At 61.9% G+C, this 56,388-nt stretch carries 54 protein-coding genes (2 of these 54 cut by a window edge); 23 read left to right on the forward strand and 31 right to left on the reverse strand.

Annotated features, from left to right (window positions below):
• A protein-coding gene (locus GR198_RS09250) for a putative bifunctional diguanylate cyclase/phosphodiesterase (protein WP_164068493.1) crosses the window boundary here: on the reverse strand, positions 1–1,550 show its 5' portion. The gene continues 448 nt to the left of window position 1, outside the view; 1,550 of the gene's 1,998 nt are visible here — the first part of the coding sequence; it begins with the start codon at positions 1,548–1,550; the stop codon falls past the left edge of the window.
• Between the two features lie 180 nt (positions 1,551–1,730).
• Between GR198_RS09250 and GR198_RS09255 the strand changes: the two genes are divergently transcribed.
• Positions 1,731–2,768: a class I SAM-dependent methyltransferase gene (locus tag GR198_RS09255; RefSeq protein ID WP_164068495.1), complete on the forward strand. Its 1,038-nt coding sequence runs from the start codon at positions 1,731–1,733 to the stop codon at positions 2,766–2,768.
• A 125-nt stretch (positions 2,769–2,893) separates the two neighbouring features.
• On the opposite strand, the gene GR198_RS09260 is transcribed toward GR198_RS09255, so the two are convergent.
• Positions 2,894–3,751 (reverse strand): NmrA family NAD(P)-binding protein, encoded by an 858-nt coding sequence (locus tag GR198_RS09260; protein WP_029871384.1) that lies wholly within the window; start codon positions 3,749–3,751, stop codon positions 2,894–2,896.
• 129 nt (positions 3,752–3,880) lie between these two features.
• Between GR198_RS09260 and GR198_RS09265 the strand changes: the two genes are divergently transcribed.
• Entirely contained in the window at positions 3,881–4,777 is an 897-nt protein-coding gene (locus GR198_RS09265) for a LysR family transcriptional regulator (protein ID WP_062942359.1), read from the forward strand.
• Positions 4,778–4,911: 134 nt separating this feature from the next.
• Here GR198_RS09265 and GR198_RS09270 read toward each other — a convergent pair whose 3' ends face one another.
• Genes GR198_RS09270 through GR198_RS09280 form a run of 3 tightly spaced genes read right to left on the reverse strand, consistent with a single transcriptional unit; the run spans position 4,912 to position 7,361 of the window.
• A complete protein-coding gene (locus GR198_RS09270) occupies positions 4,912–5,382 on the reverse strand; it encodes a cyclophilin-like fold protein (protein ID WP_164026010.1) in 471 nt (156 codons plus the stop codon).
• Positions 5,383–5,395: 13 nt separating this feature from the next.
• Entirely contained in the window at positions 5,396–6,142 is a 747-nt protein-coding gene (locus tag GR198_RS09275) for an SDR family oxidoreductase (RefSeq protein ID WP_164026012.1), read from the reverse strand.
• Positions 6,143–6,173: 31 nt separating this feature from the next.
• Positions 6,174–7,361, reverse strand: a complete 1,188-nt coding sequence (locus tag GR198_RS09280) for an MFS transporter (protein ID WP_164026015.1) — start codon at positions 7,359–7,361, stop codon at positions 6,174–6,176.
• A gap of 95 nt (positions 7,362–7,456) precedes the next feature.
• Here GR198_RS09280 and GR198_RS09285 point away from each other — a divergent pair, with 95 nt between their 5' ends.
• Positions 7,457–8,353: a LysR family transcriptional regulator gene (locus GR198_RS09285; protein ID WP_164068497.1), complete on the forward strand. Its 897-nt coding sequence runs from the start codon at positions 7,457–7,459 to the stop codon at positions 8,351–8,353.
• A gap of 83 nt (positions 8,354–8,436) precedes the next feature.
• On the opposite strand, the gene GR198_RS09290 is transcribed toward GR198_RS09285, so the two are convergent.
• Entirely contained in the window at positions 8,437–9,183 is a 747-nt protein-coding gene (locus GR198_RS09290; protein ID WP_164026131.1) for an SDR family NAD(P)-dependent oxidoreductase, read from the reverse strand.
• A gap of 40 nt (positions 9,184–9,223) precedes the next feature.
• Positions 9,224–9,616, reverse strand: a complete 393-nt coding sequence (locus GR198_RS09295) for a DoxX family protein (protein WP_164026018.1) — start codon at positions 9,614–9,616, stop codon at positions 9,224–9,226.
• A gap of 158 nt (positions 9,617–9,774) precedes the next feature.
• Here GR198_RS09295 and GR198_RS09300 point away from each other — a divergent pair, with 158 nt between their 5' ends.
• Complete coding sequence (locus GR198_RS09300) at positions 9,775–10,155, forward strand: winged helix-turn-helix transcriptional regulator (RefSeq protein WP_029871376.1); 381 nt, start codon at positions 9,775–9,777, stop codon at positions 10,153–10,155.
• A gap of 87 nt (positions 10,156–10,242) precedes the next feature.
• Here the strand turns inward: GR198_RS09300 and GR198_RS09305 are convergent, their stop codons facing one another.
• Complete coding sequence (locus GR198_RS09305; protein WP_164026019.1) at positions 10,243–10,737, reverse strand: Lrp/AsnC family transcriptional regulator; 495 nt, start codon at positions 10,735–10,737, stop codon at positions 10,243–10,245.
• Positions 10,738–10,887: 150 nt separating this feature from the next.
• Here GR198_RS09305 and GR198_RS09310 point away from each other — a divergent pair, with 150 nt between their 5' ends.
• A complete protein-coding gene (locus GR198_RS09310; protein WP_164026021.1) occupies positions 10,888–11,094 on the forward strand; it encodes a hypothetical protein in 207 nt (68 codons plus the stop codon).
• Positions 11,095–11,122: 28 nt separating this feature from the next.
• On the forward strand, positions 11,123–14,830 hold the full coding sequence (putA, locus tag GR198_RS09315; protein WP_164068499.1) for a trifunctional transcriptional regulator/proline dehydrogenase/L-glutamate gamma-semialdehyde dehydrogenase: 3,708 nt from the start codon (positions 11,123–11,125) through the stop codon (positions 14,828–14,830).
• Between the two features lie 213 nt (positions 14,831–15,043).
• Here the strand turns inward: putA and GR198_RS09320 are convergent, their stop codons facing one another.
• Complete coding sequence (locus tag GR198_RS09320) at positions 15,044–15,895, reverse strand: sugar phosphate isomerase/epimerase family protein (RefSeq protein WP_164068500.1); 852 nt, start codon at positions 15,893–15,895, stop codon at positions 15,044–15,046.
• A 345-nt stretch (positions 15,896–16,240) separates the two neighbouring features.
• Between GR198_RS09320 and GR198_RS09325 the strand changes: the two genes are divergently transcribed.
• Genes GR198_RS09325 through GR198_RS09340 form a run of 4 tightly spaced genes read left to right on the forward strand, consistent with a single transcriptional unit; the run spans position 16,241 to position 20,048 of the window.
• Positions 16,241–17,128, forward strand: a complete 888-nt coding sequence (locus GR198_RS09325; protein ID WP_012755374.1) for a sugar phosphate isomerase/epimerase family protein — start codon at positions 16,241–16,243, stop codon at positions 17,126–17,128.
• Between the two features lie 59 nt (positions 17,129–17,187).
• Positions 17,188–18,357, forward strand: coding sequence for a mandelate racemase/muconate lactonizing enzyme family protein (locus GR198_RS09330; protein WP_164026026.1), 1,170 nt, complete (start codon positions 17,188–17,190; stop codon positions 18,355–18,357).
• A gap of 2 nt (positions 18,358–18,359) precedes the next feature.
• A complete protein-coding gene (locus GR198_RS09335; protein WP_003549713.1) occupies positions 18,360–19,052 on the forward strand; it encodes a FadR/GntR family transcriptional regulator in 693 nt (230 codons plus the stop codon).
• A 21-nt stretch (positions 19,053–19,073) separates the two neighbouring features.
• A complete protein-coding gene (locus tag GR198_RS09340) occupies positions 19,074–20,048 on the forward strand; it encodes a hydroxyacid dehydrogenase (RefSeq protein WP_164026030.1) in 975 nt (324 codons plus the stop codon).
• A gap of 79 nt (positions 20,049–20,127) precedes the next feature.
• Here the strand turns inward: GR198_RS09340 and GR198_RS09345 are convergent, their stop codons facing one another.
• The 7 genes from GR198_RS09345 to GR198_RS09375 all read right to left on the reverse strand — a co-directional run bounded on the left by GR198_RS09345 (position 20,128) and on the right by GR198_RS09375 (position 26,852).
• Complete coding sequence (locus GR198_RS09345) at positions 20,128–21,204, reverse strand: ABC transporter ATP-binding protein (protein WP_164026031.1); 1,077 nt, start codon at positions 21,202–21,204, stop codon at positions 20,128–20,130.
• The gene (locus GR198_RS09350; RefSeq protein ID WP_011649351.1) at positions 21,204–22,313 is read right to left on the reverse strand and encodes an ABC transporter ATP-binding protein; all 1,110 of its coding nucleotides are present in this window, start codon (positions 22,311–22,313) and stop codon (positions 21,204–21,206) included. The genes GR198_RS09345 and GR198_RS09350 overlap by 1 nt, the downstream gene beginning before the upstream one ends.
• The gene (locus GR198_RS09355) at positions 22,310–22,513 is read right to left on the reverse strand and encodes a hypothetical protein (protein WP_003549717.1); all 204 of its coding nucleotides are present in this window, start codon (positions 22,511–22,513) and stop codon (positions 22,310–22,312) included. The genes GR198_RS09350 and GR198_RS09355 overlap by 4 nt, the downstream gene beginning before the upstream one ends.
• Entirely contained in the window at positions 22,510–23,469 is a 960-nt protein-coding gene (locus tag GR198_RS09360) for a carbohydrate ABC transporter permease (protein ID WP_003549729.1), read from the reverse strand. Before GR198_RS09360 ends, GR198_RS09355 begins: the two co-directional genes overlap by 4 nt.
• Position 23,470: 1 nt before the next feature.
• On the reverse strand, positions 23,471–24,376 hold the full coding sequence (locus GR198_RS09365; RefSeq protein WP_003549731.1) for a carbohydrate ABC transporter permease: 906 nt from the start codon (positions 24,374–24,376) through the stop codon (positions 23,471–23,473).
• A gap of 157 nt (positions 24,377–24,533) precedes the next feature.
• A complete protein-coding gene (locus GR198_RS09370) occupies positions 24,534–25,844 on the reverse strand; it encodes an ABC transporter substrate-binding protein (protein ID WP_029871365.1) in 1,311 nt (436 codons plus the stop codon).
• Positions 25,845–26,213: 369 nt separating this feature from the next.
• Positions 26,214–26,852: a TetR/AcrR family transcriptional regulator gene (locus tag GR198_RS09375; protein ID WP_029871364.1), complete on the reverse strand. Its 639-nt coding sequence runs from the start codon at positions 26,850–26,852 to the stop codon at positions 26,214–26,216.
• A gap of 100 nt (positions 26,853–26,952) precedes the next feature.
• Between GR198_RS09375 and GR198_RS09380 the strand changes: the two genes are divergently transcribed.
• Genes GR198_RS09380 through GR198_RS09395 form a run of 4 tightly spaced genes read left to right on the forward strand, consistent with a single transcriptional unit; the run spans position 26,953 to position 30,665 of the window.
• The gene (locus GR198_RS09380; protein ID WP_164068502.1) at positions 26,953–28,149 is read left to right on the forward strand and encodes a Tm-1-like ATP-binding domain-containing protein; all 1,197 of its coding nucleotides are present in this window, start codon (positions 26,953–26,955) and stop codon (positions 28,147–28,149) included.
• Positions 28,150–28,160: 11 nt separating this feature from the next.
• Entirely contained in the window at positions 28,161–29,003 is an 843-nt protein-coding gene (locus GR198_RS09385) for a phosphoenolpyruvate hydrolase family protein (protein ID WP_164026034.1), read from the forward strand.
• A gap of 25 nt (positions 29,004–29,028) precedes the next feature.
• Complete coding sequence (locus GR198_RS09390; RefSeq protein WP_029871362.1) at positions 29,029–29,442, forward strand: cupin domain-containing protein; 414 nt, start codon at positions 29,029–29,031, stop codon at positions 29,440–29,442.
• A 32-nt stretch (positions 29,443–29,474) separates the two neighbouring features.
• Positions 29,475–30,665, forward strand: a complete 1,191-nt coding sequence (locus tag GR198_RS09395) for a M24 family metallopeptidase (RefSeq protein WP_164026036.1) — start codon at positions 29,475–29,477, stop codon at positions 30,663–30,665.
• Between the two features lie 72 nt (positions 30,666–30,737).
• Here GR198_RS09395 and GR198_RS09400 read toward each other — a convergent pair whose 3' ends face one another.
• Together GR198_RS09400 and GR198_RS09405 are read right to left on the reverse strand one after the other, a co-directional pair.
• Positions 30,738–31,331 (reverse strand): DJ-1/PfpI family protein, encoded by a 594-nt coding sequence (locus GR198_RS09400; RefSeq protein WP_164026037.1) that lies wholly within the window; start codon positions 31,329–31,331, stop codon positions 30,738–30,740.
• 56 nt (positions 31,332–31,387) lie between these two features.
• Positions 31,388–32,086 carry a GntR family transcriptional regulator gene (locus tag GR198_RS09405; protein ID WP_011649359.1) on the reverse strand — a complete coding sequence of 233 codons (699 nt, stop codon included), beginning with the start codon at positions 32,084–32,086 and terminating at the stop codon, positions 31,388–31,390.
• A 96-nt stretch (positions 32,087–32,182) separates the two neighbouring features.
• On the opposite strand from GR198_RS09405, the gene GR198_RS09410 reads away from it, so the two are divergent.
• The 4 genes from GR198_RS09410 to GR198_RS09425 are packed head-to-tail and all read left to right on the forward strand — an operon-like array spanning position 32,183 to position 36,808.
• Positions 32,183–33,217 (forward strand): Ldh family oxidoreductase, encoded by a 1,035-nt coding sequence (locus GR198_RS09410; RefSeq protein ID WP_164068504.1) that lies wholly within the window; start codon positions 32,183–32,185, stop codon positions 33,215–33,217.
• Entirely contained in the window at positions 33,214–34,443 is a 1,230-nt protein-coding gene (locus GR198_RS09415) for an iron-containing alcohol dehydrogenase (protein WP_164068507.1), read from the forward strand. The genes GR198_RS09410 and GR198_RS09415 overlap by 4 nt, the downstream gene beginning before the upstream one ends.
• Before the next feature lie 14 nt (positions 34,444–34,457).
• On the forward strand, positions 34,458–35,945 hold the full coding sequence (locus GR198_RS09420) for an NAD-dependent succinate-semialdehyde dehydrogenase (protein ID WP_164068509.1): 1,488 nt from the start codon (positions 34,458–34,460) through the stop codon (positions 35,943–35,945).
• 11 nt (positions 35,946–35,956) lie between these two features.
• A complete protein-coding gene (locus GR198_RS09425; RefSeq protein WP_164068511.1) occupies positions 35,957–36,808 on the forward strand; it encodes an alpha/beta hydrolase in 852 nt (283 codons plus the stop codon).
• 112 nt (positions 36,809–36,920) lie between these two features.
• Here GR198_RS09425 and GR198_RS09430 read toward each other — a convergent pair whose 3' ends face one another.
• Positions 36,921–38,246 carry an NAD(P)/FAD-dependent oxidoreductase gene (locus GR198_RS09430; protein WP_164068513.1) on the reverse strand — a complete coding sequence of 442 codons (1,326 nt, stop codon included), beginning with the start codon at positions 38,244–38,246 and terminating at the stop codon, positions 36,921–36,923.
• A 216-nt stretch (positions 38,247–38,462) separates the two neighbouring features.
• On the opposite strand from GR198_RS09430, the gene GR198_RS09435 reads away from it, so the two are divergent.
• Positions 38,463–38,939, forward strand: a complete 477-nt coding sequence (locus tag GR198_RS09435) for an Lrp/AsnC family transcriptional regulator (RefSeq protein WP_003549758.1) — start codon at positions 38,463–38,465, stop codon at positions 38,937–38,939.
• Positions 38,940–39,245: 306 nt separating this feature from the next.
• Here GR198_RS09435 and GR198_RS09440 read toward each other — a convergent pair whose 3' ends face one another.
• The 11 genes from GR198_RS09440 to GR198_RS09490 form a co-directional block, all read right to left on the reverse strand.
• Entirely contained in the window at positions 39,246–40,901 is a 1,656-nt protein-coding gene (locus GR198_RS09440) for an ABC transporter ATP-binding protein (RefSeq protein WP_164068514.1), read from the reverse strand.
• Positions 40,898–41,764, reverse strand: a complete 867-nt coding sequence (locus GR198_RS09445; protein ID WP_164068516.1) for an ABC transporter permease — start codon at positions 41,762–41,764, stop codon at positions 40,898–40,900. The genes GR198_RS09440 and GR198_RS09445 overlap by 4 nt, the downstream gene beginning before the upstream one ends.
• Complete coding sequence (locus GR198_RS09450; protein WP_164068518.1) at positions 41,761–42,711, reverse strand: ABC transporter permease; 951 nt, start codon at positions 42,709–42,711, stop codon at positions 41,761–41,763. Before GR198_RS09450 ends, GR198_RS09445 begins: the two co-directional genes overlap by 4 nt.
• Positions 42,712–42,800: 89 nt before the next feature.
• Positions 42,801–44,411, reverse strand: coding sequence for an ABC transporter substrate-binding protein (locus GR198_RS09455; RefSeq protein ID WP_164068519.1), 1,611 nt, complete (start codon positions 44,409–44,411; stop codon positions 42,801–42,803).
• A gap of 63 nt (positions 44,412–44,474) precedes the next feature.
• Entirely contained in the window at positions 44,475–45,188 is a 714-nt protein-coding gene (locus GR198_RS09460; RefSeq protein ID WP_164068521.1) for an HAD-IA family hydrolase, read from the reverse strand.
• A 216-nt stretch (positions 45,189–45,404) separates the two neighbouring features.
• Complete coding sequence (locus tag GR198_RS09465; RefSeq protein WP_164068523.1) at positions 45,405–46,781, reverse strand: aspartate aminotransferase family protein; 1,377 nt, start codon at positions 46,779–46,781, stop codon at positions 45,405–45,407.
• 13 nt (positions 46,782–46,794) lie between these two features.
• Positions 46,795–47,631: a GNAT family N-acetyltransferase gene (locus tag GR198_RS09470; RefSeq protein WP_164068526.1), complete on the reverse strand. Its 837-nt coding sequence runs from the start codon at positions 47,629–47,631 to the stop codon at positions 46,795–46,797.
• Between the two features lie 155 nt (positions 47,632–47,786).
• Positions 47,787–49,067, reverse strand: a complete 1,281-nt coding sequence (gene otnK, locus GR198_RS09475) for a 3-oxo-tetronate kinase (protein WP_164068528.1) — start codon at positions 49,065–49,067, stop codon at positions 47,787–47,789.
• A gap of 3 nt (positions 49,068–49,070) precedes the next feature.
• Positions 49,071–49,847: a 2-oxo-tetronate isomerase gene (gene otnI / locus GR198_RS09480; protein WP_164068530.1), complete on the reverse strand. Its 777-nt coding sequence runs from the start codon at positions 49,845–49,847 to the stop codon at positions 49,071–49,073.
• Positions 49,848–49,861: 14 nt separating this feature from the next.
• Complete coding sequence (ltnD, locus tag GR198_RS09485) at positions 49,862–50,806, reverse strand: L-threonate dehydrogenase (protein WP_164068531.1); 945 nt, start codon at positions 50,804–50,806, stop codon at positions 49,862–49,864.
• A gap of 68 nt (positions 50,807–50,874) precedes the next feature.
• Complete coding sequence (locus tag GR198_RS09490; protein WP_164068533.1) at positions 50,875–52,191, reverse strand: MFS transporter; 1,317 nt, start codon at positions 52,189–52,191, stop codon at positions 50,875–50,877.
• A gap of 239 nt (positions 52,192–52,430) precedes the next feature.
• Here GR198_RS09490 and GR198_RS09495 point away from each other — a divergent pair, with 239 nt between their 5' ends.
• From GR198_RS09495 to GR198_RS09510, 4 genes are all read left to right on the forward strand, one after another.
• Positions 52,431–53,429 carry a LacI family DNA-binding transcriptional regulator gene (locus GR198_RS09495; RefSeq protein ID WP_164068535.1) on the forward strand — a complete coding sequence of 333 codons (999 nt, stop codon included), beginning with the start codon at positions 52,431–52,433 and terminating at the stop codon, positions 53,427–53,429.
• A gap of 16 nt (positions 53,430–53,445) precedes the next feature.
• Positions 53,446–54,120: a 3-oxo-tetronate 4-phosphate decarboxylase gene (gene otnC / locus GR198_RS09500; protein WP_164068537.1), complete on the forward strand. Its 675-nt coding sequence runs from the start codon at positions 53,446–53,448 to the stop codon at positions 54,118–54,120.
• Positions 54,121–54,283: 163 nt separating this feature from the next.
• Positions 54,284–54,952 carry a haloacid dehalogenase type II gene (locus GR198_RS09505; RefSeq protein WP_164051504.1) on the forward strand — a complete coding sequence of 223 codons (669 nt, stop codon included), beginning with the start codon at positions 54,284–54,286 and terminating at the stop codon, positions 54,950–54,952.
• A 13-nt stretch (positions 54,953–54,965) separates the two neighbouring features.
• Entirely contained in the window at positions 54,966–56,240 is a 1,275-nt protein-coding gene (locus GR198_RS09510) for an NAD(P)/FAD-dependent oxidoreductase (RefSeq protein ID WP_164068539.1), read from the forward strand.
• A 44-nt stretch (positions 56,241–56,284) separates the two neighbouring features.
• Here GR198_RS09510 and GR198_RS09515 read toward each other — a convergent pair whose 3' ends face one another.
• Positions 56,285–56,388: the end of a DUF982 domain-containing protein gene (locus GR198_RS09515; RefSeq protein ID WP_003549782.1), read on the reverse strand. Its footprint extends 202 nt past the window's final position; the window shows 104 of its 306 coding nt (coding positions 203–306); its start codon lies beyond the right edge, outside the window; the stop codon is at positions 56,285–56,287.

The raw sequence follows: 56,388 nt of genomic DNA on the forward strand, positions 1-56,388 counted from the left end.
AGTTGTATCGGCGACACGTTGACGCTGACGGTCGCCATGCGATCGGTCATCAGTATATCCCGGCATGCCGTCTCGATCGCCCACCTGCCCAGTTCGAGGATAGCGCCACTTCGTTCAGCAACCGGAATGAATGTCTTCGGCGAAACCGCGGTGCCGTCCGGCATCCTGAGGCGCATCAAAGCCTCGACAGCTCTTGCTTTCCCGTTCGTCACGTCGAAGATCGGTTGGTACACGAGCGAGACCAGTTTGCGATCGATAGCGGCCGCCAGCAGCGGGACGAGTTTGCCAGCATGGTCGTCGGGGCGAGGCAAAAACGGATCAAAACTGCGAATGCAGTTTCGGCCACTTGCTTTGGCATTGTAGAGAGCGAGGTCGGCTTCACGTACTATTCGTTCAACTTTCTCTCCAACTTTCTCGCGGGTGAATGCGATGCCGATGCTGACGGTTACGGTCGACATGTCATCTGGTCGCTCGTCATGAGCAATCGCAAGAGACTCGACTTCCATTCTGATCTTCTCGGCGAGAGTCATCGCAACCTTGGGAAGGGCAGCCGGCATGACCACGATAAACTCCTCGCCACCATACCTGCCGATCATGCCATCGGACGAGCCTACAACCGCCTTCAGCGCATTGGCGATGACAGTCAGGCATCGGTCTCCTTCCTGATGTCCGTAGCGATCATTGAAGCGCTTGAAAAAGTCGACGTCGATGAGGAACACGGAGAAGTCGCGGCGTTCGTCTTTCCAGGCGGCCCAGCATTCGTCGAGCCGCCGATCCAGTGCGCGTCTGTTGCCTATGCCTGTCAGGTAGTCGGTATGTGAAAGCTCGAGCAGTGATCTTCCGCGCTCGGACGCTTCCCAGTGCTGGTGGCGAGCCTCCGCTGCGTTCAACAACACGTTTCGACGCTCCACGTTCAATCGCCAATTGACGAAAGACGTGAAGGCAAAGCACGAAATGTAGAACATCCCGAAGGCAAGCTTGTAGGTTTCGCTTGAAGGAAAAAATTCCACGATCGTAATGAAAAATGCGCATAGAACGAGGCCCGAGGTGATCACCGAAAGCCGAAACGGGAAACTGAAAAACAGGTTGGCGCCCATCATGAAGATGGCGCCGAATATCATGTAGTATGACATGGCGGTGACGTCGCGGGTAGCAATCGCCGGGTAAAGCCAGCCTACATAGCCCACGAGCAGTGCAGCGGCGCACGTGATGTCAAGCCAGACGGTTTTCGCATTTGCCAGTCGCAGGATTTCGAACGCCAGCAGCGCGATCGTTGCAACGACGAATCGCGCGGCGATCGTCATAGGAGCAACGTCAGGGATCAGCCATCGGTCGGGAAGTGCGAAGGCCACATAAACGGCAACCGCCATCCAAAGACCTTGCCGAGAGCTCCGCCTCCGGACAGCATCATTTTCAGTTTTCAGAGATTTGAGAGCCTCGGCGAATGAAAAGCTGGCGGTTGATTCGTCACTCTGGACATTAGTGCAAGCCGCGATCATGCAACGACGCCGGCCTGACAGCCATCTAAAGTATGTTGAAAAGTAAGCCATACTTCGGCGCCCTCCAAAATCGCGTTCGGCGACCTGCAACCGGTTTGTCTTATTGCTTAGCTTTGTTAGAGGGGTAGCATCTGACCCGCAAGAGTAGAATTACCCTTATCCCGTGTGGATTCTAGTCGCATCCTATTTCGAGGTTGATTATGCTTAACGCTATATCAAGGGGATCTCGAAATGGCACAAAGCCTGGTCTTGGACGGTGAAAGTCTTGTTGCGCCCGGCGAAATTCGTCGGGTGGCAAGGAGGGTTGCTGCCCCAGATCCCGGCCACCTGATCGTTGCCAGAGCCGAGCTTGCCCTCAGCCTTGACGTGTCGATCCGTCAGTTCAAGTCCGGCGTCGAGCCCAATGCGATCATCGAGCGTCTTGCCGAGGCCTTGCACCAGATACGGCGGCGCTTTCATCCGGAGGTGTGGGACGTCATCGTTCCGATCGCGCAATCCCATCCCGTTGCTCACTATCTTCATCAAGATCCATTGACCCGCTGGTCGTTCGAAAAACCGCGCGGCTATTCTGGCGACGCACGCCTTCTCGACTTCATATACGGCAGACCTGAAATCGAGGACGCCGTCTTGTCAGCGAGCAACTTGGGACGTTCGATCTACGCCTACACTCGAAATGCTTCGTCATCCGTCGCGGTAAGGGAGCGTCGAGACATTCTGGCTCGCCGCGTGGACGAAATCGCTTCGGCCCGGCCTGGTTCCACCGAAGTCCTCGCCATCGCCGCCGGGCATCTTCGTGAGGGGCCTTTGTCGCGCGCTCTCAGCGCCGGCTCGATCAGACGCTGGGTAGCTTTGGATCAAGACCCGATAAGCGTTGGAACCGTCGCCCGCGATTTCGCCGGCACGTCCGTCGAAGCGGTGAACGGGTCGGTCAAATCCCTGCTCGGTGGGAGGCATGCGCTGGGAATGTTCGATTTCGTCTATGCCGCGGGTCTCTACGACTATTTGCCGGACGCGGTAGCCGTAAGGCTGGCCAGGAAGTGCGTCAGCATGCTGAAGCCTGGCGGCACATTCCTATTTGCCAACTTCTCTCCGGAGACGGACGTCGATGGTTATATGGAGACATTTATGAACTGGGCGCTGCTGTTGCGGTCGGAACGAGAGATGGGCTTGATCGCCAGTGAAAGCGTGACCGGGGCGGATGTGAAGGTCTCTGTTTGGCCCGGCTCAAACCGCAGCATTGTCTACTGTGAAATTAAAAAACCGCATTAGGCCGCATGTCTGCCGTCCAATCCGGTAGTCTTCGGGTAGTCCCTTAGTTCAAAATCCGGGGTCGACCCTATCAGAGGTTGCATGAGAAAGGGCGTGGCTGCTCTCCGCCACGGCCTTTCAGCTGTTTATCGGCCGGGGCAAATCAGACGGCCCATGGCTGTGTCCAGTGTTGTCGTGCCCTTCACCGGCTCGCCCTCGAACCGGATCCAGCCTTCGTTGAAGCCATCGATCATACGTATCCGCGGGAGGGGGTTCTGCATGCCCTGATCGGTGAAAATCTGCTCCCAGGTGTCGCGGGCGACCGGCTCCGCCCGGACGGGTTTGCCGAGGATGGATGATAGGACAGCGGCGATATCGTTGGGCGTGACGCCCTCTGGCCCCATCAACTCGACGACCTGCTTGCCCACCCACTCGTGCTGCAGCAGTTCTGCCGCCTTGGCTGCGACGTCGAGGACAGAAACCATCGGATAGGGCTGATCGAGCGGCTGCAGGAAACTCGAGAGGACACAGGTCTCGCGCGCCGGCGCGATATCCCAGGCCGTGTTCTCCATGAACCAACCGGCACGCAGAAAGGCGATTGGCATTGGCAAGGCAGATAACGTCTGTTCGACGAGACCGAGCTGGCTCAAGAGGTTAGGTTCTCTGGCCTGCGCGCCGATGGTGGAGAGGCAAACGACCTTGGCGGGACGAGACGAAAGAAGCGCGGTCTTCAGGGCCGCAATGACAGCGCGCACTTCCATAAAGCCGGGGGTCGGATCGAAGGTCGGCGGGATCAGCAGAAAGACGCCGTCGGCGCCGGCGAAAGCCTTGGTGAGCGCATCGGCGTCAGTCATCTCGGCCAAGGCCAGTTCCGCGCCCTTGTCCTTCCATTCCGCTGCTTTCTCCGCATTGCGCGCGACGGCGCGTATCGGCACTCCCGCCTTCAGCAGACGCGCGGCGACAATGCCTCCGACTTGGCCTGTTACTCCGGTGATCACAAACATGGTTAGACTCCTTTGTTGCCTCCACCGCCAGCAGGGTGGCGGTTTGTTATGCTGATCATGTCCTTTGGCGGCATTTGACTGAAGCGCGCTTCTGTCACATGATTGATGACTAAAAATCACGGATGCGCGATGTTTGACGGACGATTATTGAGTGGCGTGAGCGTACTGGCCGCCGTTATCGAGAGCGGAAGTTTCGCGCGGGCGGCGGAGCTAATGGGACTATCGGCGTCGGGTGTCAGTCGCGCCATTTCCCGACTGGAGGGGCGGATCGGTCTGCGGCTGCTCGACCGGACAACACGCACGATGCGGCTGACCGATGACGGCGCGCGGTTCTACGAACAGGTGGCCCCACTCTTGAGCGGCATCGAAGAGGCTGCGCAGACAGCTGTTGGCGCCAGACAGGCGGTGCGTGGCCGACTGCGAGTCAATGTCGACCCATATTTCTCACGCCTTGTGCTCGGCCCGCGGCTCGGCGCCTTCCTCGATCGTTACCCGGATATCCAGATCGAGATCATCACCCGCAACGAGATCGGCGATCTTGTTGCAGATGGCATGGACGTCGCGGTGCGCTTTGGCGAGCCTGCACAGAGGTCGCTTATTTCGCGTCTGTTGATGCAGACGCGCGTGATCACGATTGCGGCTCCCGCTTATATCGAGCGACATGGTCGGCCGAGCCATCCACAGGATTTGAGCGAGCATACCTGTATCCAGTTCCAGGACCCGCTGACTGCAAGGCCTTTCGAATGGGAGCTTCGGTGGGGTGAAGAGGTCGTCTCGATCGAGACCCGCAGCCGCATTTTAGTCAACGATGCCGGCACGACTTTGGCGACCTGCCTTGCGGGGATAGGCATCGCGCAAGTCTTCTCACTCGGGATGGCGGATTATCTGAACAATGGGCAACTCGTGAATCTCTTTCCCGACTGGTCGGACGAGACATTCCCGCTCTACGCCTTCTATCCCTCGCGTCAGCATGTTCCGGCTAAGGTCAGGGCCTTTATAGATTTCTGCATCGAGATCATCGAATAGACGGAGGCGTACCGTCGAGCGCCTCTGCTGGCTTAAGCCGGTCGCGGCTTTCTGGTTCTGGAAATTTATCGTCTATGGGGTTCTTTCATGCTTGGGAGGAAGGCGAATTGATATCTCCGGCCATAAAGCCCTTGTCAGATGCGTTCTATGCGGACCGGATACTCGCCGCGCACCAGCAAAGGCTCAAAGCCATTGTCGAAGCGGCCGAGCCGGATCAGCCCGTCCCAGCGGTAATCCGCGTAGAAGAGAGCCAGGTTACCCCATGGTTTGAAGTAGCAAAGGTCGCCCGGCTGCTCGTTTCCGAAAGCACCGCTGCCTTCTTCGGTCAGCTTGCGCGGCAGATGGACGATCTTTTCGTTCCTGCCGTAGTCCTCGATCTTAAGGTTCAAGGGCAGCATGGAAGCAAGATCGCGCGCCGTCGGATTATCGAAGAGTGTCGCGGTCAGGGTTAGATTGTTGAAGCCTATCCTGATCCTGACGTCTGTCGCCTCGGGATCCGCCGGGCGGCGCTCGTCCTGCCCTTGCGCCACGAGAGGGAGAGCGGCGGCCGCCAAGGTTCCGCCCAGCACCGCGCGACGGCTCATGAACTTGGATGTCATCGACATAGCGCGCCTCGCGTCAGACAGGTTGAGCCGTGGGCCGGAACAGGATTTCGTTGATGTCGACATCATCTGGTTCGTTCACCGCGAAGGCGACCGTTCGGGCGAACGTGTCCGCGCTGACGGCGATCCTGCTGACGAACTCCTTGGTGCCCGCCTGGATGTCCTTTTCGCTGATGTGTTCCAGGAGTTCGGTGCTCACTGCGCCGGGTGAAATGATCGTGGTGCGGATGTTGTACGGCTTCACTTCCTTCCGCAGCCCTTCCGAGAGGGCGCGCACGGCGAATTTCGTCGCGCAATAGACGGTGGCATCCGGATCGACCACATGACCGTAGACGGAGGACACGTTGATGATGTGCCCCGACTTCTGCGCCTTCATGTGCGGAAGCGCTGCTGCGATGCCGTAGAGCACCCCTTTGATGTTGACGTCGATCATGCGATCCCACTCGTCAACTTTGAGCCGTTCGAGCGGCGCAAGTGGCATCAGGCCGGCATTGTTCAGCATCACGTCGATGCGACCGAACGCGTTGACGGCCGTGTCGACGAGCTTTTTGACTTGATGTCGATCCGTGACGTCGGTTTGGACTGCCTTGGCCCTATAGCCCTTGGCGGACAGCTCCTCAGCCAGCTTAGCGATGCGGTCGCTACGCCGCGCCCCCAGGACGACCGAAGCGCCGCGCTGGGCAAGGTGACGCGCGGTGGCTTCGCCAAGCCCGCTGCTTGCCCCGGTGATGACGACCACTTTGTTTTCGATTCCTTGGGACATGATGATCTCCTGTTTTGAGGTTTCTGAAGGTTCAGGAGCGGCGACCGGCGAGCGCGGCGAGGACAGCCGAACCGGCGAGAAGGCAGGCGGCCAGAAGGAAGGTGCTCCACCATCCCGCGGTGTCGAACAGCATGCCGCCAGCGAAAGCGCCGCCTGCAATGGCAAGTTGGATCAGCGCCACCTGCAGTCCACCTGCCGCTTCCAATTCGCCGGGGACGATAGCGGCCATCCAGGTGTTCCAGGCGACCGGAAGCGGCGTCGAGAAAAATCCCCACATGACGAGCAGGGATGCCGTAACCGCGGCGAACGGCCCGAGCGCGATCAGCAGCAGGGCAAGGAACGCAAGAGCAGCCGGCAGTCCGACGAGAACGAGCAGGAGGTGGCGCCGGGCGACGAAGCCAATGACGGAGGTTCCAGCCAGTCCGCCGACGCCAAGGCCGAGAAGCACCATGGACAGAACATTCAATTCCAGCCCCGTGACGCCTTCGAGGAACGGGCGAAGATAAATGGACAGTGCGTTCTGGCCGATGAAGGCGAGAGCGGTCGCCGCCATTCCAATCGCGAAAGTGCGATTGCGCAGCAGCCCGAATATTCTGGCTGCCGAGACGGTTGATGTCGCCGGCATCCTCGGCAGGACGACCAGTTGCCAGACGAGCGCCGCAATTCCGATCGGTACCGTGATGAAGAAGGTTCCGCGCCACCCGATCAACCCGCCAAGAAAACTGCCGAGCGGCGCGGCAAGGACGAGGGCGAATGCGGTTCCACCTTGAAGAAGCGCAATGGCCTTGGGCAGGTCACGGCCCGAAGCCAGGCGTGCCAGAATAGCCGTCGACAGCGACCAGAAGCCGCCGATCGAAACGCCGACCAGGGACCGCCCGACGAGAAAGACAGGGAAGTTGGGTGCGAGGGCAACCGCCAAGCTCGATGCAACAAGAACCGTCGTATAGAGCAGGACGACAGACTTCCGGTCGATCCCCGCCAGGAAGGCATTGCCGAAAAGGCTGGTGATAACCGCGAAGACCCCCGACACGGTGATTGCCAATCCGGCTTGTCCCTCTGACACCGAGAGGTCCCTGGCGATCGGGGTCAGAAGGCTCACAGGGAGAAATTCCAACCCCACCAGAAGGAACGTGAGAAGCGAGAGGCAGGTCACAGCAGACCATGAGGTCGCCGTGTCGTCCGTCAGTGAGGTCTCATTCAATGTCAGCTCGACGGTCATGCATGTTCTCCTGTCCGTTGCCAAAAAAGATAGCCGGACTGGTTTTGCGCGACTAGAAGCTATAATCTGAATGTCGTGATGAAGGAGATTCAACAATGCGGCGCGACGAGTTCACGGAAATGCGTGCGTTTCTGGAGGTGGCTCAGGAGCGGAGTTTCACGCGCGCTGCATCAAAACTGGGAGTCACGCGCTCGGCGCTGAGCCATACGATCAGCGCGCTCGAAGCCCGGCTCGGCGTCCGGCTTCTCTCCCGCACGACGCGTGACGTGGCTCCCACGGCGGCCGGTGCGCGTCTCGTGGAAAGTATTCAGCCGCATTTCGAGAGCATCGCCGCCGGGATCAGCGCCCTCGGCGCGCTGCGCGACAAGCCTTCGGGCACAGTCCGCCTCGTATGCCCTGATGATGCAATGGAGCTGGTCTTCCGTTCGAGGCTGCCGGCATTTCTACGGGATTACCCCGATATCACCGTGGAACTCATCGTCGACAACGGTTTTACAAATATCGTCGAGCGCCAATTCGATGCCGGCGTGCGGCTCGGCGAAGCGATTGCGCGCGACATGGTGGCCGTTCGCATTGGACCCGACGTCTCTTACGCCGTGGTCGGATCACCGAAATATTTTGCGGCCCGCACTGTGCCTTCGACCCCGCATGACTTGACGGACCACAATTGCGTCAACCTGCGTCTTCCGACGTCAGGCGCTCTCTATGCCTGGGAGTTTGAAAAGGATGGCCGCGAGTTCAGCGTTCGTGTGGAAGGCCAGCTCGTGATGAGCAACATAGGGCCGGCGATCAATGCCGCTCTCGATGGCGCGGGGCTGTCTTATGCGCCGAGAGACCTCGTCCGGCAATATTGTGACAGCGGTCAACTGAACGAAGTGCTGGCGGATTGGGCGCCAACATTCCAAGGGTATCATCTCTATTACCCCAGCCGGCGCCATCCATCCCCTGCTTTCTCCGCCTTCGTCGAAGCCTTTCGCTACCGGCATCGTTAACCAACGCTCATGTCGAGAGGCTATGCCGGACATCGGGGCGCAACACGCTGCGCCCCTTGCTCATCGACGGTTGCCGAAGGCTGTTACCGGGCGCTGTCGATGATTGCGCCGCCGTCGGGGGTAAGGCTGTATCCCGTAATGAATTGGGAATCCCTGCTGGCCAGGAACAGCACCACCGGGGCGATGTCGTCTTCCGGCGAGCCGAAACGAGCGAGCGCGTTTGTCGGGGGAGGGATATCCTTTTCCGCTGCGCCCCAGGTGTCCGCGATCGGCAGAACGTTGTTCACGGTGATGTTGTCGGCACCCCATTCGCGTGCCGCCGTGCGAGTCAGCGCGCGCACCGCCTCCTTGGCCATGTTGTACGGACCGTAGCCAGCCAACCCCACGGTGCCGGCCATCGAACCGAAATTGATGATCCGCCCTTCTCCGCCTTCTCTCAGGTGAGGATAACAAGCCTGCATGAAGCGTAGATATGCGATCGGCCCGGTGTCGAAGTTTCGTTGCAATTGCTCGACCGAAAGGTCGATGACCGAAGACGAGACCGCAGAACCATCGAAAGCATTGTTCACGAGAATGTCGATGCGGCCGTATGTAGCGACAACCTTGTCCACCGCGGCCGTGATCTGATCGGCTTCACCGACATCGCAGACGACGCCGAAGGCGGTGCCGCGCGCTTCGACGATATCCGCGACAACGCGTTCGACGCCGTCGGATGTCCGCGAAAGAATTGCGACCTTCGCGCCTTCGGCCGCAAACAGCTTTGCGGTGGCGCGGCCAATGCCGCGGCTTGCGCCAGTGATAACGGCAACTTTTCCATTGAGTCGACCCATGTGTATCTCCATTTGATAAGGCTTGGGAATCGTCGAGGCGTCAGAGGGCGGCAGCCTGGACGTAAGGCGAAGGGACGTCGCGGGCGTCGTTCTGCGTCATGAACGAGGCGATCAGCAGCGCCAGGCCGATTGCCGCCGGCAGCGCGCCGACAGGTTTTCGAACGCCAATATGCGCGAGGCCCGACAGCAGCAGGTGAAAGAAGATGCCGGCATAGGCGAGATCGCTGAGCGGCACGCTGACGCGCGAAAGGATCGCGATCGGGCCGAGGACCTTAACAATGATCATGAACGGAACGAGGTTGTTCGCGCGATATCCGAGTTCCGTCAGCGCCTCACGAACCCACTGTTTCTTTGTGGCATACATGTAGGCTGAAGCGAGGTAGAGCGCGGATAGAAGTGCCGTGCTGATCCAGTATCCGTAAAATTCAAGCATAAGTTCATCCCTGTCGCTGCACAGGCAGCAACATTCCTCTCGTCGAGTCTGTCGGTTTCTATGTGAGGGGCGCTCCTTTTACTGCGTCCCTGATGCACGGAGGGAAAATGTCGTCTAAGGTCTATCTTTGCAAGTAGGATGAATTACTTGCAGCTAGTATGGAAAACCAGACTATGGCCGATGGCGAAATCAATATGCATGAGGAGATGCGTCGCGCATTCGCGCTGCTCTCCGGCAAATGGAAGCTGGAAATCATGTGGCTGCTCCATCAGCGGGTCCACCGGTTTGGCCAACTGAGAAAGGCTATTCCCGGCATCACCCAACACATGCTGACGGCGCAGCTCCGCGAGCTCGAAGCAGACGGCCTCGTGTCCCGCACCATCTTTGCGGAGGTTCCTCCGCGCGTCGAATATGAGATCACGCAAAAAGCGCGGGGTCTCGGTCCCACCATGGAAGCCTTGACGGCATGGTGGAATGAGTACGGAAAGAGTGTGCCAGTGAAACCGAGCACACGCGGTCGGAAAGCGAGAGATGGCTGAACTGCCTGTGGGTCGATTGCTATCCCTGCCGCAACCGCTTTAGCCAGTGCTTCATGCGAATGCTCGGAACGATCGGAATGATCACATTCACGAAAAACTCGAACCGGACTTGTCCCAGCCTTCCTTGATCGTCTCCATTGCGACGTTGGTCGAGGTGTTGGCAACGTGGGGCAGCGTCGAGATGCGCTCGCCGAGGACGCGGCGGTAGCGGCCGATATCGCGCGTGCGGATCTTCAGGAGATAGTCGAACCTGCCGGCGATCATATGGCACTCTTCGACTTCGCTGATCTTCTTGATGGCATCGTTGAAGCTTTTCAGCGCGTCCTCGCGGGTATCGGAAAGCTTCACCTCGACGAATGCAATATGGTCGAGCTGCATTTTTGACGGATTGAGGACGGCCTTGAAGCCTTCGATATATCCTTCGCTGATCAACCTTTTGAAGCGGATCTGGCACGGCGTCTTCGACAATCCGACACGCGCGGCCAGATCGGTGATCGACAGCCTTCCGTCCTCGGTGAGTGCGGCAAGGATCTTTCTGTCGAACTGGTCCAATTCACTAAAGATGTCGGTTTCAGCAGCCATTTGAACTCTCGCGGGCGAATTAATAAGTTCATACAGCCTAGAAACTGTTGAAATCAAGTGAGATTGCGATTCGCGATTATGATAGATTATCTGCCGGGCAGAAGAGTGCTGAAATCGGTATCGGCGCTGCGCTCAAAACGGGGATCATTCATGCATAACAAAGAAACGGATGACGATCGCGCGCCGGATTTGCTCGCGCACTACCGGCCGCTGGCGATCAGGGCTGTCGCCGCGGCGCTCACCCTCAAGCGCGATAGACCGGAAGCGCGCCCGCTGCGAGAGACGGAATATTCCGGCCCCGCCTACACGGACGATGCACAGTGGGACGACGAGCCCGGCATCTCGTTCATCCGTTAAACCAGACATCGATTGAATAGGGACTCTCATGTTGAACGCAGCGATCGACCCCGCCCCCTCCAATGATCCGGCCGACGGCGCGCCATTCTCGGCCTTTGCCCCACCGATCCGGCCGCAATCCGAACTTCGCCAGGCCATTACGGCAGCCTATCGCCGGCCGGAAACCGAATGCCTGCCGCCGCTCGTTGCAGCAGCGCGCGTCTCCGAAGCAAAACGCTATGACATTCGCAGTACGGCCCGCAGCTTGATCGAAGCATTGCGCGCCAAGCACAAGGGGACCGGTGTCGAAGGGCTGGTGCGGGAATATTCGCTTTCCAGCCAGGAAGGCGTGGCGCTCATGTGCCTCGCCGAAGCGCTGCTGCGCATTCCCGATACCGAAACCCGGGACGCGCTGATCCGCGACAAGATTGCCGAGGGCAACTGGACCTCCCACATCGGCGGCGGAAAATCCATGTTCGTCAACGCCGCCACCTGGGGCCTCGTCGTCACCGGCAAGCTCACCTCGACGGTCAACGACCGAAGCCTGTCGGCAGCGCTGACGCGGCTGATCGCGCGCGCCGGCGAGCCGGTCATCCGTCGCGGCGTCGATATGGCGATGCGCATGATGGGTGAGCAGTTCGTCACCGGTGAAACGATCGCGGAGGCGCTGAAGCGCGCCCGGCCACTGGAAGCACGTGGCTTCCGTTATTCCTACGACATGCTGGGCGAGGCCGCGACGACGGGCGCCGATGCCGAGCGTTATTACCGGGATTACGAAAAGGCGATCCACGCCATCGGCAAGGCGTCGGACGGGCGCGGCATCTATGACGGCCCGGGCATATCGATCAAGCTTTCGGCCCTGCATCCCCGTTACGTGAGGTCGCAGGCCGGCCGGGTGATGAGCGAGCTGCTGCCGAAGGTCAAGGCGCTGGCCGTTCTCGCCAAGACCTATGATATCGGCCTCAATATCGACGCCGAGGAGGCCGATCGGCTGGAGCTTTCACTCGATCTCCTCGAGGAGCTTTGCTTTGCCCCTGATCTTGCCGGATGGAACGGGCTGGGCTTCGTCGTGCAGGCCTATGGCAAGCGCTGCCCCTTCGTCCTCGACTACATCATCGATCTCGCACGCCGCTCCGAGCGTCGGGTCATGGTCCGTCTCGTCAAGGGCGCTTACTGGGATGCGGAGATCAAGCGCGCCCAACTTGATGGCCTCGACGACTATCCGGTCTATACCCGCAAGATCTACACCGATGTCGCCTACGTCGCCTGCGCGCGCAAGCTGCTCGATGCTCCGGATGCGGTCTTCCCGCAATTTGCCACCCATAATGCGCAAACGCTCGCCACGATCTATCGTCTGGCGGGTCCTGATTTCAAGGTCGGCAAATACGAGTTCCAATGCCTGCATGGCATGGGCGAGCCCCTCTACGACGAGGTTGTCGGGAAGGAAAAACTCGACCGGCCCTGCCGCATTTATGCGCCTGTGGGAACCCATGAGACGCTGCTCGCCTATCTGGTTCGACGCCTTCTGGAAAATGGCGCCAATTCCTCCTTCGTGCACCGCATCTCCGATCCGAATGTCTCGGTCGAGGCGCTGATCGCCGATCCCGCCGAAATCGTCGCAGCCATGCCTGTCGTTGGCGCGCCCCACGCGCAGATCTCCTCGCCGCGGGCACTTTACGGCAATGCCCGGGCCAATTCCGATGGTCTCGATCTCTCGAACGAGGCCACCCTTTCGGATTTGGCTGATGCGCTCGCCTCCACGGCTGCTGCCCGGTGGCATGCGCTTTCTCTCCTTGCCGACGGCTCTACGGACGGCGTGACGCGCGATGTTCTCAATCCTGCCAATCACCAAGATGTTGTCGGCACGGTGACCGAAGTAAAGGTCGAGGAGGCAGCGCGTATCGTTAGCATGGCTGCGGAACATGCGTCGCAATGGGCGGCCGTGCCGCCGGCCGAGCGTGCCGCCTGCCTGGAGCGGGCCGCCGACATCATGCAGGCCCGTATCAAGGTGCTGATGGGCATCGTCATGCGCGAGGCCGGCAAATCTGCGGCCAATGCCGTCGGCGAGGTGCGTGAGGCCATCGACTTCCTGCGCTATTACGCCGAGCAGGCCCGCAAGACCCTCGGCCCCTCGCATGCGCCCCTCGGCCCGATCGTCTGCATCAGCCCGTGGAATTTCCCGCTGGCGATTTTCACCGGACAGGTCGCCGCAGCCTTGGTGGCCGGCAATCCCGTGCTTGCCAAACCTGCCGGCGTCACGCCGATCATCGCTTCGGAGAGTGTGAAGATCCTTCACGAGGCGGGCGTGCCTGTCGGTGCCTTGCAGTTCGTCCCCGGCAGCGGCCGTCTCGGCGCCGGCATGGTCGGGGCTCCGGAAACGGCAGGCGTCATGTTTACCGGGTCGACCGAAGTTGCCCGCATGATCCAGGCGCAGCTGGCAGAACGGCTGTCGGTGAGCGGCAAGCCGATTCCGCTGATTGCCGAAACCGGCGGCCAGAACGGCATGATCGTCGACTCCTCGGCTTTGGCCGAGCAGGTGGTGGCCGACGTCATTGCGTCTGCCTTCGACAGCGCCGGTCAGCGCTGCTCGGCGCTCAGGGTTCTCTGCCTTCAGGACGATGTCGCCGACAGGACCCTCGCCATGCTGAAGGGCGCCTTCCGCGAGCTGACGATCGGCCGTACCGATCGGCTGAGCATCGATGTCGGCCCGGTCATCAACGACAGCGCAAAGACGGAGATCGACCAGCATATCGAGCATATGCGCGGCTTGGGCCGCAAGGTGGATCAGCTGCCGCTGCCCGAAAGTGCTGCAGCGGGGACCTTCGTTCCGCCGACAATCATCGAAATCAAGTCGCTGTCGGACCTGACGAGGGAGATCTTCGGACCGGTCCTGCACGTCATTCGCTTCAAGCGAAATGGGCTCGACCGTCTGATCGACGACATCAACGCATCGGGTTATGGTCTCACATTCGGGCTCCACACCCGGCTTGATGAAACGATCGCGCATGTGACCAGCCGCATCAAGGCTGGAAACCTCTATGTCAACCGGAACATCATCGGCGCAGTCGTTGGCGTGCAACCCTTCGGCGGCCGCGGCCTGTCGGGAACGGGTCCGAAGGCCGGCGGTCCGCTCTATATCGGCCGGCTGGTGCAGCGTGCGCCCGTGCCGCCGCAGCAGGATTCCGTTCATACGGACCTTGCCCTTCGTGACTACATCGTCTGGCTCGACAAGAAGGGCTTGTCGGGCGAGGGGGAAGTGGCGCGTGGATATGCGAGCCGCTCGGCGCTCGGGCTCGAACGCGAACTCACTGGTCCGGTCGGGGAGCTCAATCTCTACGCGCTCCATCCCCGCGGCCGTATTCTCCTCGTGCCGCAGACCGAAAGCGGTCTTCATCGCCAGATCGCCGCAGCCCTATCGACCGGCAACCACATCGTCGTAGACGCGGGTTCCCTATCGAAGTCAGTCCTGGCAGATCTTCCGGCAGCTGTCGCCAGCCGGATTTCCTGGACATCGGATTGGGAAAAGGACGGGCCGTTCTCGGGTGCCCTCGTCGAGGGGGATCGCGACAGAGTTCTGGCGGTCAATCAGAGGATCGCTCACCTGCCCGGTCCGCTTCTGCTGGTCCAGGCCGCGACGACCGAGGAATTGGCGAGCGATCCCGAGGCCTATTGCCTGAATTGGCTGCTGGAGGAGGTGTCGACATCGATCAACACCGCGGCTGCCGGCGGCAATGCAAGCCTGATGGCTATCGGCTGAGTAGAAGACGAGGGCGCAGAAAATGCGCCCTTGATCGCCGGAAAGGGTCGGCCGAAAACGGGCCCATCCAATCAGTTTGCCCGAGGCTGAGAAAACGGCGGTCTTTCATAAGCAGCATAACCGTCCGCATTCCTCCTGGCAGCTCGGCCGCGTCCGCGGTCTCGCGTGCGGTGCCGCCCTGTCCGGGTCGAAATCAGGCAGGTTGGTTGGCGGTCATGCCGCCGCGTGCCATCCATCGCGGATATGGCGGTAGCCTTCGCGATAGACCGCTTCCGGTGTCTCGGAAAAGTCGCGCCAGACCTTTGTCGCGGCGGCGAGTTCCTTGAGCGCCCGACCGAAGGCCTCGATTGTCAGCCACCCGTCGTAGCCGCTCGCGCGTAGCGCCCTGAACGTCTCCGCCCAGGGAATGTTGCCGCGCCCGGGTACGCCGCGGTCGTTCTCCGAAATGTGAACATGCACGATGCGGTCACTGTTTCGCGTGAACGCGCCGATAGGATCTGTCTCTTCGATATTGCTGTGGAACGTGTCGTACATGGCGCGGATATGCGGATGTCCGACCGCGTCGATATGGGCCGCAAGATCGTCCATCGTGTTGAACAGGTAGCATTCGAAGCGGTTCAGCGCCTCAAGCCCGATCGTTACGCCGTGCTTTGCTGCATGATCGCCGATCGCGCGTTGTGAGGAAACCGAGCGCTTGAGTTCCGCAGCGCTCGGCCCGCTTCCTGAAAATTTGCCGAGCGTCGAATGCAACGGTCCGCTCAGCATCGTCGCGCCCAGCGCATCGCTGCAGTCGATGGCCCATTTCATGTAGTCGATGCCGCGTCTGCGGGTCGCGGCGTCGGCGGCGATCAGGTTCATCTGCGGATCGCCCATGGCGGAAACGGCGGTCCGTTCCAGGCCGATCCGGTCAAGCATGTCTGCCAGCCGATGGTAGTCGTCGGGTGTGCCCGAAAAGATCGGGATCTCGACACCGTCAAACCCCGTGTCCTTGATATCGCGTAACAGTGCCTCGTGTTTCCGGCCGACACTTGTCGTCCAGAGGAACATGCACATGCCGATCTTCATCTCCCCTCCACCTGGCCCTGCGGCCACTGCGCGGCGGTTTCAACGCCCCATCACTTTTCCCGATCTGGTCATACCAAATCTTCGAATCTGGTCAAGCCAGTTAATTGCACGCTTGGGATGCTGGATTCGCGCCTAAGCGGGAAATGCAGGATTAAATATCGATCGTTTAAAGAAATATCGACCTTTTGGCCCCGTCTTGCAGAGGGTCAAGAATTGAGCTAGAGCTTTCAAATAACGAGAATTGGCCAAACCAGATTGCCGAGGATGGCGAGAGTGGCCAACCATAACATGACCTTTGCCGCCCGATTGGCGGTGGACCGTGCTGCACCTGTCTGGGAGGACCTTATGCATCTTTCGACACATAACTGGATGCGGGCCGAGCCGCTCGCCGTCACGCTGAAGCGCATCAAGAAATATGGCTACGAAAGCATCGAGATATCCGGCGAGCCGGCACAATACGACGTCAATGAGACGCGCGCGCTGCTGAAAGAGCACGGCATCCGCTGCTGGGGTGCCGTCACCCTGACGCTCGGCGAGCGCAATCTTGCCGCCAGGGATGAAGGCCAGCGCGCCAGGTCAGTGGACTATGTCAAGAGCGTCATCACCATGGTCAGCGAACTCGAGGGCGAGATCGTCACCCTCGTGCCGGCGACCGTCGGAAAGGTGGTGCCGGATGGCACCGAGGAGGAAGAGTGGACATGGGTGGTGGACGCGACCAAGGAGTGTTTTGCCCATGCCCAGAAGAGGGGCGTGCGCATTGCCGTCGAGCCGCTCAACCGTTTCGAGACCTATTTCTTCAACCGTGCCGCCCAAGCGCTGGCGCTCGCCGATGCCGTCAGCCCCGAATGCGGGGTTTGCCTTGATGCCTTCCATCTGAACATCGAGGAGGAAGACATGTATGAAGCGATCCGGCTCGCTGGAAAGCGCCTGTTCGATTTCCACGTCGCCGATAACAATCGTTTTGCCGCCGGCCTCGGTCAGCTCGACTGGCCAAAGATCATCGGCACGCTGAAGGAAATCGGGTACGACGGCGCCGTCACCAACGAATTCGTCGCTCCGGTCGACCGCACACCCGCCTCAAAATATCCGGACATGGTCGAGCGCAACCCCGTCGATATTCCCCCGGAGCAACTGAAATTTATCCAGGACCACGGCTCGAGCCTTCTCACTGAGAAGTTCTACGACGATCAGATGCGGATCACTGCCGAGACGATCCTGCCGCTGATCAAGTAACGAACGGAAAGACATATGCCCTGCGGCTCGCGGGCCGTGAGGGGCAAGGGATCCGAGACATGCGCATCAAGACCGTAGAGGCCTGGTGGATTAAAATTCCCATCGAGGCGAGCCGTCAGCACCGCAGCGACTTCGGCCGACTGACGACCTTCGATAGTGCGATCCTGCGGATCGAAACGGATGACGGCATCGTCGGCTGGGGAGAGGGCAAGAATGCCGCGGGCAGTTCGGGCACCTATGGCACGCTGGTCCACATGCTCAATCACGAGATTGGCCCGAAGCTCATCGACCGCGATCCCGCCGACATCTCCACCATATGGGAGATGCTCTATAACGGCGTACGCCACGAGACGGCGGCGAGTTCGGGTCACGCCATGCCCGAGATCGCGCGGCGCGGCCTTTCCGTCGCGGCGATCAGCGCGGTCGACATAGCGCTCTGGGACATTCTCGGCAAGTCGCTCGGCGTCCCCGTCTGGAAGCTGCTGGGTGGGCGCAAGGCGGACAGGTTGCCCGCCTATGCCTCGGGCGGTTGGGAGAGCGTGGACCGGATCGGCGAACAGCTCCGGTCCTATGTCGCGGCCGGTGGCTTCAAGTCGGTCAAGATGCGCGTCGGTGCGATGGATCGTGCGCTGCATGTCTCGGCATCGCGCGTGCGGGCGGCTCGCAAGGCAATCGGCCCCGACGTCGACCTGATGGTCGATGCGCACGGCACCTATACCGTTGCCGAGGCAAAGCGCTTCATCCAGATGGTCGCCGATTGCGACCTCGCCTGGTTCGAGGAGCCGGTGATAGCCGATGACAAGCCGGGCATGGCGGAGGTGCGCGCGGCTGGGAACGTGCCGATCGCTGCGGGCGAGAGCGAGGCGACGCGTTTTGCCTTCCGAGATCTTGCCATGCTTCGGGCCGTCGACATATTTCAGCCGGATCCCGCCTTCTGCGGAGGCATTACGGAGGCGATGCGCATCAGTTCGCTCGCCAGCGCCTTCAACCTCCGTTTCGCGCCGCATCTTTGGGCCGGCGCGCCCTGCTTCTTCTCCGGCCTGCACTTGTGCGCGGCCTCCCCGGCAAGCTTCATCATCGAATATTCGCTCGGCGCCAATCCGATGATCCACGATCTTGTCGAGGACACTGTGTCGGTGAAGGACGGTATGGTAGAGATCCCGGACAGGCCTGGCCTGGGCTTCACGATCAATCAGCGGGTCCTGGAGACTCACGCGCAAAGACAGTGACGATGAAAGAAAATTCCCTCCTCTCCGATCTCGCGGCCCATCTTTTCTCGAACTCGAGCGGCAACGGCCGCACGCCTTCGGAGCGAGAGCTTGCGGAGCATTTCGGCGTCAGCCGGGGCCAGGTTCGCGAGGCACTGGCCATTCTGGAGGCAATGCGCATCGTCGAGCGCCGGGCCAAGTCGGGCATCTATCTGACGACCACGGAGGCGAGCGTGGAGGCAATGGCGCTTTTTGCCCGCGCCGGCGTGCCGCTTGATCCTATCCTGATCTACGAGACCGTGGAGCTTCGCAAGATCCATGAGATCAAGGCCGCGGAGCTCGCCTGCGATCGGGCGACGGAGGAGAATTACCAGCACTTGCGCGATATCCTCGCCGCGTCCGAGGCGAAGCTTGCCGCCGGCGAGGGGCTGGCGCGCGAGGACCGGGATTTCCATTTGGAGATCGTCCGAGCCACCAAGAACAGCGTCTTTCATCGGGTGTGCAGCGTCTATTACGTCATGGGCGAGCACCGCCTGCCGATCTATTTTGCCGACGCCGCCCGCAGCCGGCGCTCGCATGAGGAACATATCCGCATCTATGAGGCGCTGCTTGCCCGAGACGGCAATCTGGCCCAGGCGCTGATGAGCGCACATCTTCAAGGCGCGGAAAGCTATTGGAAGGGTCTCATCGGCGGTCCAGCGACGTCAGCCGGATAGGTGTAACCGGCGGGAGGGCCGATGAGCTTCATCTTTTCCACACATCCCCTGCACCCTGCGGCCAAGTCCTTGCTTGAGGCTGCGGGTGATCTGCGCGTCGCTTCCGCGCCCGATCCCGAAACATTGCTGCGAGAAGGCCGCGGCGCGGGCATCGTCGTTGTACGCGCGCCGATCCCGCCGGCCTTCTTCGAGGATGCGCCGGCGCTTCGCGCTGCGATCCGCCATGGCGCCGGGCTCGACATGGTGCCGATGGATGCGGCGACCCGCGCCGGCGTGCTTGTCGCCAACGTCCCGGGCGCCAATGCCTCGACTGTCGCCGAGCACGTCTTCCTCGTGACACTGGCCCTGCTTCGGCGCTTTCGCGCGATGGACCGCGAAGTGCGTCAGAGTGGCTGGGTGGCGGGCCGCGCCCAATCGGACGCAGCCGTCGACCTCGCCGGCCGCACCATGGGCATCGTCGGAATGGGCAATGTCGGCAAGGCGATCTTCAAGATCGCGAAGTTCGGTTTCGGCCTGGAGGTGGTCGCCACGAGCCGGTCGCCGGAAAGCGTGCCGGACGGCGTGCGTTTCCTGACGATCGATGAGCTTGTGGCGACGGCCGACATCGTGGTGCTCTGCTGCCCGCTGACGCCGGAGACGACCGGCTTGCTCAATGCCGGTCGCATCGGGCGCATGAAGCCCGCGGCCATTCTGGTCAACGTCTCGCGCGGCCCCGTGATCGATGATGCGGCGTTGATCGAGGCGCTGCGCGATGGTCGCATCGGCGGAGCAGCGCTCGACGTCTTCGCAACGCAGCCGCTGCCGCTCGACCATCCCTATTTCGGCTTTGACAACGTCATCGTCACGCCGCATCTGGCTGGTCTGACGGAAGAGAGCATGATGCGCATGGGAAGGGGCGCGGCGAGCGAAGCCCTGCGCGTCATCAAGGGCGACTTGCCCGTCAATTTGCGCAATCCCGAAGTGGTGGAACACTACCGCCGGCGCTTTCCCGCATAGCGCCTCGTCGCGACAACTCGAAACGCTCGCTGCCCCTGCCGTGGCACCGAGACCGCTGGCATCCTTCGGACCGATCAGGTCAGCCCGCGTGCCGCAGGCTTACACCGCTTCCAGCGTCAAACAGCACGACCTTTTCCGGATTCCACGAAAAGCGAACCTCATCCTCGATCCGAAGCGCCGTCTGTGTCGGCACGGTCGCGTGGATGAACTTCTCGCCGATGCGCAGCGTCACGATCTTTTCGACGCCATGGTTTTCCACGTCGTGGACTCGTGCTTCGCCGGGCGCGCCACTGTCGAGAAAAATGTCTTCGGGACGGATGCCGAAGGTGAGCGGGCGACCGTCTGTCGCGATCCCGTGTCCGTTGCCGAGCGGCAGCCGATAGCCCTCGCTGGCCACTGCCTCGCCGCCGGCAAGCGTGCCGGCGATCAGGTTCATCGGGGGCGAGCCGACCGCGCGCGCGACGAAGGTGTTGACCGGGTTTCCGTAGATCTCCTGCGGCGTACCCGTCTGCACCAGTTGACCATTGTTCAGGACGCCGATCTTGTCGCCCATCGACATGGCCTCTATCTGGTCGTGAGTGACGAAGAGGAAGGTCGCGCCGAGGTTCATCTGCAGGTTTTTCAGCTCGGTGCGAAGTGCTTCGCGAAGCTTCGCGTCGAGCGCCGAAAGCGGTTCGTCCATTAAGAAGACCCGCGGTTTGCGCACGATGGCCCGGCCGATCGATACGCGCTGCATCTCGCCTCCCGACAGCCGGTCCGTCTTGCGGTCGAGCAGATGTTCGATGCGCAGAGTCTTCGCAACGCGGTCGACGCGCTCCTTGATTTCTCCGGGTTCAACGCGACGGATCCGGGATTTCAATGGAAATTCCAGGTTCTCCCGCACCGTATAGCGCGGGTAAAGCGAATATTGCTGGAGCACCAGGGCCACGTCGCGCTCGGCGGCACCCCAGTCGGCGACGTCCTGCCCGTCGATGAAGATCTGGCCTGCGGTCGGCTTCTCGAGGCCGGCGATCAGGCGCAGCGTCGTCGTCTTGCCGGCGCCGGTCTGCCCGAGCAGCACGAAGAACTCGCCGTCAGCAATATCGATGTTCAGGTTTTTCAGCGCCGTGTGGCTGCCGAAGGTCTTGGTGATGCCCTTGAGTTCGATATGCGCCATCAGAGTCTGATCCCCAGCGACGAGCCGGTCGCGGTGTTGAAGAAATGTGCCTGGGCGGGGTCGATGCGTGCCCAGACGGCCTCGCCGGGACCAGGCACGAAACCGCTCTTGGTGCGTGCCCTGATCATTTGGTGGCCGACCTTCAGGTCCACGATGTCGTGCGAGCCGAGAGGCTCGATGATATGCGCCTCGACCGGCATGAAACCCTCGCGGGCCTCCCGTGAAACAAGCACGCCCTCAGGCCGGACCCCGAGTGTCAGCTTGCCGTTCTCGGCCCTTGCGTCAGAGAGGCGGTTGGCCAGCACGGCGGGGAACTCGAAGCCCGTCGTCCCGTCGCCGACCTGCACGCTGGTATGGCTGCCCGTTTCGCTGACGGTCGCCGGCGCCATGTTCATGACCGGACTTCCGACGAACTGGGCGACGAACGTGTTGGCGGGTTGCGCATAAACCTCTTCCGGCGTGCCGACCTGCTGAAGGATGCCCTCGTGCATGATGACGATGCGGTCGGCGAGCGACATGGCCTCCACCTGGTCATGCGTCACGTAGATGGTGGTCGAACCCTGCTTGATATGCAGGCGCTTGATTTCCGCCCGCATCTCCTCGCGCAGCTTCGCGTCGAGCGCACCGATCGGCTCGTCCATCAGCATGGCTTTTGGGCGTCGTACCAGCGCGCGGCCGATTGCGACCCGCTGCATGTCGCCGCCTGACAGCGCCGAAGGCTTGCGGGCCAGCAGACCGGTGATGCGCAGCACACCGGCGATCTCGCGGACCGACGCATCGACATCGGCACGGCTCATCCGGGTAGCGCGGAGCGGGAAGGCGATGTTCTCGTAGACCGTCATGTGCGGATAGAGCGAGAAGGATTGGAACACCATGGCGATGTCCCTGCCGGATGCCTTGATATGCTGCACCGGCTGCCCGTCGATCAGAATGTCGCCGTCGTCGATCGTCTCCAGCCCCGCGACGGCGCGTAATGTCGTCGTCTTTCCGCAGCCCGATTGTCCAAGCAGCACGATGAATTCATTGTCGGCGATAGCGAGATTAAGGTCTTTGATGACCTGGACGGCACCGAAATATTTCTGGATCCCGAGAAGTTCTATCTGCGTCATGAATGGCTGCCTTCGTCTGGTTGCGCGTCCCGCGGGATTTTAGTCGTCACCATGAAGGCAATCAGTCCGACGAGCGTCATCGTCATGCCGTAGCGATGCAGAAACAGGTTCCAGGGCTGGCAGAGCGCGATGATGCCGAGGATCATCAGATACTGCGAAGCGGGTTCGAGATATTTCTGGTTCAAGGCGCGGAAGGTCATTTGCGGATCGCTCCGAAGCTCATGCCGCGCAGGAGATGGTTCCTGAGCAGGAAGGTGAAGATGGCGACCGGTAGCAGGAACAGGAACGTGCCGGCCGCAATGACCGTCCAATCCGGCAGGCCTGAGCCGACCTGGCTCGGAATGAAGGGGGGAGCGGTTTGCGCGCGCCGGTTCGTCATGATCAGCGCAAATGCATATTCGTTCCAGGCCGTAATGAAGCAGAAAACCGCGGTCGCGGCGATGCCGGTCGCCGCTTCCGGAATGACGATCTTGAAAAAGGCCTCCATCCGCGTGTAGCCGTCGACGAGCGCGGCCTCCTCGTATTCCTTCGGGATCTCGTCGATGAAGCCCTTCATCAACCAAACGGAGAAGGAAAGGTTGAAGGCCGTGTAGAGGATGATGAGGCCCCAATGCGTGTCGTTGAGGCCGACGACACGGTACATGAGGAACATCGGGATCGCCACGACGACGGGCGGCAGCATGCGCGTCGACAGGATGAAGAAGAGAAGGTCAGCCTCCCCCTTCACTTTGAAGCGCGAGAAACCGTAGGCTGTGAAGGTTCCCATACCGACAGCCAGCACCGTGGACGTGATGGCAACGATCAGCGAGTTCATGAAGCGGTTCGGATAGCCGGAGGGCTGCACCTCGCCGCGGCCGGAGCGAACGATCTTCTCGCCGCCGTCGAACACCATCCGCTCCCACCAGGGGGCGGCGGCATATTCTTCAGGAGTAGGCGCCCCGCGCAGTTGCGAGCGCTTGGTGAAGAGCTTCACGAAGGGCGAGAGTTCCGGCTCGAAGAGCACCGTCGGCGGAATGGTGGTGGCGAGGTTGCGCGGCTTGAAGGCCGTCGAGGTGATCCAGTAGATCGGCGCCAGGAAGATCAGCGTGATGACCAGTACGGCGGCGATCGCCACCCGGTTCAGCGCGCGTTCGGAGCGGGTTTGGACGGCAGCCATCTCAGCGCTCCTTCACTTTGTTGAGATACTTCACGTAGATGTTGGTGATGGCGAGAACCATGACGAGCACGATGTAGGCGAGTGCGCAGGAGCGCCCCGTCTGCCATTCCTGGAAGGCCATCTTGTAGAGCCGGATGGAGATCACCTCGGTCGTCGGTTGGCTGGTCAGGATGTAGGCGAGGTCGAAGGTCTTGAAGGCCTCCATCGTACGGAAGATGATTGCGATCATCAGGATCGGCGCCACCAGCGGCAGCGTGATGCGGAAGAAGGTATAGAACGGCCCCGCCCGGTCGATCGCCGCTGCCTCGTAGAGATGCTTCGGTACGGCCGAAAGGCCGGCAAGCGACAGCAGCATCACGAAGGGCGACCACATCCAGATGTCGGTGATTGCGACCGCATAGAGCGCCATGTCCGGATTCGACAGCCACTCGAAGGAGCCGAGGCCGAGTGCGTAGTTGATAATGCCGAAGGACGGGTCGTAGAGCAGCTTCCAGAAGAGGCCGACCACGGCCATCGAGAGCATCATCGGCAGAAGCAGCAGCGTCGTCAGAAGACCCTTCAGCGGGATATCGCGGTTGAGCAGCATCGCGGTGCCGAAGCCGACGATCACCTGCCCCGTAACAGAGACGATCACATATTTCGCGGTGATGGCGAAATTCGACCAGATGAAAGGATCGTTCAGCAACTCGCGGTAGTTTTGCAGGCCGACGAAGTTGGCCGGCGCGTTCGACGAGGCGCGAAAGTCGGTGAAGGAATAGCCGAGCGAATAAATCAGCGGAAAGATGTTGAAGACGATCAGGAACAGGATCGTCGGAATGATGAAGAGATTGCGAATCCGGATGTCGCTCATGCCGCGAGATGCGGCACGCGATTTTGTGTCCAGCGATGTCATGACTGCGGTGGCCAATCCTCTCCTCCTCCGAGAGTTCGGCGCCGGATGCCGGAACGGCATCACGATGCGCGAAGTGAATTCCGGGCGCCGCGCCCTCTCGAACCGCGCCTTTGGGCGCGAGATGCAGAATGCAAACGGAGGGGCGACGGAGCCCCTCCGCTGATCGCGTTTGCTATTTATTGCGTCCGTATTTCTTGAACGTCGCGTTCCAGTCCGCTGCCAGAGAGTCGAGCACTTCCTTCGCCGTGCCTTGCCCGGCGGTGACGAAGGGGTAGATGCGCTGGTTCATCTGGATCAGCAGTTCGGCATATTCAGGCGTTGCCCAGAAGTCCTTCACCTTGAACATCGTCTCGTAGAAGGCCTTGTTATAGGGTGTCGCGTTCTGAAACTCCGGCGATTCAAGCACCTTGGCGCTTGCCGTGTAGCCGCCGAGTTCGGCCCAGCGCTTCTGGGTCTCGTCCTTGATGAACCATTCGAGGAATTTCATCGCCTCTTCCTGGTTCTTTGAGTAGGAGATGACCGATATGCCCTGGCCGCCGAGCGCTGCGAATTGCTCGCCGTTCGGGCCTGCCGGATTGGCAAAGAAGCCGGTAACCTTGGCGTTCGGGTTGGACGCCTCGTTCACCAGGGCCGGGAAGAAGGCGAAGTAGTTCATGCTCATCGCCGCCAGATTCTCGGTGATCGCCTGGTTGTTCTCGACGAAGAAGGACTTGGCCCAGCCCGGAGGCGTAAAGCCGTAGAGCTCGCGATAAAGCTCGAGCGCCTTGACGTTCTTCTCGGAATTGATGATGCCGTCGACCTTGTAGCTCTGGTAGTCGCCGAGTTCGCCCCCAAACGAGAAGATCGCGTTCTCGACACCCATGACGAGACCGTCATAAGAGTTGTCGGTGTAGATGGCGATTCCGTATCGCTTCTGGTCTGGACGGTGGAAGAACTCGGCGATGTCACGCATCTCGGCCCAAGTCTTCGGCGGGGCGAGGTCGTAGCCGTATTTGGCCTTGAACGCCTCCATCTCCTTGGGATCTTCGAACCAGTCCTTGCGGTAGGACCAGCCGACGGCGTCGCCTTCGGCCGGAATTGACCAGTACTTTTTCGAGTTCGACGGATATTCGGCGTAGTATTTCACCGTTGCCGGGGCCATCACCTGGGTCAGATTGTGCTTGGTGAAGAAGTCGGTCAGATCGACGTAATGGCCGGCTTCTGACGCTGCCCCGATCCACTGGCTGTCGCCGACGACCATGTCATAGGCTGAACCCTTGGCGTTGAACTCGGTGAAGGCCTTGGTCTGGAAGTCGGCCCATGGTGTGGTCTCGACCGTGACCTTAACGCCGGTTTGACCCTCGTATTCGTTGGCGAGTTCCTGAAGGTAGTTTGCCGGGTCCCACTCGGCCCAGAAGATGGTCAGTTCCTGGGCCTGTGCGGATGTTCCGCACGCCCACATCAATCCGACACCGGCCAACAGACCGGTCATAGTTTTGCGCATAACGTTTCCTCCCATTTATGCACGCTTCCCGCTTCATCGCGGGCCTCCCGATCTGGCTTCCCGATCCCCTTGGGTGGTGTTCGTGCTGGGGGTCCTCCTCGACCCCTAGTACGTTTCAGATCTCAAGCCTGAATGTCGTTACCTTGATCTGGTATTACCAAATGCCATTATCGTCAAGCGCAACCTCGGAGAGCTTTCATCAAAGCCTCGTCTTCAGGCTTTCGACGTCTTTCCCCCGCATTTGCAGGCCTGCCGACGCAATCTTGTCGGTCCGTCTCACGTTCATCATCGCCGATCCCGACCGCAATACAAGAACATATTGCCGGCATTGGTCTAACCAGTTGGTGCGCCAAGTCTGGGCGCGCCACGTCATGCCTCGCTCTCTGCCTGCCGCAATGCGGTATCGACAAGCGCCCTGGCGGCCCACTCGGCAACAGACTGCGCGCCTTCCGAGGTCAGGCCCCAGATATCCTTCAATACGATCAGCACCTCGACGCCGAAGACAAGCGAAAGAGCCTGTGCAAGGCGTTCCCGGGATTCGGGCGGCACGGTGCCCTGCAGGGGGGCAGTCGCGCTCTTCAGCAGGTCGACCCGGTGGCCGCGCTTGAACAGCGGCTCGTTGCCGAGCGTGCCTGCCTGGCGTTGCGCCCACTGGTCCAGCGAAAGTTTCAGCGCCGCCTTGAAGGTGGCCTCGAACTCGTCGATGCGCGGCATTGCGGTCGCCAAGAGGTCGGCAACGCGGATGCTTGCATCCGGACTGTCCGACGACCAGCCGAGTATCGGCCCCAGAGCCTCATCCACCACGGCATGCACGAGCGCGGCCTGGCTCGGAAAGTATCGGTAGGCCGTCGCGCGCGAGACTTCGGCAGCCTCGGCGACTTCACTTACCGACGGAGTGATGCCGGACTGCATGAGCCGCGTTGCCGTTTCGAGCATCAGTTTTCGCGTTCGGGCACGCGGGCCTCGCTCGGTCCTGGCTGTTTCGTTCTGTTGACGTGAGACATCCATGTCTTTATGATACGCACGTCTCACAATTTTGCAAGGGCCCGTCGCTTTGCCCCGAACGTGAGATATGCCGGGAGGAAATCCACCCGGTCGCGGAGGGGAAATGAAGCAGATCTACGTGGTCGGCACGGCCGACACGAAGGGCGAGGAGCTTGCGTATCTGGCCGCTTGCATCGAAGCGGCGGGCGGGGGTGTTGTCCGCGTCGATGTCGGCATAGGCGAGCCGGCGACCGCCGTCGATGTGAAGGCCGACGCAGTGGCGGTATGCCATCCGGACGGGGTGGAAGCCGTTCTTGCCAGAGGGGACCGCGGAAGGGCGGTCGAGGCGATGGGAATTGCCTTCGCGCGCTTCCTCGTGGAGCGCCAGGACATCGCCGGCGTCATCGGTATCGGTGGGGGCGGGGGTACTTCGATCATTACCGCAGGCATGCGCCAATTGCCGCTCGGTCTGCCAAAGATCATGGTCTCGACGCTCGCATCCGGCGATGTCGCTCCCTATGTCGATGTCTCCGACATCGTGATGATGCCCTCGGTCACGGACATGGCGGGGCTGAACCGGCTGAGCCGCGTCATCCTTCACAACGCCGCCCAGGCGATCACCGCCATGGCCGGCCGGCCGGCTGAGGTGACGGCGTCGAAACCGGCCCTCGGGCTTACCATGTTCGGCGTTACCACACCTGCCGTATCCGCCATGGTCGAGTGCCTCCGAGCGGACTATGATTGCCTGGTCTTCCACGCCACAGGCACGGGTGGGCGCGCGATGGAGAAGCTTGCCGACAGCGAACTGGTCTCAGGCGTGCTCGACATCACGACGACCGAGGTCTGCGACCTGCTTTTCGGCGGCGTCCTGCCTGCCACCTCGGACCGTTTTGGCGCCATTGCTCGCACGGGCTTGCCCTATGTCGGCTCGGTCGGTGCGCTGGACATGGTGAACTTCTGGGCGCCGGAGACCGTCCCGGAGCGCTATGCCGGCCGGCTTTTTTACCGCCACAACCCGAACGTCACCTTGATGCGCACGACGTCGGCCGAATGTGCGCAGATTGGCCGCTGGATCGGCGACAAGCTCAATCTCTGCCACGGCCCCCTACGCTTCCTCATTCCCGAAAAGGGCGTTTCGGCCCTCGACATCGAAGGCGGTCCGTTCTTCGATCCGCAAGCCGACGCCGCGCTTTTTGCCGCGCTCGAGGCGACGGTGAAGCCGACGGCGTCGCGACGTCTTATTCGCCTGCCGCTCCATATCAACGACCCGCACTTCGCCGAGGCCGCCGTCGCGGCCTATCGTGACATCGCCAACCCCTGAGAGACAAATCGATGCCAGCCATACCGCGCAACACCATCCTCGAAAAATTTCACGGCATGATCGCAGCCGGCGTGCCGATCGTCGGCGGCGGCGCCGGTACGGGCATCTCCGCCAAGGCCGAGGAGGCAGGCGGCATCGACCTCATCATTATCTACAATTCTGGGCGCTACCGCATGGCGGGGCGCGGTTCGGCGGCCGGACTACTGGCCTATGGCAATGCCAACGAGATTGTGAAGGACATGGCGCTCGAAGTGTTGCCGGTCGTGAAAAAGACGCCGGTTCTCGCCGGCGTCAACGGCACGGACCCCTTCGTGCTGATGCCGCGCTTCCTCGCCGACCTCAAGGCAATGGGTTTTTCCGGCGTACAGAACTTCCCCACAATCGGCCTCTTCGATGGCCGGATGCGGCAGAGTTTCGAGGAGACAGGCATGAGCTACAATCTGGAGGTCGAGATGATCGCCACCGCCCATGGGCTCGACCTGCTGACGACACCCTATGTCTTCAACGAGAGCGAGGCTGTCGCCATGACCGTCGCCGGCGCCGACATCGTTGTGGCGCATATGGGCGTGACGACCGGCGGCACGATCGGGGCCACCTCCGGCAAGTCCCTCGATGACTGCGTCGATGAGATCACCGCGATCACCAAGGCGGCACGTTCCGTGCGCGACGATGTCATCGTGCTCTGCCATGGCGGCCCGATCTCCATGCCGGAGGATGCGCGCTACGTTCTCGAGCGTTGCCCTGGCTGCCACGGCTTTTATGGCGCAAGCTCGATGGAGCGCCTGCCGGCAGAGGCGGCAATTCGCAAGCAGACCGAAGATTTCAAGGCTCTCGCCATCGGCGCGGTCGTCTAAGGAAAGATGTGGAGGAGGCAGTTTCATGGTAAAGGACAAGTACTTCATCTATCCGAAGGATGTGAGCGCCTTCGGCTTCGACTGGGGCAAGCTGTCGCTGACTGTGGCGCCCGAGGTCAACGGCGCCAGCCGGTTTTCCGGCGGTGTCGTCGAACTGCCGAGCGGCGAGGGCCATTCCCGCCACAATCACCCTGGCGCGGAGGAAATCATTTTTGTGATTTCCGGCGAGGGCGAGCAGATGGTCGAGGACGAGACGGGTAATCCGATCACGCGGAAGGTCGCCAGCGGCTGCACGATCTATGTTCCGGAAAGCCGCTTTCATTCGACGAAGAACACTGGCGGCGGGCCGATGCTCCTCTTCGTGGTCTACTCACCGGCGGGGCCGGAGCTTGCGCTTCGCGATTTGCCGGACTTCCGCCTGCTGCAGCCGGGCTCCTGAGACGGGGCATCCATTTTCTGGGAGGAAAGACAGTGAACGACAATCCAGGGCAAACAAGGCAGGCCGCCGTGACGCCGTTCGATACGGCCAAGCTCGACCGTCTCATGGAGGAAGCCGGTATCGACGTCATCGTCGCCACCTCCAAACACAACACGCAATATCTCATGGGCGGCTACAGATTCATCTTCTTCGCGGCCATGGATGCGATCGGGCATAGCCGGTATCTGCCGATGGTGATTTATGAGAAAGGCGCGCCTGATCACTCCGCCTATGTGGGCAACCGTATGGAGGGCGCAGAGCACCATAACAATCCATTCTGGACGCCCGCCGTGCATACGGCGACCTGGGGCACGCAGGATGCCGCCGGGCTCGCCGTCGAGCACCTGAAGAAAATCGGCAAGACCGGTGGGCGCATCGGCATCGAGCCAGCCTTCCTGCCATCCGACGCCCGCGACCTGCTTGCCTCTCGGCTGGATGGCGCTCGATTTGTCGATGCCACGCATGTGTTGGAGCGGTTAAGGGCGGTCAAGACGCAGGATGAACTGGCAAAGCTGAGACGCGCCTCCGAATTGATCACCGACTCTATGCTGGCGACGATCGCGGCGGCCCGCGCCGGCTCGACGAAGATGGAGATCATCGAGCAGCTGCGCCGGGAGGAAACGAACCGCGGCCTGCACTTCGAATATTGCCTGCTGACGCTCGGCTCCAGCCACAACCGCGCGGGCTCGCCGCAAGCCTGGGTCGAGGACGAGATTCTGTCGATCGATTCCGGCGGAAACTATCACGGATATATCGGTGACCTCTGCCGCATGGGTGTGCTCGGCGAGCCGGATGCGGAGCTGGAGGACCTCCTGGCCGAAGTCGAATGCATCCAGCAAGCGGCCTTCGCCAAGGTCAGGGCTGGGGCTGCGGGCAGGGAGATGATCGTGGCAGCGGAGGCCGAGCTCAAGGCCTCGCCGTCGGCGGCCTTCACCGACTTTTTCTGCCATGGCATGGGCCTCATCCCCCACGAAGCGCCATTCCTCATGACGAACCACCCCGTCACCTATGATGGCATCGATGCCGACAAGCCGCTGGAAGCCGGGAGCGTGATCTCGGTCGAGACGACGATGCTTCACCCAAAGCGCGGATTCATCAAGCTGGAGGATACGCTCGCGATCACCGATGGCGGCTATGAAATGTTCGGCGACCGTGGCCGCGGCTGGAACCGCGGCGGAGCGTAATTGCAGGCCCAACCGCAAACAAGGCCTGGCAGATGTCACCTGCCGGGCCTTTTGTTATTTGGTACCGTCGTCTCAGGTGTGGTGGATCTCTGTTCCCAGCACCTTCAGGCATTCGCGGATAAAGGCGGCGAGCGCCGTCCAGCCCTTGGCTGAAACCATCGTGCCATCGACATAGGCTTCGGTTGGCGAGAGGTCGATATAGGTCCCGCCCGCCAGGGCGACCTCCGGTTCGCAAGCCCCGAGTGCACCCACCTTCTTGCCGCGAACGACACCGTCGACTGCGACCAGGATCTGGACCCCGTGGCAGATGGTGAAGATCGGCTTCTTCTGCTCGTGGAAATGACGCACCATTGCCTGCACCCGCTTGTCGGTGCGGATATATTCCGGTCCGCGCCCGCCGGCGCAGTAGACGGCATGATACTGGTCGAGCTGGTTCTCGGCCTCGGAAAACGTCTTGTTGATGGTGACGTTGTGCCCGAGTTTTTCGGTGTAGGTCTGGTCTCCCTCGAAATCGTGCAGCGACGTCCTGAGGATGTCGCCGGCCTTCTTGTCCGGGCACACGACGTGCACCGTGTGGCCGACCGCCTCCATCGCCTGCTGATAGACGAAGATTTCGTACTCCTCGGTGAAATCGCCGGTGAGCATCAGGATTTTCTTGCCTGGCATGGGTTCTCCTCCTCGTTGTCAGGTCGGGCAGGCTCGTCCTTGCCCGGCGCGGTTGCTCAGATTTCGTCGAAGGCCGGCAACAGCCGGTCACGCGAATGTTCGATATGAATGCGCATTGCGTTCGCAGCCGCGCCCGGGTCGCGCGCCGCAAAGGCATCGAGCAGCGTCTGATGCTCGGCGAGCGCCTCCTCGGTGACGCGGCGATGGAACATCAGGCGGAAGATGTGGAAATGCGTGTGCTGGAATGTCAGCATCTCGCGGATCAACTCGTTGCCGGCAAATTCCATGATCCGGTCGTGAAAGATGGCGTCCTGGCGCGCGAAGGCCGAATAGTTCGCTCGTTCGTCCCTGTTGTCGCTGCGTGTCATCACGCCCGCGGCCTCCGTCAGAATGGCCAGCTTTTCGTCGTTCATCGCCTCGGCCGCCTTCGCAGCGCCGGCAGGTTCCAGCAGCAGACGCAGTTCATAGAGCTCGTCGAAGCGGTGGCGCGTGATCTGCGGCGCGGCACGATAGCCAACGAGATGCTGCTTGACGACGAGGCCTTCGCCTTCAAGCCGGCCGAGGGCTTCGCGGATCGGCGTATGGGAGACGTTGAACTCCTTGACCAGGTTGTCGACCGTAATCCGCGTCCCCGGCGCAATCTTCAACGACATGAGCTGATTGAAAATTGCCTCGTAGACGTCGCCCGCCAGGCTGTTGGCGCGTGGTATCTGGGTTGTGCCCGTTGAGGGTTCCTTCGGTCTCGTCGAAATCATCTGCTGCCTTGCCTCTTGACAGGTCCAATCGCTAGCACGATGCTGCGGCCAAGACAATCCTATATCCTATACGATTTAATATAGGGAGGAAAAATCATGCGCATATCCGAGGCCTCAGCGCTTGCACTTGCCACCCGTCTGCTGGAAGAGCATGGGGCACCGCGTGACCATGCGGCCCTGCAGGCTCGCGTCCTGGTGACGGCGGAGATGAAGGGGCACCCCTCGCATGGCCTGTACCGGCTTCCGCGGCTGGTCGAACGGATCGAGCGCGGGGTCATTGACCCGCAGACGAAGGGCACACAGCGCTGGCGCGCGGATGCGGTGCTGGAGGTGGAGGGGGCGTCGGGATTTGGCCCCGTCGTCGCCATGGCCGCGATCGAACGGCTGGCGCCTCACATTCCGGATCTTGGTATCGGCCTTGTCGCCGTGCGCAATGCCAACCATCTCGGCATGCTCGCGCATTATGTGGAGGCCATCGCCGGAATGGGTTTCGTCGGCATCGCGCTCTCGTCGAGCGAGGCGCTGGTCCATCCCTTCGGCGGTACCCGGGCCATGCTCGGCACCAATCCCATCGCCATCGCCGTGCCGACGGCCGAGGAACCGCTCGTGCTCGACCTGGCCACCAGCCTCGTGCCGATGGGCAGCATCCATCATCACGCGGCGACCGGCAGGCCCATTCCCGAGGGATGGGCGCGCGATGCGGCCGGTAACCCGACGACCGATCCGGGGCGTGCGAAGGCCGGCGCGATTGCGCCCTTCGGCGACGCGAAGGGTTACGGGCTCGGCATCGCCATGGAGCTGCTGGTGGCAGCTCTTGCCGGCTCGGCGCTCGCGCCGGATGCGCGCGGCACGCTCGACAGCCAGTCGCCATGCAACAAGGGCGACGTCTTCATCTTGATCGAGCCCAGTCTGGCGCCGGGACTGCCGGCGCGACTGTCGACCTATCTCGATGCCGTGCGCGGTTCACCACCCGCCAGCGCCGGCGAACCGGTTCTCGTCCCGGGCGACCGTGCCCGCCGGCGGCGAGCGGCGGCAAGCCGCAACGGGTTCGAGATCGACCAGCGCCTGTGGGAAGACCTCAACGCGCTTTCGCGCCCCCGCATTCTGGCCTTCGAGGGACAAAGATCATGAGCCTGTTTGCGGCCTTGAGGCTGCCGCGGGAAATTCTGTTCGGCGTCGGCCAGCGCCATGCGCTCGCGAGCGTCGCCAGCAGAACCGGCCGGCGCGCACTCGTCTGCACGGATGCGCGTTTTGCTGCAACACCCGTCTTCGCGGAAATGATTACCGCGCTTGAAGCAGCCGGCATTGTCGTCCTGGTGCATGACCGCACGCTGCCGGACGTGCCGCAAGATACTGTCGCGGTTTGCGTTGAGGCCGCGCGCGGCTTTGAGCCCGATATGGTGATCGGCATCGGCGGTGGCAGCTGCCTCGACATGGCGAAATGCGCTTCGCTCCTGCTCGCGCACGGCGGCGCGCTCGCCGATTACTATGGTGAGTTCAAGGTGCCGGCGCCCGTCCTGCCGGTCATCGCCGTGCCGACGACGGCAGGCACAGGCTCAGAGGTGACGCCGGTCGCGGTTGTTTCCGATCCTGACCGTATCCTGAAGGTTGGCATTTCCAGCCCTTATCTCATCGCCGCAACGGCGATCTGCGACCCGGAACTGACCTTGTCCTGCCCGCCCGGGCTCACGGCGATTGCCGGTGCGGATGCGTTGACGCATGCCATCGAAGCCTTCACGGCCATGCGCCGCCCCGGCGATCCTGAACTCGCGCAGCAGCATGTCTTCATCGGCAAGAGCGATCTCTCCGACCAGTTCGCGCTGCATGCCATCCGGCTCCTCAGCCGGAGCCTGGAAAAGGCCTTCGTCGACGGCTCCGACATCGATGCGCGCGCCGATGTGATGATGGGTGCGCTCGCAGCCGGCTGCGCCTTCGGAACGGCGGGTACCGCTGCGGCCCATGCGGTGCAATATCCGGTCGGTGCCTTGACCCATACGCCGCACGGCCTCGGGGTTGCGACCATGCTGCCCTATGTAATGACATATAATCGCCGCGTCGCGGGCGCGGACATCGCCATTGTCGGTAGGGCGCTCGGCCTCGATCCGACCGGAGTGGAGGACGACGAGACGCTTGCCGATGCCGCGATCGGCGAGGTGAGCCGCCTCTTCGCCGCGATCGGCATCTCGCCGACGCTTGCCGGGCTCGGCCTGCCGGAAGACCGGATCGACTGGGCCGCAGAGCAGGCGCTCGGCATCGGCCGGCTGATCAAGAATAACCCCCGCTCCTTCGATGCGGCCGCCATGCGCGGCCTGGTGCGCGCCGCCTATGACGGCGACCTGGCCGCTTCCGCCCTCTGACCTGGGAAACCATCATGAACGTCAACCAGCATTCTTCGCATCCAGACCACGATCCCTTCGAGCTCGGCGCGTTCTCCCGCGGCCTCTATATTGGCGGCGCCTGGCGGCCTGCGGCGGGCGAGGGTCGGATCGAGGTGATCGACCCCTCGACCGAGGCGGTCATTGCCGCCGTGCCGGATGCGACCCTTGCGGATGCGGCAGCGGCCGTGGAGGCTGCTGCAAGTGCGGCGGAAAGCTGGCGCGAGACGCCGCCTAGAAAGCGTTCCGAGATCCTGCGCCGCTGCTTCGAACTTATGGTGGAGCGCTCCGAAACGCTTGCCAGGCTCATTTCGCTCGAGAACGGGAAGGCGTTGCGCGACGCGCGCGGCGAGGTGGCCTATGCGGCGGAGTTCTTTCGGTGGAACGCCGAGGAGGCGGTGCGCATCTCTGGTGAGTTCGGCCTTGCCCCGGCCGGCGGAAACCGCATCGTCGTCGATTACCAGCCTATCGGCATCTGCGTTCTCATCACACCGTGGAATTTCCCGGCCGCGATGGCGACCCGCAAGATCGCTCCTGCCCTTGCCGCAGGCTGCACCGTCATCCTGAAGCCCGCGAGCGAGACGCCGCTGACGGCCTATGCACTTGCGGCTCTCTACGAGGAGGCTGGCGTGCCGCCGGGCGTCGTGAACGTGATGACAACATCGACGCCGGGCCCCGTCATCGCCGCCATGCTGGCCGATCCGCGCGTGCGAAAACTTTCCTTCACAGGCTCGACGGGCGTCGGCCGCACGCTTCTGGCGGAAGCGGCGAGAAATGTCATCTCCTGTTCCATGGAACTCGGCGGCAACGCGCCGTTCATCGTTTTCGACGATGCGGACATTGACGCGGCGATCGAGGGGCTGATGGTCGCGAAAATGCGCAATGCGGGCGAGGCGTGCACGGCGGCAAACCGCATTTATGTCCAGTCCGGTATCCACGATGCCTTCGCGGAAAAATTTACCCAACGCATGGCCGCCCTCAATGTCGGCCCGGGTGTGGATCTGGATACGGAATGTGGTCCGATGATCACGCGCAAGGCGGTGGAGAAGATCGAGCGCCTTGTTACCGACGCCATTTCGCGCGGCGCGCGCGCCCTCTGCGGCGGACGAACATTGGCAGGCCGCGGCTTTTTTTATCCGCCGACGGTGCTTGTCGATGTTGCCCGGGCCTCCGACATGGGCTGCGAGGAGATTTTCGGTCCCGTCGCGCCGCTCTACCGTTTCGAGAGCGAGGCAGAAGTCATCGCTGCCGCCAACGATACGGAATATGGCCTCGCCGCCTACATCTATACCCGCGACATTGGCCGCGGCATGCGGGTCGCCTCCAAGGTCGAGGCCGGCATGATCGCCCTTAATCGTGGACTGCTCTCCGATCCCGCTGCTCCCTTTGGCGGTGTGAAACAGAGCGGCCTTGGACGTGAAGGTGGGCAGCATCACGGTATCGCGGAGTTCATGGAAGCCAAGTACATTGCGACAAGTTTCTGAGGGAGGAACTTGTGGCCGCCGATCCGTTCCGCATTCGTGACCATGTCGCAGATTTCGACGCGATCGTCGGCGATATTCGAGCTCGCAGCCTTGCAACGCGGCGCACTGTCGCCATGGAGGCCAACATCGCCTACGGGGATAGGCCTGGCGAGACGCTCGATATCTTCCTGCCAAACCGCGCCGGCTCGGACATGCCGATCCACATGTTCATCCATGGTGGTTATTGGCGGATGTTTTCCAAGGAGGACTATTCCTGCGTCGCTGAGACGATTACCGGCGCCGGCGCGGTCGCAGCCATCGTCGATTATTCGTTGATGCCCACGGCGAGAATGGACGTCCTTGTTGGTCAGGTCCTGAAAGCCAAGGCTTTCCTGCTGGCGCATGCCGATCGTTTTGGCGCCACGTCAAAGCGGTTCTCCGTCAGCGGCCACTCCGCCGGTGCACATCTTGCAACCTTTCTCTTCCATCGCTCGCCAGCGCCTTCGGGTGTAATTGCTGCTTTCCTGCTTGGCGGGCTATACGAGCTCGAACCCCTGCAGACGTCCTTCCTGCGGGACGAGATCGCCTTGAGCGACGAGGAGGTGCGACGGTTTACGCCCATGCATCACGAGCACGATCCCGCAACGCGTGTCGCTATCATGACCGGCGAACAGGAAACTGGTCCGTTCAAAATCCAGGCAAATGCGTTCAGGGACATTCTTGCCGCCCAAGGGCTTGAGGTGCGGGCATCGCAGGTCGCAGACGGCAATCACATGAGCACGGTACGCGATCTCGCCGTTGCTGGCACGCCTGTGGCGGCAGCATGGCGCGCCTTTATTGCCCATAATGCCAATGAGGAACCGAAGCGATACACCTCCCCTTGACCGCCGGCTTTTCGTGATCGTGGCAATCGAAGTGTGATGCATCGGCTCCTATGGCCGGTGCCAAATCGTGCCGATCCGCGTCGTCGAACGTCGCGCAAAGACCGACAGAGTCCTAAAAATCGGCCACTTTGCCCCAGGCGGATCCACCGAAGCGGTCGGGGTGATAGGGTCTGGGGTCGACGATCGGCTCATCGCCTGTGACGATATCGGCGATCAGATGACCGGCGCCCGGCCCGATGCCGAAGCCGTGGCCGCTGAAGCCGGCAGCAAGGATGAAACCGGGCAAGGTGGCGATCTCGCCGATCCCCGGCACGCCGTCGGGCGTGCTGTCGACATAGCCGGCCCAGGTCGCGCTGATGGCGGTTTTCTTCAAGGCAGGGAGAAGTTCGAGCGCCCGCGCATGCGTGAGGGCGATGGTGGCCTCGTCGACCGTCGGGTCGAGGATGCGCATGCGCTCCATCGGCGTCGGCCTGTCGAGCCGCCAGCGTGCCAGAGATTCGTGGCCGGAGCGAAAACCTTCCAACCCGCCGGGTGCGAGACTGCGCCAGCGCCGGGCGAACATCGGCAGGAACTGCCGCGCGAAGCGGAACTGCTGTGGCGTCGGGTCGACGCGGGCGCGGCCGCTGATCGCCAGCGTGTGGCCGCCATCGCGGCGTCGCGTCACCGAAACCGCTGATGTATGCAATGCATCCGGCAGGCCGCTCGCGCCTGGGGATACGGAGAGGATCGAGGAGCGTATCGAGGCTTGCGGAAATCGAATGCCGAGCTGGCGGCAGAAGGAGGAGGCCCAGGCGCCGCCGGCGAGGACCGCGATTTTCGTGCGGATCGTGCCATGCTCCGTGACGACGCCCGAGAGCCTGCCGCCTTCGACGTCGAGGCCGCGGGCCGCACAAGACTGATGCACAGTGCCGCCGAGCTTCAGGATCGCACGCGCGACGGCCGGCGCAGCGCTCGCCGGATCCGCGGTGCCGTCGGTGGGCGAAAAGACCCCGCCTTTCCACGAGGTGCCGGTGGCATGCCCGCGTTCGGTTGCCTCTGCGCTGCTCAGCATATGCGTCGTGACGCCGACCGAGCGGGCGAAATCGCGCCAGCGCGCCCAACCGGACAGTTCCTGGTCGCTATTGCTGAGATAGAAGAGGCCGCAACGACGGAAGCCGGTGTCCTCACCGGTCTCAGTGGCGAAGCGCTCCCACAGATCGAGGCTCTTCGTCGACATCGGCAATTCGCGGGCGTCGCGGTTCTGCTGGCGGCACCAGCCCCAGTTGCGGCTCGATTGTTCGGCGCCGATCAGTCCCTTCTCGACGAGGGCCACCTTCAATCCGCGTCGAGTGAGATAATAGGCGGTGAAGACGCCGACGATGCCGCCGCCGATGACCACGACATCAGCGGTGGAAGGTAGTTCCGGCGTGGTGTCGACGCGATTGAGCGGTGCGGGCATGGGAGAGTCTCCGTTTTAACCGTAGTGTAGCGAATCTGACGCCACGGCTTTGCCGGAGATCGGTTGGTGGCAGCAGAAGATTCCGTGTTGGGAGGATGCCAGCAGCCGTTTGTGCTTCGGCCTGTCTCGCAACGCGATCGACAGGCCAACGTCATGTGCTAAGGTTGGCCTGGGAAACAAGCAGCATAATCTGCTGCGTCATTGAGGGCGTGTGGGATGAAACTCGACCGGATCGACGTAAAAATTCTCTACGAACTGCAGAAGAACGGCCGCGTCACCAATGTGGAACTCGCCGAACTGGTCAATCTCTCGCCGAGCCCCTGTTTGATGCGGGTGAAGAAGCTGCAGTCGGAGGGCTATATCGAAGGTTATTCGGCCCAGATCAATGTCAGCAAACTCGGGCAGACGCTGACGGTGTTCACCGAGATCACCCTGAAGAACCATCGGCAGATCGATTTCGCCCGCTTCCTGGCGGCGATCGAAAAAGTCGACCAGGTGATCGAATGCCATCTGGTTTCGGGCGGCTACGATTATCTGCTGAAATTCGTCACCGCCGGCATCGACGAATACCAGACGATCATGGAGCGCCTCACCGATATGGACGTCGGCATCGACAAGTATTTCAGCTTCGTCGTCCTGAAATCGCCGATCATCAAGGCCCACATGCCGCTCACCACCTTGTTTCCGCATTAGCCGGCGAGAGGACCGCAGCCGGAGCCCCGCTCAAACGCAAGATTTCGGGGTTCCAGACCGACCTCACCCCGTTGCCTTTCCCCGATCCAACCGGTCCTAAGCAGATGCCGGTTCTCTGTCGCAGGTTGTTCTCCCTATAACTATTAAGTTCCATACTGGTTGGAAGGACTTGCGACAGAATTTCGGGCTTGCTTTCCAAAGCCATGTTCGCTGCCACCTGCAGATCTCGTGCCGCGGTGCCCAGGCTTTTCAACACGACCTGACCGGGTGCGCGCCATGTCTGGCAAGCGTGCAGGAGATCGTCGCTCAGTGCCGGCAATAAGCCCGCACCAGTTCCGGATCCTGCTGGAGCCCGTCGAGCCAGGCCGGATCGAGCGTCGGCACCGATGAGAAGAGCAGTTGCGAATAGGGGTGCTGCGGCGCCTTCACCGTCAAGGAGGTGATTTCCTCGACCTTACGGCCTCCATACATCACGACGATCTCGTCGCAGATCGCCTCCACTACTGAGAGGTCGTGGCTGATGAAGATGTAGGAGAGGCCGAGTTCCCGCTGCAATTCCTTGAGCAGGTCGATCACCGCGGCGGCGACCACCGTGTCGAGCGCCGAGGTAATCTCGTCGCAGAGGATCAGCTTCGGATCGGCCGCAAGCGCCCGGGCGAAGTTGACGCGTTGCTTCTGCCCACCCGAGAGTTCGCCCGGCCGGCGATGGCGCAGGTTGCGGGGCAGGCGTACCATGTCGAGCAGTTGATCGATCCGGGCGTTCCGCGCCTTTCGATCCATGGCGTGGTAAAAGACCAGAGGTCTGTCGAGGATGTCCTCGACCGATTTTGCCGGGTTGAGTGCGGTATCGGCATATTGGAAGACAATCTGCATCTCGCGCAACTGATCGCGCGAGCGCTCGCGCGCGCTGCGACGCAGTTCCGTGCCGTCGAAGACGATCTTGCCGACCGCAGCCGGCAGGATGCCGGCGATGGTGCGGGCGAGCGTCGACTTGCCGCAACCGGATTCGCCGATAATGCCGAGATTGCGGCCTTTCTCCACCTTCAGGCTCACATGCTCGACCGCGCGAACGAGCGGCAGACCGTCAGCCTGGCGCTGTCCATAGCCCGCGACGAGATCTTCGATCCTCAGCAGGGGAGCCGTCGCGGGTTCGGCGGGGCCAGTTGCGCCGCGCGGCTTCGGCTCGAAGGCTGCGAGCAGCTCCCTGGTGTAGGGGTGCTTGGCATTGTTTAGGATCTCGTCGGTGGTGCCGGCTTCCTGGGTCTCTCCGCCTTTCAAGACCACGATGCGGTCGGCGATCTGGGCGACGACGGCAAGGTCGTGCGAGACATAAATGCCTGCTATGCCACCCTTCTTCATGACAGACTTGAAAGCCCGCAGCACTTCGATCTGGGTCGTCACGTCGAGCGCCGTCGTCGGCTCGTCGAAGATGACGAGGGTCGGGTCGCCGATCAGCGCCATCGCGGCCGCCAGACGCTGCAGCTGGCCGCCGGAAACCTGGTGCGGATAACGGCTGCCGATCGTCTCGGGGTCCGGCAGGGACAGCGCCCGGAAGAGCTCGACGGCCCGGGCGCGCGCATCGTCCGGCGACATCAGGTGATGGATACGCGTGACTTCGATCACCTGGTCCATGATCGACGTGGCCGGGTTGAAGGCGGCAGCCGCCGATTGCGGCACATAGGCGACTTCGGTGCCGCGCACCTTGGCGCGCTGCTTTTCGCTGAGCGTGACCATGTCCTTGCCGCCGACCGAAACACTGCCGCCGGAGATGCGACAGCCCGCGCGGGTATGGCCCATGAGGGTCAGGGCGATGGTTGTCTTGCCCGAGCCGCTCTCGCCGATCAGCGCGACGATCTCGCCCTCGGCAACATCGAGGCTGACACCCTTGATGATTTCGACACGTCGGCCGGAATCGGTGGTGGCCTCGACCTTTAAGTCACGGATTTCGATGAAATTGCTCATGACACACTCCGGTCGCGGATTTTCTGCGGCAGGTTGTCGATCAGCAGGTTGACGCTGATCGTCAGGCTGGCGATGGCAAGCGAGGGAAACATCACTGCCGGCGCACCGAATGGCAGGCCGCCGATATTCTCACGTACGAGCGCACCCCAATCGGCATAGGGCGGCTGGACGCCAAGACCGAGGAAGGAAAGCCCGGAGAGCAGCAGAACGATGAAGACGAAGCGGATGCCGAGATCGGCAAGTACCGGTCCGACGATGTTGGGCAGGATTTCCGAGCGAATGAGATAGAGGGTGCTTTCGCCGCGGATGCGCGCGACCGTGATGAAATCCATCGCATTGATGTTGACGGCGAGCGCCCGGGCGAAGCGGTAAGCGCCAGGAATGTAGATCACCGACAGCGTCATGATCAGAACCGGGACCGAGGAGCCGACGGCAGCGACGACCACCAGACCGAACAGCTTGCTCGGGATGGAGTTGAGGGCGTCGAGGAAACGGCTGAGGATCGTGTCCAGCCAGCCGCCGACGACAGCTGCGATCATGCCGAGCACGACGCCGCTGAAGCAGGCGATCGTGACCGCCGCCAGCGAGATGCCGACCGTATAGCGCGCGCCCATCAGAATCCGCGAGAGCATGTCGCGGCCGAGATAATCGGAGCCGAGCCAGAGTTCCCGGCTCATCGGGCCGAAATAGTCGAGATCGATGATCTCGCCGACGGGGTAGGGGATGACCCATGGCGCGAAGATCGCGACGAGCGCCCATAAGAGGATCACAGTGAAGCCGATCGCGCCGACGATGTTGAAGCGATAGCCAAACCGGGTTCCGGACAGCCGGCCGGAGGTGGTTTCGGAACTGGTCATGGTCATCGGAGCCTCGGATTGGAAAGGATGGCGATGATATCGGCGATGGTGATCAGGAGCAGGTAGCCCAGGCAGAAAATCATCGCGCAGCTCTGGATCAGCGGCAGGTCGCGGGTGGCGACGGCATCCAGCATCAGCTTGGCGATACCTGGATAGTTGAAAATGGTCTCGACGATGATGACGCCTCCGAGCAGATAGGACAGCGAAAGCGCGACGGCATTGACGATCGGGCCGAGCGCATTCGGCAGTGCATGGCGAAAGACGATGCGCCGCCGGGAGGCGCCCTTGAGCAATGCCATCTCGACATAGGGTGTGTTGAGCGTCTCGATGACAGCCGCGCGCGTCATGCGGATCATCTGGGCCGAGACGACGAAGGTGAGGGTGATCACCGGCATGGCATAGACGCGCAACAGGTCGGTCAGACTGTGGACTTCATTGGCGAAAGACAGCGCCGGCAGCCATTTCAGATAGACGGCGAAGATGAGTGCTGCGGAGGTCGCGACCATGAACTCCGGCACGGAGATGACGCCGATGGTGATCACGGTGACGATCCGGTCGTAAAGGGTGCCGCGCAGCATCGCCGCAGTGATCCCGAGCGTCAGCGCGATCGGTACGGAGAAAAGCGCGGTGACGCCGGCAAGTTTCAGCGTATTGACGAAGCGGCCGGCGATGAGAGCGGCGATCGGCATGTCGTTGGCATAGGACGTGCCGAGGTCGCCTTGCAGCAGCCCGACTAACCAGCGCAGGAAACGAAAGAGCGCCGGCTCGTCGAGATGCATGGCCTTGCGCAGGCCTTCGACGGCTTCCGGCGTGGCGGCTTGGCCGAGCAGGATCGTCGCCGTATCTCCAGGCAACAGCGTTGTCGCGAAGAAGACGGCGAAGGAGACGATCACCAGGGTGATCACGGCGACGAACAATCTGCTCAGTACAAGGGATAAGACCTGGCGGTTCACGGGCGTCTTCCCTTTGCGTTCGAGTTAAGTTCCATCAATGCAGATGGAGGAACTGGGGCGCGGCTGCAGCCCCAGTCTCCTTTGCTGTATCAGGCTTCAAGCCAGACATATTCCGCGAAAGCGTATCCCATCTGGCCGCCGAGCGGATTGGCCTCCAGGCCCTTGAGCTTGGCAGTCGTGGCATCGACGTTCGAGATATAGGCCGGAATGATAGTGCCGGCTTCCTGGGCGACCATGCCCTGCATCTCGTTATAGATCGTCTTGCGCTTGTCTTGATCGAGAGAGCCGCGCGCCTCGATTAGCATCTTGTCGAACTTCTCCGACTTGTAGTGGCTTTCGTTCCACGGAGCGTCCGAGGTGTAGAGTAGGGAGAAGAGGATATCGGGGGTCGGCCGCGGGTTGATATTGCCGAAGTGGATCGGCGCCTTGAGCCAGTAATTGTCCCAGTAGCCGTCGGAAGGTACCCGCTGCACATCGAGCTTCATGCCGATTTCGGCGCCGGCCGCCTGGATGATCATGGCCATGTCGATCGACGAGCTCGCCGCATCGGAAGCGATGATCGGGATGGATTGGCCAAGCACGCCGGCCTTATCGAAGTGGAACTTCGCCTTCTCAGGATCAAAGGCTCGCGCTTTCAGCTCTGCGTCATGATAGAAGTTCGCCGGTGAAACGGGTTGATCGTTGCCGACTTCACCGAGACCGCGTAGCGCCGATTTGACGATCTGTTCGCGGTTGACGAGATACTTCATGCCCTCGATGAAGTCCCGCTTGTTGCCGGGCTCCATATCCAGTCGCATGTTGAGATTGGTATAGTTGCCGGACGTCGTCTTCGACAAGGTGAAGCCGTCGCCCTGGGCCTCGACGAGGCGCATAGAGCGCGGATTGATCGTGGCTGCGAGATGGATGTCGCCCGCAAGCAGTGCGTTGACGCGGGCATTATCGTCGCTGATGGCGAAATATTCGAAGGAATCGACATTCGGGCCGGATTTCCAGTAATTCTTGTTCTTGATCCCGACAGACCGGACGCCCGGCTCGAAGACTTCCTTGACGAAAGCGCCGGTGCCGTTGGCCTTGGTGAAATCGGTCGTGCCGTCGGAAACGATCATGAAGTGATGCATCGACAGGATGGTCGGCAGGTCGGCATTCGGGCTGGCGAGTGTGATCTCGACGGTTTGTTTGTCGACCGCTTTGAAGCCGGTCATCTGGGCGGCGATCTTGGCGACCTTCGAGCCGACGGCCGGGTCGAGATGGCGCTTCAGCGAGAAAACCACGTCATCGGCGGTCAGCGGCTTGCCGTCATGGAAAGTAACGCCGTTCTTCAGCTTGACCGTCCAGGTCTTCGCATCCTTGGACTCGATCGCTTCGGCAAGCTCCATCTGCGGCGTGCCTGATTTGTCGAGGAAGGTGAGGCGGTTATAGAAGGAGCAGCACCGGACATAGTCGGTAGAGAGCGACGCCTTGGCGGGGTCGAGCGTATCGGCCGTGGAGGACGACCAGCCGGCCGCCTTGAGCGAGCCGCCGGAAACGGGCGTAGCGGCAAGCGCCTTGCCGGCGCGGCCAAGCACGAGCCCGCCGGCCGACAGGGCCACGCCGCCCGCAAGCATCATATGCAGCAACTCGCGACGAGTGGCGCCACGACGGATGGCGGTTTCGACCATGGCGTCGTCGGACCTGGTCCAATTGGTGATTTTGTCGTTCATCTCATTCCCCTTTTCTTCTGTGGCGGGCTGCCCGTTGCGGGCAGGCCCGATCTGCTTTCAAAGTCAGGCGCGCGCGGCGGCCACGGCATCGGCAAGGCCGGCCATGGAGGTGAAATGGTAATCGGGTTTGGTGAATTCGGCCGGTTCGATCGTGCCGCCGTAACCCTTCACGGCATGGCGCCGCTCGATCCAGCAATTGGTCAGCCCGAGTTTCCTGGATATCCCGATATCGTGGTACTGGCTCTGGGCGACATGCAGGATGTCGTCCTTCGAATGTCCTTGCGAGACGACGTAGTCGAATACCTTCTCGAAGAATGCGGGATCGGGTTTCTCGGTCCCCGTATCATCCGCGGTGAAGGCGGCATAAAAGGGATTGCCGAGTTCCTTCTCGAAGAAATCGAATGCCCAGCGGCGGGCATTGGTCATCGCCACGAGGCGGTAATCCTTCGCAAGACTGGCCAGTGCCGCGGCACTGTCTGCAAAACCCTTCCAGCTCTTCGCCGAATCCCGCAGGCGTTCGCCATATTTTTGCTCAGTGGGCAGGCCGAGCTTCGGCGCGATCGCAAGGTAGACGCGCACGAGGTCGTCCGGAAAGAGATCGGCATCCCCGGAGTAGCGGGCTGCGCGGTAGAGGCTAAGCGCTTGCTCGCCGTCGACTGTGCTTCCGACCTCGGCCGCGATTTCGGCGAAGCAGGTCTTGAGGCCGCCTTCGAAGTCGATGAGCGTGCCGACGACGTCGAAGGTCAGGTATTTGAATTCCGGAAGGCCTTTGCTCACGTGAATTCCCCAGTGTTCGGCTCCGATGGGAGCTCGGCTTCTCGAAGAAGAAAATTCTGTTCCGCTGGCGGGGTCTTTGTCCCGCTCTTGTATGGAAGACCGGCTTCTGCCGCGGCCTTTCGTTGATTTCAGTGTGTCACCTGCACCGCACCGGATTCGCCGAATAGGCGTCACAAGGCGGCACAAAATACCGAATCTGACCGTTTCGCGATATTCTCAGGCCTGCAGCGCCCGACGCACATCCGGGTCCTCCAGCGTCTCGTCTAGGGTGATGCGGGTGCGCTCGACGATCGCATCTATCTCCGTTTCGGTGCAGCAGAGCGGCGGAGCATAGCCAAGCACACCATTGCCGAAGGCGCGGATGACGAGGCCGTTCTCCCAGGCGCGATCGAAGATGCGGCGGGAGGGTTCGGCGGATGCCGGCAACGGCGTCTTGTTCACCTTGTCGACCACGAGTTCGACGGCGGCCAGCATGCCGCGGCCGCGGACATCGCCGACGAGCGGATGATCCCTCAGCGAATCCAGGCCCTGCATCAGCCGCGCACCGGCCCTGACGCCGTTTTCGAGAAGGCCGTTTTCGTAGAGTTTCAGGACTTCGAGGCCGACCGCGGCGCTGACGGGATGGGCCGAATAGGTGTAGCCATGGCCGACGGCGGCGGCACCCGCGCCTTCGGCAATCGTTTCATAGACGTGATCGGCCATCAAGACAGCGCCCATGGGGACGTAGCCGGAGGTGAGGCCCTTGGCGGTCGTCATGAAATCGGGCACGACCTCATCCTCGGTGCAGGCAAAAAGCGGGCCGGTGCGACCAAAGCCGGTGATCACTTCGTCCGCCACGAAAAGGATGTCGTGTGCGCGGCAGAATTCGCGCATGGCTTTCATCCAGCCTTTCGGCGGCACCAGAACGCCGCCCGAGCCCTGGATCGGCTCGACGTAGAAAGCGGCAACACGTTCCGGCCCGATCGCCTCGACCTTGCTTTTCAGCGCCGCAAGCGAGGCGTCGATGATCGCCTGCGGATTGTCGCCTGCCGGGTTGCGATAGGCGTAATGAGACGGAATTTTATGCTGCCAGTCGAAGGGAAGGCCGAAGCCGGCATGGAAGGCAGGCAGCGCGGTCAAACCCGCGCCGACCGTCGAGGAGCCGTGATAGCCCTGTTCGACCGAGATGAATTGATCGCGCTCAGGCTGTCCTCGGGCATTCCAGTAGTAGCGGATGAAGCGGACCGTGCTGTCCACCGCATCGGAACCACCGAGGGTGAAATAGATATGGTTGAGATCGCCCGGCGCGCGATCGGCGAGTTCGCCGGCAAGCCGGATCGCGGGCTCGGAGCCGAGGCCGAAATAGGCCGTCGCATAGGGAAGCTCGCGCATCTGCCGGGCCGCCGCCTCGACGATGCTCTCGTGGCCGTAACCGGCATTGACGCACCAGAGGCCGGCAAAGCCGTCGATCAGTTGCTTGCCGGAGGCGTCGGTGACCGTCGCGCCTTTGGCCGAGGCGAGCACGCGCACGCCAAGCTTTTCATGGCCGCGGTAGGAGGCGACCGGATGAATGAGGTGGGCGCGATCGAGTTCGATGAGGGAATTGCTGTACATGGAGATCTCCGGATCAGCCGAGCGCCTGACTGGCGAGGGCAAAGGTGGTGACGGTCGGATCGGCGGTGTCGCGAACCAACGGCTTTCTCATCGTGATTCCGCCGCCGACATGGGCGAGCCCCTGTTCGGCGAGCCATGGGGAAAGCCCGGTCTCGGCAGTTGTGTCGACCCTGAGGAACCGCCCACGCCGTCTGGCGATGAAATGTTCGATGAGTTTCCTGGCCTGCCCGAGGTCGGCGGCCACCACGGGTCCGATCACTTCACCGCGGCCGAAGGGACGCAGACACGCGAAGCCGGAGAGGCGGCCATCGCGACGAATGACGGCGAACTCGCCGATCCCGGCGAAATAAGAGAGCAGCCCTTCGCGGTCGGCGCCGAAGGCAAGGCGGTCGAGGGCTACGATAGCAGGGAGGTCGGCGTCTGTAGCCGCTTGCGTTTCCGCCGACGCGGCGATTTCTCCGGCAAGGCCCTGATGTTGCGCCACGGTTCCCGTCTCGTGGAAGCCAAGCTTCTGGTAGAGCGGCAGTCCTGCCGTCGTCGCCACCAGCCTCAGCGGCCGGTCTCCGGCGATCAGCAGTGCGGCGTCCATCAGTTTGCGGCCGAGGCCCCTGCCGCGCATCGTCTCGTCGACGATGACCATGTTGATGGTTGCACAATCTTCCTTATACGGCGTGACGAGGACGGTGCCGACGACCTTGCCGTCCTCGACCGCAACCATCCCGTCGCTCAAGGCGAGCGCCAGCTGCCAGTCTTCCGTCCGATGCGGCCAGCCCGCCTGTCTTGAGAGCGCGACAGCGGCTTCCAGATGGTCGGGGCCGAACGGGACGATTTCGATCTGACTTGCTTGCATGGGGGCGTCCTTCATGTCGTGCCCGCCAGTCTGCCGGAGCGCCGGCGGGCAGATCATCTGAAGGCCATGGTTCAGGCAGTATCTTATGGCGTTGCTGTCATGGGGCGCCGCATCTTATGCTAGAACCGATCGATATTCATCGGATCCAGGCCCTGTCAGTGCATCATCGCCAGCGCTGCCGTAAAGAAATCTTCGCCTCCGAAGTTTCCTGATTTCAACGCCAGAAGCATATCGCCCTGAGCATTGCCGACTGTGCGCAGCACCGGCACGCCGGGCGCAATCTCCGGGCCGATCAGAAATGCCGGAATGGCGAGCCTGTCGACCGCCGCGCCCGAGGTTTCGCCGCCTGCGACCACAAGGCGGCGCACGCCTCTCTCCACCAGTTCGGCTGTGATGATCGACGTCGCGGTCTCGATTGCGTGGCCGGAGGCCTCTCGTCCATGGAGCGATTGCAGCCGGGACACGGTTTCAGGCGCAGCACTCGCGGCGATGACGACGGGGCCGGCGGAGATGCGGTCTCCGGCCCAGGAGATCGCCGCGGCGATCTCCTGGGGACCTGCAAGCAGCCGCTCCGGGTCGAGCCGTAGGACGGGCATCGACCGTTCGGCGATGTCGAGCTGGTGGAGCGTCGCCTTGGAGCAACTGCCGGCAACGATCGCGGAAAGCCCGCCCACCGGGCGAATGGCGTCCGCCGTCGTTGCAGCGCCGGAGGATATCCGACCGGAGCGGACGAGCGCGCGGGCAAGGCCGAGGCCGAGGCCGGACGCACCTGTCGATACCGGTGTTTCCAACGCGACCTCGCCGAGCGTTTCAAGATCGCGTTCGAAAATTGCATCGGCGATAACAGTGGTGACGCCTGCCGTGCGCATGGCATCGAGCCTCGCCTTGACGGCGCCGGGTCCGGCCGCGATGGTTGTGAGATCAATCAGTCCGACGGCATTACGCGATTGGCGGGTCAGAACCCGCACGAGGTTGGCGTCATACATAGGATTGAGGGGGTGGTCCTTGAGCGGGCTTTCGTTCAGCGGCTGCCCGCCGACGAAGAGATGGCCAAGATAGACGGTGCGTCCGGTTTCCGGAAAGGCGGGCGTCACCAGCACGATGCCGCCGCCCGCAGCATCGCTCAGGGCATCGGTGACCGGACCGATATTGCCAGCATCTGTGGAATCGAAGGTCGAGCAGATCTTGTAAAGCACATGGCCGGCGCCCCGCTGGCGCAGCCATCGCTCGGCGCTCGCCGCGGCCGCGACGGCGTCCGAGGCCGGGACGGAGCGGATCTTCAGGGAGATGACTACGGCGTCGACATCCGGTAGGGCCAGCGACGGATCAGGGATGCCGACCGTCTGCACCGTGCGCAGACCGTTCTTCGTCAGCGTGTTGGCGAGGTCGGAGGCGCCCGTATAGTCGTCGGCGATTGATCCGAGCAAAATAGCCATCGTCTAGCTCCGTACAAAAGGTTTGAACCAGCCAAGACCGTCCAGTGTGTGGCCGCGCGGGATGTATTCGCAGCCGACGAAACCGTCGTAACCAAGGCGATCGATTTCGCCGAACAGATAGGGATAGTTCAGCTCCTCCCCATCCGGCTCGTTGCGGGACGGCACGCTGGCGATCTGGATATGGCCGGCAATCGGCAGCAGGTGTCGCAACGCGATAGTGACGTCGCCATGGATGATCTGACGGTGATAGATGTCGAACTGGAGCTTCAGGTTCGGCAGGGCGCATTCGGCAATCAGCCGCTCGGCGGCGGCGAAGTCGTTGAGGAAATATCCGGGCATGTTGCGCCCGTTGATCGGTTCGAGCAGCAGATCGATGCCCTTTTCCGCAAGCCGTCCGGCGGCATAGGTGACGGAGCGCCAATAAGCGGAGGCGGCGTCTTCGTCATGACGGTCGGCGATGCCTGCCATCAGGTGCAATCGCCTGACGCCCGTTGCCGCCGCATAGTCCAGTCCCCGCTCGACATCGGCTTTCAGCGCATCGAACCGTCCGGGAAGGGCCGCGATGCCACGCTCGCCTGCTGCCCAGTCGCCCGGCGGCAGGTTGAACAAGGCCTGCTGCAGATTGTTGCGGGCAAGCCGTTCGGCGATTGCCTCCGGCGCGGCTTCGTAGGGAAAGAGGTATTCGACGGCGGCAAAGCCGGCCTCGGCTGCGGCGTCGAAACGGTCGAGGAACGCCCATTCGTTGAACATCATCGTCAGGTTGGCGGCGAAAACCGGCATGTCTAGCGTTCCTTTTACAGGCTCTGCGGCTCTTTGGTGGAGCTGGGCAATTCAGCGCCGGAAAGCTTGGCATAGAGCCGCGCGAGCGAGGAATCGTCGTCACGGCCCATGCCCGCTCCGGAGGCGGCCAGATACATCTGCAAGGCGGCGGCCGCGAGCGGTACGGGATAACGCTCGGAGCGGGCCATGTCTTGGACGATACCGAGATCCTTGACGAAAATCTCGATGCTGCTGAGCGGTGTATAGTCTCCGGCCAGCACATGCGGCACGCGGTTTTCGAACATCCAGGAATTGCCGGCCGAAGCGGTGATCACCTCATAGACCTTGTCGAGGTCGAGGCCCTGCTTGGCGGCAAAGGTTATGGCTTCACAGGCGGCCGCGATGTGCACGCCGGCGAGAAGCTGGTTGATCATCTTGAAGGCAGCGCCTTTTCCGGCCTCGTCGCCAAGCTCGTAGACCTTGGCGGCCATGGCGTCGACACCCGGGCGCGCTGTATCGAAGGCCTGTCTGGAGCCGGATGCCATGACCGTCAGTTCGCCACGCGCCGCCTTGGCCGCGCCACCCGAAATCGGCGCGTCGAGATAATGCAGGCCAAGAGCTTCCACCCGCTGCGCCAGATCGCGTGCGACCGCGGGATCCATGGTGGCCGACGAGACGAAGACAGCACCGGGCTTCATCGCATTTGCGACGCCTTGAGGCCCGAACAGCACGGCCTCGGTCTGCGCGCCATTAACGACCACGGAGACGACAATGTCGGCGTCCTTTGCCGCAGCGGCGAGGGTTGACGCTCCACGTCCACCCTCGGCGACGAAGCGGTCCACTGCCGCCGGCGTGACGTCATATCCAACGACGTCGAGACCTGCGCGCTTCATCGACAGGGCCATTCCAAGCCCCATGGAACCAAGACCGATGACGGCCGCGACAACGGCCGAGCCCGAGTTTTCAGCAAGCGGTGGCATGAGGAGGTTCTCCAGTCTTGTGAGAGAGGTCTGCGCCCCTCCGGGTATCATCCCGGAGGGGCTGTAGCTCAGCGATTGACGCTTTTCGCCGGAACCGTCAACACGGCCAGCGAACCAATGATTAACGCAGCCGCCAGCAGATACATGCCGGCGCTGTTGGTGCCGGTGAAGTCTTTGAGATAGCCTACCAGAAACGGCCCGAGAAACCCGGCGAGATTACCGACCGAATTGATCCAGGCAATGCCGGCCGCAGCGCCCGTGCCGGCGAGAAACGCCGTCGGAAGCGACCAGAAGAGCGGCGCGCAGCTGATGGCGCCGGCAGCCGCCAGCGAGAGGCAGACAATCGAGACCGTCGTGCTCGTTGCCATTGTCGCCGCGACGAACCCACCGGCGGCGATGAAGGCCGGGACGACGAGGTGCCAGCGGCGTTCGCGCAGCCTGTCGGCGGAACGTCCGAGCGCCAGCATCACGACGAATGTGCAGATATAGGGGATCGCGGAAATCAGGCCGATATTGAGGTTTCCGTTGACGCCCGAGGCCTTGACGATGGTCGGCATCCAGAAATTCAGGCCATATTGCCCGAGCACGAAGCAGAAATAGATCAGGCACATCAGCCAGACGCGGCGGTCGGCCAGCGTTGCGGCGATGCTGTGCGGGCTTGCTGTCTTGGCTTGGTTCTCCGCCTCGATATTGGCCGTCAGCACGCGCTTTTCCTCATCGCTCAGCCATTTCGCGCCCCGGATCGTATCATCAAGGTAGAAGAACGTCGCAACGCCGAAAAGAATAGCCGGAATGGCTTCGATCAGGAACATCCACTGCCAGCCGGAAAGTCCGTGCGTGCCGTGAAAACTATCCATCAGGAGACCCGAAAGCGGATTGCCGAAAATGGCGGATATCGGGATCGCCGACATGAAGGTGGTGATGATCCTGGCGCGGCGATGGGCCGGATACCAGGCGGTCAGATAAAGAATGATGCCGGGGAAAAATCCGGCTTCGGCAACGCCCAGCAGGAAACGCAGCACATAGAAGACGGTTTCTGACGAGGTGAACATGAAGGCGGCGGAAATGATGCCCCAGGTGACCATGATGCGGGCGATCCACACCCGCGCGCCAACCTTGTTCATGATGATGTTGCTCGGCACTTCAAACAGAAAATAGCCGATGAAGAAAATGCCAGCACCGATGCCATAGGCGGCTTCCGAGAGGCCGAGCTCGCTCGACATCTGCAGCTTGGCGAAGCCGACGTTGACGCGGTCGAGATAGGCGACCACGTAGCACAGCATCAAAAAGGGTACGATGCGCCAGAATACCTTGCCATAGGCACGGTCTTCGAGCGTCTGGGCGGGATGTACGCCAACAACTGGCGCTTGCGTCTGCAGCGTCATGATTTTCTCCTCCGATTGTTGCCGCGGTCTCCTTGAGATCCTACCGCGGCACGCCATGCCATTTTTTGGCAGCGCTGCCATTCTCATTAATCCATTTTGGCAGCGCTGCCAACGGTAAATTGGTAGCGCTGCCAAAAAAACCTTGCTTCTTGGCGGTAGCGGTGAAAAATGGGGCAGAGCGGTGGCCATCGAGCGGGCAGGCCGGGCAACCGCCTCAACAGTCGGGTTCAAACGTAACGATGGAATTCAAACATCAACCGACGGTAACGCTTGCCGAGGTCGCGGAGGCGGCCGGGGTCGGCGAGAGCACGGTGTCGCGCGTGCTGCGCAACCACGGTTCGTTTTCCAGCAAGACGCGGGAGCGGGTAATGGCCGCCGTCGAGCGGCTGGGCTATGTGCCGAACCGGATCGCGGGAACGCTCGCCTCCACCGGTTCGCGTCTTGTCGCCTTCGTCATTCCCTCGCTGTCCAACATCGTCTTTCCCGATGTACTGCGCGGCGCCAGTGCCGTTCTGGAGGAGAACCGGTATCAGGCGGTTTTCTCCGTGACCGATTATGATCCGGGCAAGGAGGAAGCGCTCGCCGCCGCGATGCTTGCCTGGCGGCCGGCGGCAGTCATGCTGGCGGGATGCGAGCATACCGAGGGCACGGTGAAGATGCTGCGCGCCAGCGGGTGCCGGATTGTCGAACTGCTCGATCTCGACGGCGATGCTCTCGATATCGCGGTCGGCTTCTCGAACCGCGCGGCCGGGCGGGAGAGCGCTGCCTTCCTGCTCAAGCGGGGTTATCGCCGGATCGGCTATGTCGGTCACGACCTGAACCGCGATACCCGTGCCGGCAAGCGGTTTTCCAGCTTTTGCGAAACGCTCGATGCGCATGACGCCCCGCTCGTCGCCCACGAAATTCTCGCAGGCGCTTCGTCCGTGGAAAATGGCAGGTTAGGGCTGGAGCGGCTGCTTGCCCGGACGACCGATCTCGATGCGGTTTATTTTTCCAACGACGACATGGCGCTGGGCGGCTATTTTCATTGTCTGGCCGAGGGGATCGCGATCCCCTCGAAGCTCGCCATTTTCGGCTATAACGGCCTCGATATCGGCCGGGCAACACCGCAACCCTTGTCGACCATCCGAACGCCGCGCGTGGCGACGGGGCAGATCGCCGCGCAACTGGTCGTCACTAATGCGCCGCCGCAGGCCGTCGATCTCGGCTTTGAACTGATCGAAGGGGCAACCGCCTAATATTGGAGGAACTGTCATGTCCGACGCGCGCCTGCGTGAGGAAATCTGCCGATACGGCCGTTCGCTGTTCGAGCGCGGGCTGACGCCCGGTTCGTCGGGCAACATATCGTTGCGGCTGGAGGATGGCGGCTGGCTGGTTACGCCGACCAACGCCTCGCTCGGCTTTCTCGACCCGGCGCGGATCTCCAGGCTCGATGCCGAAGGCCGGCTCCTGTCCGGCGACAAGCCGACCAAGGAAATTCCGCTGCACACCGCCCTTTACGATACGCGCGGCAGCGCCCGCGCCATCGTCCATCTTCACTCGACCCACGCGGTGGCACTGACCATGCTGCCGGAGATCGATCCGCGCGCCGCCCTGCCGCCGATGACGCCATATTATCTGATGCGCGCCGGCGAAACCGCACTGGTGCCATATTATCGTCCCGGCGATCCGGCGGTGGCCGACGCGATCCGCGGGCTGGCGGGCAAGTATTCGTCGGTGCTGCTGGCCAATCACGGACCGGTTGTTGCCGGTGACAGCCTGGAGGCGGCGGTTTTTGCGACGGAGGAGTTGGAGGAAACGGCGAAGCTCTATCTGCTGTTGCGCAACCTCAATCCCCGTTTCCTCAGCCCGGCGCAGGTGGACGATCTCGTCAGCACCTTCGGCCTCGACCTTCCCTCGCATCACGATCACGATCACGACGGCGATTGAAGGCGTCACTCCGCCGGACGTTGACCGCGGGCAAGCGCGCAACCTTCTGCCAAACCCCGCTTTGGATACGATAGATTCTGCTTCCGATGGCGGCAATTCAGGCGAGCTGTGGGTGAAGCGGTGCCTATGATTGTGATAGTTCCGATCGCTCAAGGATACGCAGATGACGACGTTCCGTCCGAAATACATCACCTTCGACTGCTACGGCACGCTGACCAACTTTCAGATGGCGGAAGCGGCGCGCGACCTCTACGGCGAAGAACTCGACGAGCAGCGCATGGCGGAGTTCATCAAGAATTTCGCCGCCTATCGGCTCGATGAGATCCTGGGCGACTGGAAACCCTATGCCGAGGTGGTGCACAATTCGCTCGAGCGGACATGCAAGCGCAACGGCGTGACATTTCGCGACGAAGCCGCCCGGATGATCTATGAGCGGGTTCCGACCTGGGGGCCGCATTCAGATGTCCCGGCCGGTCTCGCCAAGGTCGCCAAGGAAATCCCCTTGGTCATCCTCTCCAACGCCATGAATTCGCAGATCATGTCGAACGTCGAAAAACTGGGCGCGCCCTTCCATGCGGTCTATACCGCCGAGCAGGCGCAGTCCTATAAGCCACGCTTCAAGGGCTTTGAATATATGCTCGATATGCTGGGTTGCGGACCGGAAGACGTGCTGCATTGCTCGTCCTCCTTCCGCTACGACCTGATGTCGGCCCACGATCTCGGCATCAAGAACAAGGTTTGGGTCAATCGTGGCCACGAGCCGGCCAACCCCTATTACGGCTATGTCGAAATTCCTGACATCTCGGGCCTGCCTGGCGTCGTCGGGCTCTGACGGAGACGCGCAGATGCAATTCGAATCCTACTGGCACAACACCGCCCAGCCCTTTGCCGGCGGCGTTCAGGGCCCCGTCGAAGGACATTATGACGTCGCCGTCATCGGCGCCGGCTTCACCGGGCTTGCCGCTGCGCGCCAGCTTGCGAAAACGGGCGTCAAGGTCGTCGTGCTGGAAGCCGAAAGGGTCGGCTGGGGGGCATCGGGGCGCAATGGCGGCCACCTCAACAACGGGCTCGCCCACAGTTTCCTGTCCGCCAAATCAGCACTCGGCGTGGAGCGGGCCGTCGCCCTCTACAAGGCGTTCGACGATTCCATCGACACGATCGAGGCGATTATCGCCGAAGAGGGGATCGACTGCAATTTCCGCCGCGCCGGAAAGCTGAAGCTTGCCTCCAAGCCGCAGCATTTCGATGCCCTTGCCCGAAATTTCGAGGCTGTTCACAGAGAGGTCGATCCGGACACCGCGCTTCTGACGGCGAGTGAGCTGAAAAGCGAGGTTGGGTCGCCCTTCCATGGCGCCATGCTCTCGAAGAAGAGCGCGATGATGCATATGGGCCGTTATGTCGCCGGGCTCGCCACTGCGGCCACCCGTCACGGTGCCGTCATCTTCGAAAAGGCGGCGGTGACCGCGCACCGGCAGGGAAACGGTCGCCACAGCCTTGAGACCGCACGCGGCACCGTCACCGCAGACCACGTCCTGGTCGCGACAGGCGCCTATACGCCGTCGCTCTTTAATTATTTCCGCCGCCGGATCATTTCCGTCGGCAGCTTTCTGATCGCGACCCGTCCGCTGACCGACGCCGAAATCGCCGCTACGATGCCGGGCAACCGCACCTGTGTCACGTCGATGAACATCGGCAACTATTTCCGGCTGTCGCCCGACAAGCGGCTGATTTTCGGCGGTCGCGCCCGGTTTTCCGCCACATCGGATCAGCGCTCGGACGCAAGGAGCGGCGACATTCTCCGCGCCAGCCTGGCTGAAATCTTCCCGCAGCTTGCCGGCGTCGAGATCGACTATTGCTGGGGCGGGCTCGTCGACATGACGAAGGACCGCTATCCGCGTGCCGGCTATGTCGATGGTGTCTGGTATGCCATGGGTTATTCCGGCCACGGCGCCCAGCTCTCCACCCATCTCGGCATGATCATGGCCGACGCCATCCTCGGCAAGGCCGACCGTAATCCGATCAAGGGGCTCGAATGGCCGGCCGTTCCCGGCCATTTCGGAAAGCCGTGGTTCCTGCCGCTCGTCGGGCTCTATTACAAGACGCTCGATCGCTTCCAGTAACGGGCCGGAGGCAGGACTGGGATGAGCACCTGCGCGGCGCTCAACTATCTGGCCTCGCTGACTGGATAGATCCTGAGAATCCCAAGGCGGTTATCAGTCGTGATCGCTGCAATGCCCGCTTCATATGCCGCGCGGACGATTGCCTCAT

Source organism: Rhizobium leguminosarum (genome assembly GCF_010668065.1).
GTDB lineage: Bacteria > Pseudomonadota > Alphaproteobacteria > Rhizobiales > Rhizobiaceae > Rhizobium > Rhizobium leguminosarum_S.

Bases quoted from the DNA above. Each gene is read 5' to 3' on its own strand.
- GR198_RS09255 (WP_164068495.1), top strand. From the start codon at position 1,731: ATGGCACAAAGCCTGGTCTTGGACGGTGAAAGTCTTGTTGCGCCCGGC.
- GR198_RS09260 (WP_029871384.1), bottom strand. From the start codon at position 3,751: ATGTTTGTGATCACCGGAGTAACAGGCCAAGTCGGAGGCATTGTCGCC.
- GR198_RS09265 (WP_062942359.1), top strand. From the start codon at position 3,881: ATGTTTGACGGACGATTATTGAGTGGCGTGAGCGTACTGGCCGCCGTT.
- GR198_RS09270 (WP_164026010.1), bottom strand. From the start codon at position 5,382: ATGTCGATGACATCCAAGTTCATGAGCCGTCGCGCGGTGCTGGGCGGA.
- GR198_RS09275 (WP_164026012.1), bottom strand. From the start codon at position 6,142: ATGTCCCAAGGAATCGAAAACAAAGTGGTCGTCATCACCGGGGCAAGC.
- GR198_RS09280 (WP_164026015.1), bottom strand. From the start codon at position 7,361: ATGACCGTCGAGCTGACATTGAATGAGACCTCACTGACGGACGACACG.
- GR198_RS09285 (WP_164068497.1), top strand. From the start codon at position 7,457: ATGCGGCGCGACGAGTTCACGGAAATGCGTGCGTTTCTGGAGGTGGCT.
- GR198_RS09290 (WP_164026131.1), bottom strand. From the start codon at position 9,183: ATGGGTCGACTCAATGGAAAAGTTGCCGTTATCACTGGCGCAAGCCGC.
- GR198_RS09295 (WP_164026018.1), bottom strand. From the start codon at position 9,616: ATGCTTGAATTTTACGGATACTGGATCAGCACGGCACTTCTATCCGCG.
- GR198_RS09300 (WP_029871376.1), top strand. From the start codon at position 9,775: ATGGAAAACCAGACTATGGCCGATGGCGAAATCAATATGCATGAGGAG.
- GR198_RS09305 (WP_164026019.1), bottom strand. From the start codon at position 10,737: ATGGCTGCTGAAACCGACATCTTTAGTGAATTGGACCAGTTCGACAGA.
- GR198_RS09310 (WP_164026021.1), top strand. From the start codon at position 10,888: ATGCATAACAAAGAAACGGATGACGATCGCGCGCCGGATTTGCTCGCG.
- putA (WP_164068499.1), top strand. From the start codon at position 11,123: ATGTTGAACGCAGCGATCGACCCCGCCCCCTCCAATGATCCGGCCGAC.
- GR198_RS09320 (WP_164068500.1), bottom strand. From the start codon at position 15,895: ATGAAGATCGGCATGTGCATGTTCCTCTGGACGACAAGTGTCGGCCGG.
- GR198_RS09325 (WP_012755374.1), top strand. From the start codon at position 16,241: ATGCATCTTTCGACACATAACTGGATGCGGGCCGAGCCGCTCGCCGTC.
- GR198_RS09330 (WP_164026026.1), top strand. From the start codon at position 17,188: ATGCGCATCAAGACCGTAGAGGCCTGGTGGATTAAAATTCCCATCGAG.
- GR198_RS09335 (WP_003549713.1), top strand. From the start codon at position 18,360: ATGAAAGAAAATTCCCTCCTCTCCGATCTCGCGGCCCATCTTTTCTCG.
- GR198_RS09340 (WP_164026030.1), top strand. From the start codon at position 19,074: ATGAGCTTCATCTTTTCCACACATCCCCTGCACCCTGCGGCCAAGTCC.
- GR198_RS09345 (WP_164026031.1), bottom strand. From the start codon at position 21,204: ATGGCGCATATCGAACTCAAGGGCATCACCAAGACCTTCGGCAGCCAC.
- GR198_RS09350 (WP_011649351.1), bottom strand. From the start codon at position 22,313: ATGACGCAGATAGAACTTCTCGGGATCCAGAAATATTTCGGTGCCGTC.
- GR198_RS09355 (WP_003549717.1), bottom strand. From the start codon at position 22,513: ATGACCTTCCGCGCCTTGAACCAGAAATATCTCGAACCCGCTTCGCAG.
- GR198_RS09360 (WP_003549729.1), bottom strand. From the start codon at position 23,469: ATGGCTGCCGTCCAAACCCGCTCCGAACGCGCGCTGAACCGGGTGGCG.
- GR198_RS09370 (WP_029871365.1), bottom strand. From the start codon at position 25,844: ATGCGCAAAACTATGACCGGTCTGTTGGCCGGTGTCGGATTGATGTGG.
- GR198_RS09375 (WP_029871364.1), bottom strand. From the start codon at position 26,852: ATGGATGTCTCACGTCAACAGAACGAAACAGCCAGGACCGAGCGAGGC.
- GR198_RS09380 (WP_164068502.1), top strand. From the start codon at position 26,953: ATGAAGCAGATCTACGTGGTCGGCACGGCCGACACGAAGGGCGAGGAG.
- GR198_RS09385 (WP_164026034.1), top strand. From the start codon at position 28,161: ATGCCAGCCATACCGCGCAACACCATCCTCGAAAAATTTCACGGCATG.
- GR198_RS09390 (WP_029871362.1), top strand. From the start codon at position 29,029: ATGGTAAAGGACAAGTACTTCATCTATCCGAAGGATGTGAGCGCCTTC.
- GR198_RS09400 (WP_164026037.1), bottom strand. From the start codon at position 31,331: ATGCCAGGCAAGAAAATCCTGATGCTCACCGGCGATTTCACCGAGGAG.
- GR198_RS09405 (WP_011649359.1), bottom strand. From the start codon at position 32,086: ATGATTTCGACGAGACCGAAGGAACCCTCAACGGGCACAACCCAGATA.
- GR198_RS09410 (WP_164068504.1), top strand. From the start codon at position 32,183: ATGCGCATATCCGAGGCCTCAGCGCTTGCACTTGCCACCCGTCTGCTG.
- GR198_RS09415 (WP_164068507.1), top strand. From the start codon at position 33,214: ATGAGCCTGTTTGCGGCCTTGAGGCTGCCGCGGGAAATTCTGTTCGGC.
- GR198_RS09420 (WP_164068509.1), top strand. From the start codon at position 34,458: ATGAACGTCAACCAGCATTCTTCGCATCCAGACCACGATCCCTTCGAG.
- GR198_RS09430 (WP_164068513.1), bottom strand. From the start codon at position 38,246: ATGCCCGCACCGCTCAATCGCGTCGACACCACGCCGGAACTACCTTCC.
- GR198_RS09435 (WP_003549758.1), top strand. From the start codon at position 38,463: ATGAAACTCGACCGGATCGACGTAAAAATTCTCTACGAACTGCAGAAG.
- GR198_RS09440 (WP_164068514.1), bottom strand. From the start codon at position 40,901: ATGAGCAATTTCATCGAAATCCGTGACTTAAAGGTCGAGGCCACCACC.
- GR198_RS09445 (WP_164068516.1), bottom strand. From the start codon at position 41,764: ATGACCATGACCAGTTCCGAAACCACCTCCGGCCGGCTGTCCGGAACC.
- GR198_RS09455 (WP_164068519.1), bottom strand. From the start codon at position 44,411: ATGAACGACAAAATCACCAATTGGACCAGGTCCGACGACGCCATGGTC.
- GR198_RS09465 (WP_164068523.1), bottom strand. From the start codon at position 46,781: ATGTACAGCAATTCCCTCATCGAACTCGATCGCGCCCACCTCATTCAT.
- GR198_RS09470 (WP_164068526.1), bottom strand. From the start codon at position 47,631: ATGCAAGCAAGTCAGATCGAAATCGTCCCGTTCGGCCCCGACCATCTG.
- otnK (WP_164068528.1), bottom strand. From the start codon at position 49,067: ATGGCTATTTTGCTCGGATCAATCGCCGACGACTATACGGGCGCCTCC.
- otnI (WP_164068530.1), bottom strand. From the start codon at position 49,847: ATGCCGGTTTTCGCCGCCAACCTGACGATGATGTTCAACGAATGGGCG.
- ltnD (WP_164068531.1), bottom strand. From the start codon at position 50,806: ATGCCACCGCTTGCTGAAAACTCGGGCTCGGCCGTTGTCGCGGCCGTC.
- GR198_RS09490 (WP_164068533.1), bottom strand. From the start codon at position 52,191: ATGACGCTGCAGACGCAAGCGCCAGTTGTTGGCGTACATCCCGCCCAG.
- GR198_RS09495 (WP_164068535.1), top strand. From the start codon at position 52,431: ATGGAATTCAAACATCAACCGACGGTAACGCTTGCCGAGGTCGCGGAG.
- otnC (WP_164068537.1), top strand. From the start codon at position 53,446: ATGTCCGACGCGCGCCTGCGTGAGGAAATCTGCCGATACGGCCGTTCG.
- GR198_RS09505 (WP_164051504.1), top strand. From the start codon at position 54,284: ATGACGACGTTCCGTCCGAAATACATCACCTTCGACTGCTACGGCACG.
- GR198_RS09510 (WP_164068539.1), top strand. From the start codon at position 54,966: ATGCAATTCGAATCCTACTGGCACAACACCGCCCAGCCCTTTGCCGGC.